The organism is Streptomyces sp. C10-9-1, from assembly GCF_024497955.1.
GTDB lineage: Bacteria > Actinomycetota > Actinomycetes > Streptomycetales > Streptomycetaceae > Streptomyces > Streptomyces sanyensis.
Genome location: NZ_JANHKP010000007.1, coordinates 1 through 57671 on the forward strand (window position 1 = coordinate 1; position 57671 = coordinate 57671).

At 73.8% G+C, this 57671-nt stretch carries 40 protein-coding genes and 1 pseudogene (1 of these 41 running past the window's edge); 23 read left to right on the top strand and 18 right to left on the bottom strand.

What is annotated here, in order from left to right; translation table 11 throughout:
* Window positions 1–47 precede the first annotated feature (47 nt).
* The 5 genes and pseudogenes from NPS70_RS11305 to NPS70_RS11330 form a co-directional block, all read right to left on the bottom strand.
* Window positions 48–2162: a DNA methyltransferase gene (locus NPS70_RS11305; protein WP_256524025.1), complete on the bottom strand. Its 2115-nt coding sequence runs from the start codon at window positions 2160–2162 to the stop codon at window positions 48–50.
* Window positions 2163–2216: 54 nt separating this feature from the next.
* Complete coding sequence (locus NPS70_RS11310; protein ID WP_256524026.1) at window positions 2217–3026, bottom strand: hypothetical protein; 810 nt, start codon at window positions 3024–3026, stop codon at window positions 2217–2219.
* 166 nt (window positions 3027–3192) lie between these two features.
* Window positions 3193–4179, bottom strand: coding sequence for a GntR family transcriptional regulator (locus NPS70_RS28700; protein WP_308315001.1), 987 nt, complete (start codon window positions 4177–4179; stop codon window positions 3193–3195).
* Complete coding sequence (locus tag NPS70_RS11325) at window positions 4176–4400, bottom strand: hypothetical protein (protein WP_256524027.1); 225 nt, start codon at window positions 4398–4400, stop codon at window positions 4176–4178. The genes NPS70_RS28700 and NPS70_RS11325 overlap by 4 nt, the downstream gene beginning before the upstream one ends.
* A gap of 382 nt (window positions 4401–4782) precedes the next feature.
* Window positions 4783–5057, bottom strand: a pseudogene (locus tag NPS70_RS11330) (hypothetical protein); the annotation flags it as partial.
* A 78-nt stretch (window positions 5058–5135) separates the two neighbouring features.
* On the opposite strand from NPS70_RS11330, the gene NPS70_RS11335 reads away from it, so the two are divergent.
* Together NPS70_RS11335 and NPS70_RS11340 are read left to right on the top strand one after the other, a co-directional pair.
* Window positions 5136–5888 (top strand): GntR family transcriptional regulator, encoded by a 753-nt coding sequence (locus NPS70_RS11335; RefSeq protein WP_256524028.1) that lies wholly within the window; start codon window positions 5136–5138, stop codon window positions 5886–5888.
* Between the two features lie 87 nt (window positions 5889–5975).
* Complete coding sequence (locus tag NPS70_RS11340; protein WP_256524029.1) at window positions 5976–6419, top strand: hypothetical protein; 444 nt, start codon at window positions 5976–5978, stop codon at window positions 6417–6419.
* Window positions 6420–7291: 872 nt separating this feature from the next.
* Here the strand turns inward: NPS70_RS11340 and NPS70_RS11345 are convergent.
* The gene (locus NPS70_RS11345) at window positions 7292–9463 is read right to left on the bottom strand and encodes a hypothetical protein (RefSeq protein WP_256524030.1); all 2172 of its coding nucleotides are present in this window, start codon (window positions 9461–9463) and stop codon (window positions 7292–7294) included.
* A gap of 324 nt (window positions 9464–9787) precedes the next feature.
* Here NPS70_RS11345 and NPS70_RS11350 point away from each other — a divergent pair, with 324 nt between their 5' ends.
* Entirely contained in the window at window positions 9788–10300 is a 513-nt protein-coding gene (locus NPS70_RS11350) for a DUF6584 family protein (protein WP_256524031.1), read from the top strand.
* A 435-nt stretch (window positions 10301–10735) separates the two neighbouring features.
* On the opposite strand, the gene NPS70_RS11355 is transcribed toward NPS70_RS11350, so the two are convergent.
* On the bottom strand, window positions 10736–11764 hold the full coding sequence (locus NPS70_RS11355; RefSeq protein ID WP_256524032.1) for a hypothetical protein: 1029 nt from the start codon (window positions 11762–11764) through the stop codon (window positions 10736–10738).
* Window positions 11765–13122: 1358 nt separating this feature from the next.
* On the opposite strand from NPS70_RS11355, the gene NPS70_RS11360 reads away from it, so the two are divergent.
* On the top strand, window positions 13123–16080 hold the full coding sequence (locus NPS70_RS11360; RefSeq protein ID WP_256524033.1) for a LuxR C-terminal-related transcriptional regulator: 2958 nt from the start codon (window positions 13123–13125) through the stop codon (window positions 16078–16080).
* A 74-nt stretch (window positions 16081–16154) separates the two neighbouring features.
* On the opposite strand, the gene rfbB is transcribed toward NPS70_RS11360, so the two are convergent.
* The 4 genes from rfbB to NPS70_RS11380 all read right to left on the bottom strand — a co-directional run bounded on the left by rfbB (window position 16155) and on the right by NPS70_RS11380 (window position 21127).
* Window positions 16155–17210 (bottom strand): dTDP-glucose 4,6-dehydratase, encoded by a 1056-nt coding sequence (gene rfbB / locus NPS70_RS11365; RefSeq protein WP_256524034.1) that lies wholly within the window; start codon window positions 17208–17210, stop codon window positions 16155–16157.
* The gene (locus NPS70_RS11370) at window positions 17207–18271 is read right to left on the bottom strand and encodes a glucose-1-phosphate thymidylyltransferase (RefSeq protein WP_256524035.1); all 1065 of its coding nucleotides are present in this window, start codon (window positions 18269–18271) and stop codon (window positions 17207–17209) included. Before NPS70_RS11370 ends, rfbB begins: the two co-directional genes overlap by 4 nt.
* A 313-nt stretch (window positions 18272–18584) precedes the next feature.
* Window positions 18585–19829, bottom strand: coding sequence for a cytochrome P450 (locus NPS70_RS11375; protein WP_256524036.1), 1245 nt, complete (start codon window positions 19827–19829; stop codon window positions 18585–18587).
* Entirely contained in the window at window positions 19826–21127 is a 1302-nt protein-coding gene (locus NPS70_RS11380) for a glycosyltransferase (RefSeq protein WP_256524037.1), read from the bottom strand. Before NPS70_RS11380 ends, NPS70_RS11375 begins: the two co-directional genes overlap by 4 nt.
* 473 nt (window positions 21128–21600) lie before the next feature.
* Between NPS70_RS11380 and NPS70_RS11385 the strand changes: the two genes are divergently transcribed.
* From NPS70_RS11385 to NPS70_RS11435, 11 genes are all read left to right on the top strand, one after another.
* Window positions 21601–23112 carry an NAD(P)/FAD-dependent oxidoreductase gene (locus NPS70_RS11385; RefSeq protein ID WP_256524038.1) on the top strand — a complete coding sequence of 504 codons (1512 nt, stop codon included), beginning with the start codon at window positions 21601–21603 and terminating at the stop codon, window positions 23110–23112.
* Window positions 23109–26459, top strand: a complete 3351-nt coding sequence (locus NPS70_RS11390) for a ferritin-like domain-containing protein (RefSeq protein WP_256524039.1) — start codon at window positions 23109–23111, stop codon at window positions 26457–26459. Before NPS70_RS11385 ends, NPS70_RS11390 begins: the two co-directional genes overlap by 4 nt.
* A gap of 102 nt (window positions 26460–26561) precedes the next feature.
* Window positions 26562–27914 (top strand): cytochrome P450, encoded by a 1353-nt coding sequence (locus NPS70_RS11395; protein WP_256524041.1) that lies wholly within the window; start codon window positions 26562–26564, stop codon window positions 27912–27914.
* Window positions 27911–28744 carry a cyclopropane-fatty-acyl-phospholipid synthase family protein gene (locus NPS70_RS11400; protein WP_256524042.1) on the top strand — a complete coding sequence of 278 codons (834 nt, stop codon included), beginning with the start codon at window positions 27911–27913 and terminating at the stop codon, window positions 28742–28744. The genes NPS70_RS11395 and NPS70_RS11400 overlap by 4 nt, the downstream gene beginning before the upstream one ends.
* 69 nt (window positions 28745–28813) lie before the next feature.
* Complete coding sequence (locus NPS70_RS11405) at window positions 28814–30247, top strand: NDP-hexose 2,3-dehydratase family protein (protein ID WP_256524043.1); 1434 nt, start codon at window positions 28814–28816, stop codon at window positions 30245–30247.
* A 1-nt stretch (window position 30248) separates the two neighbouring features.
* On the top strand, window positions 30249–31244 hold the full coding sequence (locus tag NPS70_RS11410) for an NAD(P)-dependent oxidoreductase (RefSeq protein ID WP_256524044.1): 996 nt from the start codon (window positions 30249–30251) through the stop codon (window positions 31242–31244).
* An 82-nt stretch (window positions 31245–31326) separates the two neighbouring features.
* Window positions 31327–32436, top strand: coding sequence for a DegT/DnrJ/EryC1/StrS aminotransferase family protein (locus NPS70_RS11415; RefSeq protein ID WP_256524045.1), 1110 nt, complete (start codon window positions 31327–31329; stop codon window positions 32434–32436).
* Between the two features lie 79 nt (window positions 32437–32515).
* Window positions 32516–33142, top strand: coding sequence for a dTDP-4-dehydrorhamnose 3,5-epimerase family protein (locus NPS70_RS11420; protein ID WP_256524046.1), 627 nt, complete (start codon window positions 32516–32518; stop codon window positions 33140–33142).
* Window positions 33143–33464: 322 nt separating this feature from the next.
* The gene (locus NPS70_RS11425; RefSeq protein WP_256524047.1) at window positions 33465–34310 is read left to right on the top strand and encodes a cyclopropane-fatty-acyl-phospholipid synthase family protein; all 846 of its coding nucleotides are present in this window, start codon (window positions 33465–33467) and stop codon (window positions 34308–34310) included.
* Between the two features lie 159 nt (window positions 34311–34469).
* Entirely contained in the window at window positions 34470–36077 is a 1608-nt protein-coding gene (locus NPS70_RS11430; protein ID WP_256524048.1) for an FAD-dependent monooxygenase, read from the top strand.
* A gap of 129 nt (window positions 36078–36206) precedes the next feature.
* Window positions 36207–36932, top strand: a complete 726-nt coding sequence (locus NPS70_RS11435; RefSeq protein ID WP_256524049.1) for a hypothetical protein — start codon at window positions 36207–36209, stop codon at window positions 36930–36932.
* Window positions 36933–37028: 96 nt separating this feature from the next.
* On the opposite strand, the gene NPS70_RS11440 is transcribed toward NPS70_RS11435, so the two are convergent.
* The 3 genes from NPS70_RS11440 to NPS70_RS11450 form a co-directional block, all read right to left on the bottom strand.
* The gene (locus tag NPS70_RS11440) at window positions 37029–37847 is read right to left on the bottom strand and encodes an adhesin (protein ID WP_256524050.1); all 819 of its coding nucleotides are present in this window, start codon (window positions 37845–37847) and stop codon (window positions 37029–37031) included.
* 156 nt (window positions 37848–38003) lie between these two features.
* Window positions 38004–39896: an MFS transporter gene (locus NPS70_RS11445; protein ID WP_374211982.1), complete on the bottom strand. Its 1893-nt coding sequence runs from the start codon at window positions 39894–39896 to the stop codon at window positions 38004–38006.
* Window positions 39897–40085: 189 nt separating this feature from the next.
* Window positions 40086–42953: a serine hydrolase gene (locus tag NPS70_RS11450; RefSeq protein WP_256524051.1), complete on the bottom strand. Its 2868-nt coding sequence runs from the start codon at window positions 42951–42953 to the stop codon at window positions 40086–40088.
* 246 nt (window positions 42954–43199) lie between these two features.
* Here NPS70_RS11450 and NPS70_RS11455 point away from each other — a divergent pair, with 246 nt between their 5' ends.
* From NPS70_RS11455 to NPS70_RS11465, 3 genes are all read left to right on the top strand, one after another.
* Window positions 43200–43928 (top strand): GPP34 family phosphoprotein, encoded by a 729-nt coding sequence (locus NPS70_RS11455; RefSeq protein ID WP_256524052.1) that lies wholly within the window; start codon window positions 43200–43202, stop codon window positions 43926–43928.
* A gap of 308 nt (window positions 43929–44236) precedes the next feature.
* Window positions 44237–45118, top strand: coding sequence for a helix-turn-helix transcriptional regulator (locus tag NPS70_RS11460; RefSeq protein WP_256524053.1), 882 nt, complete (start codon window positions 44237–44239; stop codon window positions 45116–45118).
* A gap of 166 nt (window positions 45119–45284) precedes the next feature.
* On the top strand, window positions 45285–45494 hold the full coding sequence (locus NPS70_RS11465; protein ID WP_256524054.1) for a DUF397 domain-containing protein: 210 nt from the start codon (window positions 45285–45287) through the stop codon (window positions 45492–45494).
* A gap of 224 nt (window positions 45495–45718) precedes the next feature.
* Here NPS70_RS11465 and NPS70_RS11470 read toward each other — a convergent pair whose 3' ends face one another.
* The 4 genes from NPS70_RS11470 to NPS70_RS11485 all read right to left on the bottom strand — a co-directional run bounded on the left by NPS70_RS11470 (window position 45719) and on the right by NPS70_RS11485 (window position 51396).
* Window positions 45719–46849: an ADP-ribosylglycohydrolase family protein gene (locus NPS70_RS11470; RefSeq protein ID WP_256524055.1), complete on the bottom strand. Its 1131-nt coding sequence runs from the start codon at window positions 46847–46849 to the stop codon at window positions 45719–45721.
* A 142-nt stretch (window positions 46850–46991) separates the two neighbouring features.
* Entirely contained in the window at window positions 46992–49634 is a 2643-nt protein-coding gene (locus tag NPS70_RS11475) for a bifunctional FO biosynthesis protein CofGH (RefSeq protein WP_256524056.1), read from the bottom strand.
* 134 nt (window positions 49635–49768) lie between these two features.
* On the bottom strand, window positions 49769–50596 hold the full coding sequence (locus tag NPS70_RS11480) for a TIGR03619 family F420-dependent LLM class oxidoreductase (protein WP_256524057.1): 828 nt from the start codon (window positions 50594–50596) through the stop codon (window positions 49769–49771).
* Window positions 50597–50865: 269 nt separating this feature from the next.
* On the bottom strand, window positions 50866–51396 hold the full coding sequence (locus NPS70_RS11485) for a GNAT family N-acetyltransferase (RefSeq protein ID WP_256524058.1): 531 nt from the start codon (window positions 51394–51396) through the stop codon (window positions 50866–50868).
* A gap of 278 nt (window positions 51397–51674) precedes the next feature.
* Here NPS70_RS11485 and NPS70_RS11490 point away from each other — a divergent pair, with 278 nt between their 5' ends.
* The 5 genes from NPS70_RS11490 to NPS70_RS11510 all read left to right on the top strand — a co-directional run.
* Entirely contained in the window at window positions 51675–54617 is a 2943-nt protein-coding gene (locus NPS70_RS11490) for a BTAD domain-containing putative transcriptional regulator (protein ID WP_256524059.1), read from the top strand.
* Between the two features lie 294 nt (window positions 54618–54911).
* Window positions 54912–55130, top strand: a complete 219-nt coding sequence (locus tag NPS70_RS11495) for a hypothetical protein (RefSeq protein WP_256524060.1) — start codon at window positions 54912–54914, stop codon at window positions 55128–55130.
* Window positions 55131–55503: 373 nt separating this feature from the next.
* Window positions 55504–56943: an ATP-binding protein gene (locus NPS70_RS11500; RefSeq protein WP_256524061.1), complete on the top strand. Its 1440-nt coding sequence runs from the start codon at window positions 55504–55506 to the stop codon at window positions 56941–56943.
* Window positions 56940–57362 carry a roadblock/LC7 domain-containing protein gene (locus NPS70_RS11505; RefSeq protein ID WP_256524062.1) on the top strand — a complete coding sequence of 141 codons (423 nt, stop codon included), beginning with the start codon at window positions 56940–56942 and terminating at the stop codon, window positions 57360–57362. Before NPS70_RS11500 ends, NPS70_RS11505 begins: the two co-directional genes overlap by 4 nt.
* Window positions 57359–57671, top strand: partial view of a DUF742 domain-containing protein gene (locus tag NPS70_RS11510; RefSeq protein WP_256524063.1) — the 5' portion only. It continues 47 nt past the right edge of the window; the window shows 313 of its 360 coding nt (coding positions 1–313); it begins with the start codon at window positions 57359–57361; its stop codon lies beyond the right edge, outside the window. The genes NPS70_RS11505 and NPS70_RS11510 overlap by 4 nt, the downstream gene beginning before the upstream one ends.

Sequence of the window (57671 nt, forward strand, 5' to 3'; positions counted from 1 at the left end):
CCGGCCGAAGCGCCATTGGCTGCTGCTGAACCACAAAGCTCATCGCGTCAGCCGCTGACACTCGCACTGCAGAGACGAACCACGCTCCTGCTCGTCAGTGACTCAGCCAGCTCTGACAGGTCTGAAAGAGTCAGTCCTTGACCGAGCGTGTAAGTCGCGAGCACATGCCCACGGATTACCGATTTTACGTCTCCGACGCCAACGTCAATACCTGCCTCCTGCAATTCACGCAGCAGCCTCTCTCCTCGTGCCGCTGCAGCCTCGGGCAAGTTGGAACCAGGAGGAATTTCTTTCCTTTTCCTGCATACGATGATCGAATCAAGGTTCGAGGGTTCATTTCCACCCTTCGTGACACTCGTGCTCATCTCACCCTTGATGGGTTGAATAGCCGTAACCCCAAGCCCGGCGTTAGTCAGTGCCTCCACAAGGCTTACCCACCCTGTCAACCGAGCCTGGTGAAAGGTGAAAGCCAACAAGCCTCCCGGCTTCAAGATGCGCTCGCATTCCTTCCAAACACGCGAGATCGCATCACCGAACTGCCTCGGATCAGCGCTCTGCACCTCTTCCATTCTTCTTGTTGTCTGGGCAACTGATGGGTATCCCGAAAAGGGCTCCATCCCCATGAGCCAAGCGTGGAAGAAATCGGCAAGTTCCGAGTAGTGGACGTTATCCATATAGGGTGGATCAGTCACGATGAGGTCCACGGACCCTGAAGGCAGATCGGTGCGGGACGAATCACCGTTCCGGAGGTAAATCTGCCTCGTACCAAGCCCCTGCTCCGGCCATGCGTCGAGGGGTTTCCCCTCGAACGGGACAGACAAGCCTGTGGTCCTCTGTACAGCGCCATTAATCAGCACCTGGTCGAAGGGATCCGTCTTGTAGTCGTGTGCGCGAATAATGCGGCTACGGAAAAGCGTAGAAAATGATCCAGACGACGCAGGTGTGCCCCAAGGGTGTGCCTCGAGGGGCATACGCTCAGGTTTGAGGATGTGATGACTGAACATGTGTCTGACGGCACCTGTCCCTTCCCCCTTGAAGGAACAGAACATGTTGTTAAATTCGAGCGTTCCTGAGAATAGCGCAACTAGGGCCTCTCGCTCAGCATCGCCCGCGCTTACATCACGAATCGCAGAACCGAGCAACCCCAGCGAATAAAGTTGCCGCTCATTAAAGAATTGACGCCATTCCGTGAATCCCCACCGCATCGCCTGGCGGGTGTTCTCCCCCAGCTCAAGTTGACCGACCGGCAGCACGAGGTCACGTTCATTGGTTTGCAGTAGGTCAACGCACTCTGCATACAGAGACCTATCAAAGGCGTTGATGGGTTCATACCGCTTCTTCCCGTCAAACCCTAGAACAAGCTTTGCATACATTTCACGCTTCGGGGCTTTCCCCTTCAAAGCATCAAGCACTTTGGAGGTATGCCCGTTAGCGCACGTAACTTGGGTGCGATTCACTGCGCCGGCGCGCTCAAACTTATGGCCGTTGCGGCATTCCGCTGATGCAAAGTCGTATCGTCCAGCCTGTACGTCCAAGCATACCGGGCAAACGATTTGCGCCTCAGGAACCCTTTTAGGATAAGCGTGCTGCGAGAAAACATGGGTCGAGAAAAGCCGGGTGCTTGCCTCGCAATGGGGGCAGTGGGCTACTGCGACCCAGAAGTAGTAGAGAACCGGCTCGCCGTTTTCAGTACGATGAACTCGATCAATCTCTTCACGGCATTGTGACTCGACAATCTTGAAGGCTCGGCGCAATTCAGAAACATCCCATTGCTGCACAGCCTGACGTTGAACCAGAGTAGCAACCGGATTAATATCCGAACCGATGACGCTTGCGCCCATTTTTACTGCTTCGACAACAGTCGTACCGGAACCCGCGAACGGATCAAGTACAACCAAGCCATCAAGATTCGTAGCACTGCTGTAAGTCTTAAGCGCGTCGCTGTCTGCTTCAGTGACTGCAGCCGCAATGATACCGCGGAACACACTCCCCAAGCGCTTGGCCCACCATTTATGAGTACTCGTAGCAGGGCGATGAACTTCCTTACGCCATGACTCATTCTCTGCGATCTTGCTGAGTTCGACCGCAGGGAACGCCGCTTCTAGCGCGGACGAGCTTGGGATGCCCCGATGACATTGCACGTCAGCGTCGAAGAGAGCCAAGTGATCAGAATGGTTCATCGTTCTCATCCAGTAGGGGCTGTCGTGGGATGCGCCTCACGGCTTCATGCCAACTTCACCAGCCGGATCACTCTTTGCCCTAAAGGCAGTGAAGGCGCGAGTGAATCCGGCTGTCGGATTATCTGCCAACTCCGTGCGCAATGAGTTATCGCGGAAGTCGAAGGTGTACTTAGCTGCAATCTTATCAGCATCGGCCCGAATCAGGGAGCCGACCTCCCTTAGACTATCAGCCCCGTCAAGCACCTCGCCCTTACGTGCGATCAATGTGCAATTCGAGGTCAGGCCATCTGCCAACGCATAAGGCGTAGGAGCGACATACATTTTCCGATCACGCACCAAGATATCGCCATAGGATCCAAAATCGCGGAAGCTGTCATTCTTATGCACATAGTCATGGTGAGCGTTCAAGAAATCGCCATGACAGATTACTAGGTCAAGGACCGGGAACTGATCTCCCTCGAATTTTTTCGGGTAGCGTCCGAAGATGTAGTAAACTGATTTCCCTTCGTGCATGCCCGTCGCGAGCTGACTATTGCAGTCGAAATCTGCCTGCCTCCCGGGAGTCTCCAAGCCCTTCACCTCGAATCCTTCGGGGTAGTCAGTCATGACGTAGTCAGGATATTTGTTCCGCTTGGTTACTTCCCATGAAAATCCTGTTTCGGCGATTCGGTCACCGACCCAATCCTGAAAGTGGAACTCTTTATCCCGCCTGGTCCTGCGGCGAATCAATTCTCCACGCTGCATGGCGTCGTAGCAGGAAATGAAAACTGAGGCAAGTGTCATAATTGTCACGATTTCGCCCTTTATGCGCTGTCCCGTAGCCACCCTCGACTTGCCGGGCAACACTAATGGCACCGTGGACCATGCCTGGACGGATCACGTCCTTCAGAGAACGCGCAGGGCTGCGACCAGCTACTTCTCCTAGGAACGCAGCGCCCGCCGGAGCCGTGGGCGAGTGAAGCCCCCAGCAGAGACGCTGGGGGCTTCTTCGTGGCGTGGGTGAGGATCCCGCCTACGGAAGGCGCCGGCCGCGGCTCTCTGCGACGCGCAGGACTTGGCCCAAGGCTTCCGTGAGGTCTGCGGAAGTTGCATGGAGAGCCACCGGGTCGGGCTTCGGGAGGCTGAGCAACTCGATGGCGCGGTCCAGTACCTCGGCCGCCTGGTCGAGGTAGGTCCTTTCGAGGGTGTCGGCCAGGCGAGACATGCGGCTGCTGTCGCCGTCGGTGCTCAGGAAGCACGGTTTGCCGTCAGGGCCGGACCACGGGAGGAGCCGCAGTTCGTCGCGGGAGGTCATCTGCCTGTCTCCCCTTTCCTTGAGTGTCGGGTGGGTGGTGAAGACCGCGTCTGCGGCATCGCTGGGAAAGGCCAAGAGCGCGGCTTCGATCACGCGGCCAGCGGAGTTGAGGGCGATGCTCGTGATAGTGAGAACCGTCCGTGTGGTGCTGATGCGGAGGGCACTTGCCTCTTCCCGGGTGGGGAGGCGGGCTGTGACCGTCTCCCTGGTTTCTGTACGGGCCGCGTCCCAACTGCCGGGCCAGGAGGACGAGGCGAGTTGTGCGGCTGGTGCGAGGTCGCGGGGGATGTAGATGCGGGCCACGCTTCGGGGGGTCTCGCCCTCGTAGGTGGTGCAGTCGAACTCGGTCAGCGGAGTGTTTGGCGGGACCTTCAGGAGGGTTCTGATGTGGCCGCGGGCCCTGAGGTTGGTCGTGCGGATGGTGGTCTGGATGTCGGGGGCGAACGGCATACCGGCACCTCCCGTGTAGGTGATGCGGCGGAGCGGGGCGCGGACGAAGTTGCCCTTGCCGTGGGTCTTCTCGATGAGTCCTTCGGCCTGGAGGAGGGCGAGGGCCTGGCGGACGGTCGGAGTGCTGACCTTGTAGTGGGTGGCCAGCTTGGGTTCCGAGGGGAGGCGGTCTCCGGGCTTGAGGTGGCCGGCGGTGATCTGGGTGCGGAGGTCTTCGGCGATGGTGTCGCGGAGGGTCGGCACGGTCGGGGTCACCACCTTTTCTGGACTCGGAGGGCGACCAGGCGGGTGCGGGGGTGCATGGTCAGTTGCTCGCCTGTTTCGAAGAGGAGGCGTTTGGCGCCGAGGGGGAGTTGGCGGAGGTCGGCCACTCGGCAGGGCTGGCCGCCGATCTGGATGACGTCGCCTCGCTGGACGTTGATCGAGGTGATCTCGATGGGGGCGACCACGGCGCCGGTCGGGGTCCAGGGCTTCATCCCGTTACCTCCTGGCGGGGCGGGGTGGTCGCCGGCGTGTGGCAGGGGCAGGCGCATGTCTCGTAGATCACCGGGATGTCGACCGGGGCCGTTACTGGGGAGGAGTGAGCGCACTCGTTGTGGGTGCCGATCTGGCACCGGGACGAGCGGTACGGGGTGAGCTTCGTTTGGGACATCAGGCCGTCTCCGCCTGGGTGAGGTGGGGGCGCTCGGCGGTGGGGGCGTACCGACTGATGCGGGGCGTGCTGGCGCCGTGGGAGATGGTCCGTCCCGGTGGAGTGGTGCGGTGTAAGGGCCTGTGGGGATGGGCGGTTCGGGCCTGCCGCGGTCTGGTCGAGTGGAGTGCGCGGCGGATACGGTTGAGCACGCTGATCAGCTCCCATCGCTGATGGCCGGGTCCCCGGACGTCGCGTGTCGCGGGGACCGCTTGTTCACTGCGGCCCAGAGGGTTCGGCCGCCGAGGCTGGTGGCGAGGAGACCGAAGCGGTCTGCCTGTGCCAGGACTTCCAGGACCTCCCGCCATGTCTCTGCGGGGAGGGTTTCCGGTACCTCTGCTTCGATCGACGTGTGTCTGGTGTGGGCCACCACGCGTGTGGTGAGTCCGAGGGCGGACAACCGGGCGGCGAGGGCCTCCGCGCTTACTTCGGGAGCAGGCACAAGGCAGCCTCCGTTACCGGTGATCACTTTAAGTGAAGCTAGTTAACTAGATTAGAGCTAGTGGACTAGATTTTCCATATGCCTGAGCAGCCGCCATACCTCCGTATCGCCGACGAACTGCGGCGGCGGATCGCGGAGCACGAGTGGACCCCTGGAGACCGGCTGCCCTCACGGGCCCAGATCGGCCAGGAGTGCGGGGTGGGCGAGAACGTCGTTCGCCGGGCCCAAGAGCTGTTGATCTCCCAGGGCGTGTTGGAGGGGCGGGCCGGGTCCGGGACCTATGTGGCCGAGCCCCGGCTGCGGGTGCGGATGGTGCGGTCCGCGGCGCGCGAGCAGCCCGACGGGTCGCCATTCCGGGCCGACATGAAGGCCGTCGGGCGGAACGGTGGCTGGGAAAGCCGGACTGATGCGAAGGTGCCCGCGTCGGCCGAGATCGCTGCGCGGCTCGGGATCGGCGAGGGCGAGCTGTGCGTCCGGACCGTATACGAGTTCCTCGCCGACGGGCGGCCCGTGCAGCTGTCGACGAGCTGGGAGCCGTACGACCTCACCGGCGGTACCCTCGTCGTTCTGCCCGAGGGCGGGCCGCATGCCGGGGCCGGCGTCGTGAACCGGATGGCCGAGATCGGCGTCACCGTCAGCCACGCCGTCGAGCAGCCCGAGCCGCGGCAGGCCACCGCTGAGGAAGCCTCACTCCTCGGAATCCAGAAGGCCGCGCTCGTCACCCACATCCGGCGCACCTACTACAGCGACCAGGGTCCGCCCGTGGAGACGGCCGACATCGTCGTGCCCGTAGCACTCTGCGAGATCGTCTACGAGATCCCCATCAAGTGACAGCGTGCGCGACAGCTCTGGCTGAACGTGTCTCTACATGCCGCGAGGGCCCGTAGAGTGCGGGCGTCATCGCATGCGGGAGGGGTCATGTTTGGCTTTCCGGGACGGAGACTGCAACAGGGCTTCGCCGAGTTGGGGGATCTCACCGGTCGCACAGCGGACGAGATCATCGCTTCCGTGGGTGCGCCCATCAGTCAGAGCATGATGGGACCGGGACAGGTGTTGCTCCAGTGGCAAGGGGACGCGTACCACATCGGAATCCTCTTCGAGCAAGGCCAGTTCGCAGGCATTACGAGTGAGGACTCCGGACGGCTGCCGGGCGGGCGAGCGCTGGCACGGGGGTTCGCTGGCCTTGGCAACCTGACGGGGCGCACGAAGGACGAAATTATCGCCGTCGTCGGTCCATATTCCAGCTTCAGCGTTGCCGGCCCCCACCAGGTACTCCTTCAGTGGCAGAGCGACGTCTACCACATCGCTCTTCTGTTCGAGGGTGACGAGTGCGTGGGGATTGCACACGAGTTCGCGATCTAGGTGCGCCTCTACGGAAGGAGCCTCCCGGGCTCCACACAAGCTGACATCCACGGCTGACATCAACGCCGGTGGACGACAGCGGTCGTACCCGGTCAGTCGCACCAGCCGTCAGCAGCGCCCCTCCCCCGCCAAGGACCGCCCGATCGAACTCCTAAAGCGGGTGTCGCAGGTTCGAATCCTGCCGGGGGCACCAGCCGAAAGGCCCCGGACCGATCACGGTCCGGGGCCTTCCCGATTTCGCTGACCGGCGAACCGGCGCCGATCTCTCGCCCCATGGCAGCTCCGGCCCAAGGCCGCTACACCGCCCTCCGCAGAATGTGCGCGCGTCCCTCTGTACTGGCGTCCACACTGAGGCCATGACCTTCATGAACGTCCTGTGATCCGTCCGTGCCATGCGCTGGGCCCCGCGGCCCAACCGGGCTCCCGCACGGTTCGTGCGACGGCTGTGACTCTCGGGGGAACCGCCCCGCGAGACCTGTGGGCGTCTTCCGCGGCTTCGGACCGGAGGCGGGGCCTGTGCTCTTCTTCTCCGAAGGAGTGGCTACGCCCCGAGGGGGCGGAGCAGCACGGCCGGCTCCCGGCACAGGTGGGGGATACGGGGGTCGAGGCTCGCTCGGCCCGTCGGCGCCGGTCACGACACCGGCGGCTCCGCCACCGCATCGTCGGCAGCGAGACCGCCGGTCGGCTGCCGCTCTCCCGTTTTCCGCTCCCTGGGGCGCGGCGGCGGGCTGCGCACACAAGCGCCCGGGAAGGGGCCGCGTGGGCGCCTTCCCGGGCGAAGTCGAGGGCAAGGAGAGCGGAGGGACTTGATTTCATGGAAAGTGAATGAGAAGGAAGCCCCTTCATGGCCTTGCCGCGGTCAACGCTAGCACTCAGGCGGGGATCAGGTCGCGCAGGTTTTCGAGGGTGATGACCCGGGAGTCCGGGTGCAGCCCCTCGGGGCGTTCGAGACCGACGTACGTCACGGGCTCGTCCGGGGCGGGCCCGCCGTCCCACGTCTCCACGGTCGTGGTGCCGCGCGACATCAGCCCGACCAGGTGCCCCACCGTCAACTGCTCGCGCTCCACCAGTGCGCGCACCACCTTGGAGACCGACACCTGGTTCTCCTCGACCCGGTTGGCCTCGGAGATGCCCTTCAGATACAGGTGCAGCCACTTCGCACGCCACCGGCCGTCGTCCCCGCGCCGGAAGACCAGCGGCAGCGCCACACGCCCCACTCCGCGCAGCTCCGACGTCATCCGCACCGTGCGGGGCTCGAACGGTCGGCCCTTCTGCTCGCCGTCGCGGAGCATGAAGCCGAAGAACGACTCCTCGACCTCCTCGAAGCCCTCGCCTGCGTAGATGTTGACCTGCGGGACGATGAAGGTGCCCCGCACCAGGTCCAGGGACAGGTCGATGAACTCCGAGGCTCCCTCGGGTGCCTCGGTGACGTCACCGGAGTGCACGCCCCCGACCGCGGTGAGGGCCGTGTACGAGAGCCAGGAGTCGGTGCTGTAGTCGCTGCGCAGGAGCAGGGCCGACAGGTCGTAGTCGGTCCGGTTCCGGGTCTCCTTCCAGTACGTGAAGAACCGCAGCAGCTCGCCGTCGACCGCCGAGACCGAGCCCCGCGGAAGTACGCGGAACCCGGGTGCGGTCGCCCTGCCGCTGAGCGGGAGCGCGACGTCGAGAACGTCGGGGTCGAGCAGCAGCCGGTGCGGTGCCGGGAGCCGGCGGCGCATCTCGGCGTCGAGGGCGGCGGCCAGGCGGTCGCGGTCCGCGGCCGGAACGGGGGCCCGGTGGTCGGGGGCCGCCCAGGCCCGGCCCCGGCGGTTGACGAAGATGCGGGGCTCGCCGCTCTCCCGCTCCCGGTTGTGGAGATGCTCCCGCACCGACAGGACGACCCGGCCGGAGACCTCGGGAGCGAGTTCCACGGCGGCGGCGACCACCGCGTCCCGCTCCGTCTGGTCCGCGGCGCTGCGCAGCAGGAGGTCCAGGGTGCGGAACAGCTTGCCGGGAGCGGACCTGAGCAGCCTCACCGCACCGGTGACGTCCGCGTCGCCGAGCAGCCTCTCGACGCGGCCGTCGAAGGACCGCGCCTCCTTCTCGCCCCGCGCGACGGCGAACACGTCGGCGGCGTGCGGCCAGCGGGGGTACTCGTGGGGGTGGAGGCGTTCACCGAGCCGCTTGAAGGGCTCCCGGTGCGCGTGCACGTCGGCGAGCTTGGCCGGGTTGGCCGCGACCACCGCGTCGAGGCCCGCCAGCAGCCGCCGGCGCACCGGGCGCGGCAGGGACCGGAACCGGCTCGGCTCCTGAAGTGTCACGTCGCCGCCCGACAGTGCGCACGCCAGCCGCAGCACGTCGGTCACCGTGTCGAGCAGGAGGTCGGCACCGACGCCGAGGCGCGCCTCGTTGACGACCGCCCGGTTCTCGCGGACGGGGATCGACTCGGGCTGGGGGCCGGCCGCGCAGCGCCCGGCGAGGACCTTGAGGTCGGCCAGGTGGTCATCGCCCAGCGGGGTCGTGCTGCCGGCCAGGGCCAGGTAGAGGGCGGTGAGTTCGTCGTCCAGGCCGCGCCCGAGGTGCAGGACGGTCACCCGGTCGCCCGCCGATGCGATCAGCTCGTCCTGCGCCGCCAGCATCTCCTCGTAGCTGTGCTGGTAGCGGCCGTACGCGGGGAGGCTGAGCAGGTCCAGCCCCCCGTCGGCCAGCTGCCTGAGGACGTTCTCGCGCGAGGAGTCGTCGTCGAGCGCCATCGCCACGCACCGCGTCCAGAACTCCTCGGTGCCCGGGACGTTGGCCGGGAACTCGACGAAGTACGTGTTGTGCCGGACGTGGTCGCCCACCAGCTCGCGCACGGTGCGCAGCGTGCGCGTGGCGGTGTGCAGGACGGCGGCCCCGGACAGCCCGGACAGCCGCTGAAGCAGCTCCGCCGAGAGTTTGAAGCCCACGGACATCAGCGCCGCGTCGAACTGCCGTGCGGCGGTGGCGCCTTCTCCGGCAGAGCCCACGGGGGAGGGGAGGCGGAGGGTGTGGCGGACGAGGATGGACTCGGGACTCTGCTCCATTCGGGGATGATCGCAGAGCCGAACGGGCGTGCGCACAGGGGTTTTCCGCCGGTGCTCCGGTGCCGGGTCCGCCGCCGCGGTACCTCCGCCCCCCACCACGCCGCCCTTCGGGCGTGGCCGGTCGCGGTGGGGGGCACCACTGGTGGGGCGGCTCCGGACGGCCCGGGACCGGTGCCGCCGCGCCCCGGGCGGTCTCCCGCCGGGGCGCGCTCCGTCGGCCGCCTGCGGGCAGGGGCAGCTGCGCAGCGGCACGGGCGCGGACCCTGGGGGCGGGCCCGGCGAAAACAGGTCGAGAAGGCGCCCGCCCTCTCCGATCATGCCCGTATGCCCCTGGACGAGACCCTCGCACGAGTCGACGCGGACCTGGCCGCAGGCCGCGTCCCCCTCGCGCGGCAGCGCCTGCGCGGACTGGTTTCCTCCTTCCCCGGCGACCTGGCGCTCCGCCGCCGCCTGGCGGAGGTGTACCGGCTGTACGGGGAGCCCGCGGAGGCCGGGCGCTGGATGTACCTGGAGGCGGACCGGGACGCCGACGAGACCGCCGCGTTCGAGGCCCGGTACCCGACCCCTCGGGAGCGCATGAGGGCTCTGGCCTGGCGCGGGCCCGAGCCCCAGGGGCACGCGGACTTCGCCGGCCGGCAGCTGGCTGCGGTGCGCACCGCCTGCTCCGAGGCCACGGGCGGACCGGTCGGCTGGGACACGGCCAACCGGGCCCGGGCCGGCGGGCCGGACACGGGGCGGCGGGGGTTCACAGGCTTCCTCGCCGGGGCCGGGTGCCTGGTGGCGGCGCTCGCGATGCTGGGGATCTGGGTGAACGGGCTCGTCGCGCTCTTCGGCTGAGGGCTGTCCCGCGAGCGTGGGTGGATCGGCGCACGGCGTCGGACGCGGTGCGCTGCCAGGGCGGAGGCCGCCCTCGTACCGGGCGGGCGGGCGGGGGGACGCGACACCGCGGCGAGGCGCCGTGGCCGCCGTCGCGCCTGCCGGAGGGTGCGGGGCGCGCTCGTGCGCCCCTGGCGGGTTCCGCCCGGTGGGCGCGCCGTCGGTCCGGTGCGGTGCGGAGGCTCGTGCCGGGGCGCACGGGCCGGGGTCCGGGTCCTGGGGCGGCAACGGGCCGGACGGCCCCGCCCTCCTGCGCGCCTGGACCGCCGGTGGGCGGCGGCGCCTGCGTGCCGCCCGGCCTTCCCCGCGACGGAGGCCCGCGCGGGAGCGGGCCGCCGGTGGGTGCGCCTCCCGGGCGTGGGGCCGTCCGCTGGATGCCGACGGCCCCGCGTCCGGTCAGTACGCGTCGGTGGCGACGCGCAGTTGGCGCAGCAGGCCGCCGTAGTCCTCGTCGTCGTCGCTGATGAAGATCGGGAAGGCGCCGTCGACCAGGGCGACGCCCTCGACCTTGAGGCCGGAGCTGCGGGCGAGCTGCTGCGGCGGCTCGACCGGGCGGAGGCTCGCTCCCACGGGTCCGCCCGGGACGGCGGTGGCCGCGTGGTACACGGCGCTGTCGAAGGGGCCGAGGTCACCCGGGTCGTATGCGGACGAGACGTAGAGGTTGCCCTGGTCGTCGATGTCGAGCCCGGAGGCGGGGCGTGCGCCCGGGGGCTCGGCCGCCGTGAAGGGAAGCGAGGTCCACTTCTTCCCGAACCGGAGCGTGCCGTCCCTGCCGACCTTCAGGCGGGTCATGTGGATGCGGGTGGTGTCGCTGCCCTCGGCACGCTCGGCGTACACGAAGTAGTCACGGCCGCGGAGCGTCACCACGGCCGTCGCCTCGACGTTCACCAGCGGCTCGGGGGTCTCGGGCCACGGCGCCGAGCCGGCGATCTCGACGTGGAGGTCCTCGTCCCAGCGGGCGAGGTAGATGGTGGGGTCGGGGTCGTCGCCGTCGGCGTTGCTCTCCGCGAGCAGGGCCGCGTTGCGGCCCGGGAGCCGGGCGATGCTCTCCAGGTCGTTCGGGACGCTCGGGAAGGCGACGTCGAGTTCCCGGACGATGATCCCGTCGGTGTCGACGGGAGTCCGCACGATCGACAGGCGCGGCAGGTCGCGCTCGGCGTCGTTGTCCCGGGCGTCGTGGCAGACGAGGAAGACCTGCTGGGCCTCCTCGCCGCCGCCCTCCCCGGCGGGTGCCTGCTCGGTGGTGAGCCACGCGATGCCGCTGAACTCGCGCGGCGCCCTGACCTGCCGTTCGGCCGCCGGTGGCGCCCCGGGCGAGCCGACGGTCCCGGAAGGGGCCTCGACGCCGCACGCGGCCAGCGCGAGCGCGCCCAGCGCCGCGGCGACCGGCAGCAGTCGCCGCCCGGTGAACTGACGTTGCCTCATGTGCCCTCCTTCCGGACGGAGTCCGCCGACCGGACCCGCCCCGGGAAACCTAGGGCTCGCGGCCGTCCGGAACCTGCCGACACCACCGGGATGCCCCTGGAGGAACGGAAGGCCATCCTTTCGGAGGGTGTCCGGTGGGGTGGGGGCAGGCGGGCGCTCCTCGGCCGCCCCCCGGGCCGGAGCGCTCCTTCCACTCCGGGCGGCCGCGGTGCGGCGGGCCGGACGTCCCGCGGACCTTGCGGGGCGGGGTTCCGGCCCCGGGAGGTCCCGCCCGAGGGCACAGGGGCGGATTCGCGCCTTCGCCCCCGTCATATTCCAGCCGATTTTCGGTCCGGCGGACCCGGGGCCGGGGGCAGTCGCCCCCGCCCCGCGCGCAGACTGCCGTCCCCCGGGGCGCGCCCGGTCCCCGGCCAACTGATCCGTCCGTCAGGACGATATCCCCCGGAAAATACGGAGCCCTGGAGGGCGGCCCGACGAACGGTGCACGAAGGAATGGAAGGGCCGGCGCACGATGCAGCACGGCCGAGCGCATTGCAAGGCGGCGCGCCGACAACGCGAACACACTCGGCCGAATATCCTCCGGAATGCGCGTCAGCGCATATCCCCTTTTCTTTCCCTGCCGGAAGCCAAGAGCCAACAGACCAAGGAATGAATGGCCGGATCATTTCTACGGAATACCCGGTTCCCATTCCTGCCACCACCACCTGCCCGCACCGGAAAGATCCGGGCCCGCACCCTGGGGGCACGCGCGAACACGACGGGAGATCGCCACTCAACAGCAGACCAGAGGCCATGCGCCGCCGCCGGACGGCGCCCGCGCCACTGGGGCCGACGGCCGCCCGGGCGGAGCGCCGCCCCCTCCGAGCCGGCGTCGGAGCCGGCGATCAGACGAACGAGCACGGGTGGCCGAAACAAGCCCTTCAGGATGCAATACCCTCACCCCGAACCCACATCATGCCGTACCGATCAAACAGAAAGCGCCTTCCTCCCGCAGCGCTCAACCTGCTGTTCACACGATCGCTTCAGCCTGCACATCCGGCCAATGCAGAATGCTTGCCGAGTCCCCTGCACCGGTCAGCGACTATCGTGACTCAGGTCACTTCCGTTACGGAACCGCCGACCATATGAGAGCGTTTTCAAGGATGAGTGCGCAAGGGCATTCCCTTGAGGGAGGGGTGGCGACGTGGTCCGACGAAGACCGAAAGCCCGGTGGGCGCCGCGGTCCGCGTGCCGATGACACACCGTCCGCGGCGCCCCTGCCCTCCCGCACCACCCCGCCCGAACGGGCCGCGGGGTGCGGGTCGCCGTCTCGGCGATGCGCCGGTCCCGTCAACTTCGACATCGTGATACGGAGCGTCATGGGTCCTCAGGTACGACCGTTAGCACCGCTGCGCGGCCGGGAGCAGCACCTGGCACAGATCGGCGCGAACCTCCGCCGGGTGGCGGACTCCCTCCGCAGCAGGGTCGTCGTGGTGGAGGGGCCTCCCGGTGCGGGCAGGACCCGGCTGCTCGCGGAAGCCCTCGAACTCGCCACCCGGAACGGCTTCGCCGTCGCCGGGGGCCTGCCGCCGGGCGCCGGAGCGCCGTACCCGGGAAGCGGGGCGCCGCACCCCGCGGCCGGGATCTCACCTCCCGGTGCCGGGGGTCCGGCCCCGGGAGCAGGAGCGGCACCACCAGGCGCCGGGTCACCCGGGCGGGGTGCTCCCCCGATCCGCGGCGGTGTCCGCGCCCGGCCGCCGGGCGCCCCGGGCGGCACGATCGCCGCACCACCCGGGCAGTCCGCGGTCGAGGCCGTCGCGGTACGCCTGCGCGAGCGGCCTGAGACCGCTCCCGCGCAGGTCGTGGCGCTCGACGACCTGCATCTGGCCGACCACGCCGCCCTGACAACGTTGTGCGAGCTCATCGCGGATCCCGGGGCCCGGCCGGTCCTGTGGCTGCTCTCCTTCGCCTCCGCCGGAGACGCGGTCGCGCCGCACCCGGTCCCGGCCTGCCTCGGCAGGCTCCGCCGGGGACTGGGGGCGGACCGGCTGCCGGAGCTCGGCCCGCTGTCCGGGGACCCGCTGGTCCAACTGGTGGCCGACTGGGCCGGGGCCCCTCCCGATACGGCGCTCCTCGCCCTGGTGGAGAGCGTCGAGGCCACCCCGCGTGCGGTGATCGACCTGGTGCGCGGGCTCGTCGAGGACGGCGAGGTGTGCGTCCTCGACGGTGCCGCGCGGCTGGGGCCGCCGGACCAGGGGGCACGTGGGCCCGGGGGCGGCGTGCACCTGCCCGCGCCGGTGCCCCGGCGCCTCTCCGCGCTGGTCCAGCGGGAGCTGCGCTCGCTCTCCGAACCCACCATGAAGGCGCTGCGGCTGGCGGCGGTGCTCGGCTCCCCGTTCGCGCCCGAGGACCTCTCCGCCATGCTGGGCGAGGCCCCGGTCGGGCTGCTGGCGGCGGTGGACGAGGCCGTGGGCCGGGGGCTCCTGGTCTGCGGCGAGCACGACCTGGCGTTCCGCACCGAGCCGATCTGGCGGGTGCTGCTGGACTCCGTACCGCCCCCCGTCTGCGCGCTGCTGCGCCGGCAGGCGGCCGAGCTGCTGCTGCCGCGCCCCGACGGCGTGGAGCGCGCCGCCCTCCAGCTGGTGCACGTCGCCCAGCCGGGCAGCACGCAGGAGCTGCGGGCCATCGCCGAGGGGTCCCGGCGGCTCCTGGCCTCCGATCCCTCGACCGCGGCCGCGCTGGCGACCCACTGCATGGAGCTGCTGCCCCCGGGCAGGACGGAGCACCTGCGCTGTGCGCGGACCGCGGTCGAGGCGCTCACCAGGGCGGGCGACCTGGACCGGGCGATCGCGCTGGCGCAGGAGACGATCGACGAGGCGGTGCGCTTCGCCGCGCCCTCGCCGGACGCGCTCGCCGAGGACCTCGCCGCCCTGCGGGCGTCGATGTCCACGGCACTGCTGCTCCTGGGGAACGCGCAGTCGGCCCGCCGCGCCGCGGGCGACGCCCTCGCGGTGCGGGAGGGGGGCCCGCCGCACCGCGAGGCGGTCGTCACCCACCTCGCGGCCTCCTATCTGACGGGCGACGGCTCGGCCGTGGAGCAGTCCCGCAGGATCCTTTCGGCACCCGACGACCACCCCCGGGCCGTACGGGTCGGGGCGATGGCCTTCCAGGCCTTCGGCCAGTGGCAGGACGGCCGGGTGGGCGACGCGGTGGGAACGCTGCGCAGGGCGGTGGCGCTCGACCGGGCGGGGGAGGAGGCGCACGCGGTGGACCCGCGCTGGTTCCTGGCCTTCGCGCTCACCCGGATCGACGAGTACGAGGAGGCCGCGGCGGTCGTCCGCAGCGCCACGCGGTCGGCGCCCGCCGGGGCGGGGACCCTGGCCGCCACCGTGCCGGCCGTGCTCCGGGCGCCGCTCCACCTCGCCCAGGGGCATCTGGACGAGGCCGAGGAGGCCGCCCGGGCCGGGGTGGGCGGTGCGGGACCCTGTGTGCCGATGCTGGCGCCGCAGGCGTGGCTGGTGCTGGCCTTCGCGGCACTGCGCCGGGGTGCGCTGGCGCAGGCCGAGGAGCACGTCAGGACCCTGGAGAAGGACTTCACCCAGCACACCTCCAGCCCCTGGTGGGCCGCACGGGTGCTGCTCAGCGCGCAGCTGGCCGAGGCGCAGGCGGAGCCCGCGGCGGCGGCCGAGGTCCTGGCGGAGGTGGCGTGCCGCGAGGGTGCGCTGCGCGAACTCGTGCTGGAGGACCCGGCCGCCGCGGCCTGGTCGGTGCGCTGCGCGCTCGCGGCCGGACGGCCGGAGCTGGCGCGGCAGGTGGTCGAGGCGGCCGAGCTGCTGCGCGCGCGGAACCCGCAGGTGCGCTCGGTGCTCGCCGCGGCGCTGCACGCGCGGGCGCTGGCCGCCGGGGACGCGCGGGCGCTGGCCCGGGCGGGCGGGCTGCACCGCAACCCGTGGGCGCGGGCCGCGGCCGCGGAGGACCATGCGGGGCTGCTGCTGGAGAGCGGCGAGGCCGAGCACGCGATCGGTGAACTGGACCGGGCGATGGAGGCCTTCGGGGCACTCGGCGGCGACCGGGACGCGGCCCGGGTGCGGGCCCGGCTGCGGGAGCTCGGGGTGCGCCGCCGGCACTGGACGCACGCCAAGCGCCCGGTCTCCGGGTGGGAGAGCCTGACCAAGACGGAACGGAAGGTGGCCGAGCTGGTGGCCGGCGGCCTCACCAACCGCCAGACCGCGCGCCACCTGTTCATCTCCCCGCACACGGTGGGGTTCCACCTGCGGCAGATCTACCGCAAGCTCGGGATACGCTCCCGCACCGCTCTGGTGCGCTTCCGGACCTGAGGCCGCCCCGGGCGGGGGCCGGGGCGGCCCGGGCGCACCCGCCCGGGGCGCCTCGCCCCGCCGGTCCCCGCCGCTCACCGTGCGGCCGCGGCGCGTTCCGCGGCGCGGCCGTCCTCCGGGGGCCGGTCAGGGCCCCTGCCACCGGCCGTGCCGTCCGCGGTGCCGCGGCTCCCGCCGAGGCCCTCGCCGTCGCGCCGGAGCGGTTCCCACCACGCCCGGTGGGCTGCGTACCAGGCGACGGTCTCGGCGAGCCCGCGCTCGAAGGGCACCCGGGGCGTGTACCCGAGTGCCCGCAGCCGGGCGTCGTCCAGCGAGTAGCGCCGGTCGTGGCCCTTGCGGTCGGGCACCCGCCGGACCCGCCCCCGGTCCGCGCCCAGCGCGTCCAGCAGCCGGCCGGTGAGTTCCAGGTTGGTCAGCTCGGCCGTCCCGGCCACGTGGTAGACCTCGCCCGGCTCCCCGCGCTCGGCGACCAGGTGGACGGCCCGGCAGTGGTCGTCGACGTGGATCCAGTCGCGCACGTTGCCGCCGTCGCCGTACAGCGGCACGTCCAGGCCGTCGAGCAGACGGGTGACGAACAGCGGGACGACCTTCTCCGGGAACTGGTACGGCCCGTAGTTGTTGCCGCAGCGGGTGACGCTGACGGGCAGCCCGTGGGTGCGTGCGTAGGCGAGCGCGATCAGGTCCCCGCCCGCCTTGGAGGCGGCGTAGGGCGAGTTCGGGCTGAGCGGGGCGCTCTCGTCCCAGGAGCCGTCCGCGATGCTGCCGTACACCTCGTCCGTGGAGACGTGGACGATCCTGGGCGTGGCGGCGTCCAGGCAGGCCTGCATGAGGGTCCCCACACCGAGGACGTTGGTGCGGACGAACGCGTCCGCCTCGGCGATCGAGCGGTCGACGTGCGACTCCGCGGCGAAGTTGACGACGAGGTCGTGGCCGGGCACCACCTCCGCCAGCAGCCCGGCGTCGCAGACGTCGCCGTGGACGAACGTGAACCGCCCCTCGACGGGGGCGAGGTTGGCCGGGTTCCCGGCGTAGGTCAGCTTGTCGAGGACGGTCACCGCGGCCCGGTGGGCGAGGGTGCGCACGAAGTGCGAGCCGATGAAGCCGGCACCGCCGGTCACGAGGATCCTCACGAGGTCACCTGCACCTTGCTGTGGTCGCCCAGGACGAGTCGGTGCGCGCGCAGCACACCGGGTGTCGAACTCACCTCGACGTCGCGTCCGATGAGGGAGCGCTCGACCCTGCGCACGCCGGTCAGGGACGCCCCGCGCAGCACGATGGAGTACTCGACCTCGCTGTCGACCACCGTGCAGTCGCGGTCGACGGAGGTGAACGGGCCGATGTAGGAGTCCCGGACCAGCGTGCCCGCCGCGACGACGACCGGGCCGACGATCCGCGAGCCGGTGACGACCGCCCCCTTCTCGACGACGACGCGGCCGACGAGTTCGCTCTCCCGGACCTCGCCGGCGCAGTCGGCCTCGACCCCGTCCAGCACCAGGCGGTTGACCTCCAGCATGTCGGCGACGTTCCCGGTGTCCTTCCAGTAGCCGGAGACGAGGGTGGAGTCCACCCGGCACCCGGCGTCGACGAGTTCCTGGATCGCGTCGGTGATCTCCAGTTCGCCGCGCCGGGACGGGCGAAGGCGGCGCACCGCCTCGTGCACCCGGGAGGTGAAGAGGTACACCCCGACCAGCGCGAGGTCGCTCCTGGGCCGGCGCGGCTTCTCCTCCAGGCCGACCACCCGGCCCCGGGCGTCCAGTTCGACGACGCCGAAGGCGCGCGGGTCGCCGACGCGGGTCAGCATGATCTGGGCGTCCGGGCGCCTGGCCCGGAAGCGTTCCACGAGACCGGTGATACCGCCGACGATGAAGTTGTCGCCGAGGTACATCACGAAGTCGTCCTCACCGAGGTAGTCCCGGGCGACCCCGACCGCGTGGGCCAGGCCCAGCGGGGCCTCCTGCGGGACGTAGGTGACGTCGAGGCCGAAGCGGGAGCCGTCGCCGACCGCGTTCTCGATCTCGGCGGCCCGGTCGCCGACGACGATGCCCACCTCGCGGATGCCCGCCTCGGCGATCGACTCCAGTCCGTAGAAGAGGACCGGCTTGTTGGCGACGGGCACCAGCTGCTTCGCCGAGGTGTGCGTGATCGGCCGCAGTCGCGAGCCGGACCCTCCGGCCAGTACCAGCGCCTTCACCGGATCCCCCCGCCCCGGACGGACCGCGGGAGGGGTGCCGGGGCGGCCACCGCACCGGACCGCGCCGCCCCGTGGGCGCCGCCGGGGGTACGGGAGCGGGGCGCGCGGGGCGCCGTCCGCCCCGGCGGGCCGCCACGGGCCGCCGGGATGCGGCCGGCGCCCGCACCGCGGGTCGCCGGCCGGTCGGTCACAGAGCTTCGAGCCATCGTCTCCCCGATCCCTGGAAGGAACGTCCGTGGTCGGGACGGCCGCGGCGGGGACGCCCGGTGGCCGGGCGTCCCCGCCGCATCCGCCGCCCGCGTGGACACCGTGCTCAGCCCACCTCGGCGGGCAGCACGATCATCCGGCGGATCATCCACTCCGACTCCCACTCCACACCGCCGCCCGCCTGGGTCTCCGTCGCCGGGCTCAGCCTCGCCTCGGGGAAACGCCGCAGGAACCCGCGCAGCGCGATCTGCGCCTCCAGCCGGGCGAGCGAGGCCCCGATGCAGTAGTGCATGCCGAGGCCGAAGGAGAGGTGGCCCCTGCCCTGGCGCTCGGGCGAGAAGCAGTCCGGGCCCTCCTCCGGGCCCCGGTTCGCCGCGGCCAGGTTGACCTGCACCGGGGCGCCCTCGGGGATGAGGTAGCCGCCGAGGTCGATGTCCTCGGTGGCGAACCGCCAGGTCGGGTGCGGGAACGGAGGATGCACCCGCAGGGCCTCCTCCACCCACCCCTTGATCTCCTCGTCGGTCCGCGGCCGCTCCTCCGGCGGGCGCCGCAGGGCCTCGTAGAGCGAGGCGGAGATCAGGCTGCCGGTGGTCTCGTACCCGGTGATGATCATCGCGAAGGTCCAGACGATGGCCTCGCCCTCGGTGACCTGGTCCTCCGGGGAGTCGGCCGGGGCGAGCAGGTCCGTGATCACTCCCTCGCGCAGCGGCGCGGGGTCGCGCACCCAGCTCTCCACGGCCCCGTACAGCGCGCCGACCGCCGCCCCGCGCGCGGGGTAGTCGTCCGAGTAGAGGATGACGTCGGTGATGCTGCGCAGCCGGCGCTCCGCCTCCAGCGGCAGGCCCAGCATCTCCGAGATGAAGGCCAGCGGGATCCGGTGGGTGTACGCGGTGACGACGTTGACCTCGGCGGACTCCGTGGAGCGGGACGCCTCCAGTTCGTCGAGGAAGCCGCCCACCTTGGCCTCGACCCGCTCGCCCCACCGCTCGGTGTTCCGCGGGCTCAGGATCGAGGCGTGCAGCCGCCGGATGCGGGCGTGGTGCGCGCCGTCGCTCATGATCATGGTGCGGGCGAACTCCGGGTCCGGCTGGGAACCCAGCATCAGGCCCGGCTTGCGCATCCAGTCGGGGACCAGGGTCACGTCCTTGGCCAGCAGGGGGTGGGTGAGCGCGGTCCGCACCAGCTCCGGGTCGCACACCACCCAGGCGTGCCGGCCGAGGTAGGGGATCCGGACGACGGGGGCGACCCGTGCGGCGGCGAGCAGTTCGGGCATGCAGTCGAAGGGCCCCGGGTCGGTCGGCATATGCGCCTCGGGGGCCTCCGCCAGGCCGGTCTTGGTCGTGACGTTCACCGTGTGACACCTCCGGTGGGGATCTGGCCCTGGGAATCGGCCATGGACTCGATGAGTTCGGCGGCGCGCCGCGGTGCGTCGCTGTCGCGGTACTCGCGGGCCAGCTCCTGGGCCCGGCGCCGGTAGCGCCCGTCGTGGAGCACGCTGGACACCGCCTGGCGCAGCCGGGTCTCGGACACGGCGCGCCGCTGGACGACGACGCCGGCCCCGGACCACTTCACCCGCGCCGCGACGTCGGGCTTCTCCTCCGAGCCCGGCACGACGACGAGCGGGACGCCGTGCGCCAGCGCGGCGTTGGCCCCGTTGTAGCCGCCGTTGGTGACCATCACGTCCACGTGGGGCAGCAGGTGGTGGTAGGGGACGTAGCGCTCCACCCGCACGTTGGCGGGCAGCGGCCCGAGGCGTTCGGCGGGCACCTCGCTCCCGGTGGTGACGACGACGAGGGCGTCCTGGCCGGCCAGGGACCGCAGGGCGGGGACGAGCAGCCAGTCGACGTCGTTGGCGGTGGTGCCCTGGGTGAGCAGCACCACCGGGCGGTCGTCCGTCAGCTCGTCCCACCAGGTGGGCGGCTCGAAGTGCTCCGGGGGGAGCCCGAGGAGGCCGCCGACGAAGTGGGTGCCGGGCAGCAGGTCGCTGCGCGGGTACTCGAAGGAGGGCACGGTGCCCACCAGGTACAGCGCGGGCGGGCGGGTGATGTTCTCCATCGCGCCCGCGCGCAGCCGGGGCAGGCCCACCTCGGCGCGCACCCGGTCCGCCTCCCGGCGGATGCCCCGCATGGCGACGTTGTCGCCGAGGAACCGGAGCACCGCGTTGCGCGCGCGGCCCAGCGGCGTGGCGCTCGGCGGCAGGCCCCAGCCGATGGGGGCGGTGTCCCTGCTGCCCAGGATGTAGACGGAGTTGGCGAGCCAGGCGAGCGGGAGGCCGGTGCGCTCGGCGGCGAAGCAGGCGCCGTAGCACATGTCGTCGGCGAGGATGCAGTCCGCCGGGAAGCGCCGGAGCACCTCCAGCAGGTCCTCCATCTGGCGTGGCGCGGTCCGGTAGAAGATGTCCCGGACGCCGACGGTGAAGCTGGTCAGCCCGGCCAGCCCGGCGTGGGCGGGGAAGGCCTCCTCGCGGCTCTTGCCGCCGAAGTCGAGTTCGGGGCTCATGGGCTCGAAGCGGGCTCCGGCCTGCTCCACCTGTCCCTGGAACGACCGGCCCGTGTACCAGCGCACCTCGTGCCCGCGCAGGGTGAGTTCGCGGGCGACGTCCAGGATGCCGACGACATGCCCGGGTGCCGGTGTGGTTGCGATCAACACGCGTGCCAACGTCGCCTCCGTGGGGTCTGGTGCGCGGGTGGGCCGGTCCGGCCGGGTCCCGCCGGGTGGGCCGGGGTGCCCGCGGGTCGGACCGGGTGCGGTCCGCGGCGGGCCCTGCTCCGGGCGGGAGCCGTGCACGGGCGCGCCGGCCGGTGCGGGGCACGGCCGGGCGCTCCGGTCACGCAGGCCAGCATCGCCCCGTCCGGGGCGCCGGACCGCGGGGCGGGTGAAACCCTGCGCACTCGCGCAGGGTGGCCCGGCGGCGGGGGTGCGATCCGGGCGCCGCGGGGGCGGCCAACCCGTCCGCCCGGGGGCCCGCCGGGGGATACGGGTGCGCCGCCGTCCGGCAAAGAATGGCCGCTGGGCACTTCCCGGCACGCCCCCTCCCGGCCCCTCGCGGCGGCGGGCGGCACGGCCGGGTGCATCCGGACACATGCTCCCGGCCATGGACATCGCGCAGTTGGAGGACACCTGTGGCGGCACCCTTGCAGGAGATGGACGGGCAGGACGGCGCCGTCGGTGAGCCGAAGAAGGTGACCGTCATCGGCGCCGGCATCGCCGGCCTGGTGGCGGCGTACGAACTGGAGCGCCTCGGGCACGACGTGGAGGTCGTGGAGGCGAGCCAGGAGATCGGCGGCCGCATCCGCACCCACCGCTTCGGTCCCGGCGGCGCCGGGCCCTTCGCCGAGCTCGGCGCGATGCGGATTCCCGCGGGGCACCGGCTGACCATGCACTACATCGCCGAACTCGGCCTGCAGAACCGGGTGCACGAGTTCCGGACGCTGTTCTCCGACGACGCCGCCTACCTGCCGAGCTCCTCCGGCTACCTGCGGGTGCGCGACGCGCACAAGACGCTCGTCGAGGAGTTCTCCGCCGGGCTGCCCGAACGGCGCTACCGGGAGAACACCCTGCTGTTCGGCGCGTGGCTGGACGCCAGCATCAGGGCCATCGCCCCGCGGCGGTTCTACGAGGCGCTGCACGACGAGATAGACGTGGAGCTGCTCAACCTGGTCGACCACATCGACCTGTCGGCCTACCGGTCCGGCACGGCGGCGAACCGCTTCGACCTGCACGCCTTCTTCGCCGACCACCCCCGGGTGCGGTCCTTCTGCCCGCCCCGCCTGGAGCGCTTCCTGGACGACGTGCTGGACGAGACCAGCTCCACCATCGTGCGCCTGCGCGGCGGCATGGACGCGCTCCCGCGGCGGCTCGCCTCCCGTGTCCGGGGCCCGGTGCTGACCGGCCGGGAGGTGGTGGGCATCGACGTCCGGGACGACGCGGTGCGCCTGCGCATCCGGCAGGGGGCCGGGACCGTCGTCCGCTCCTGCGACTACGTCGTGTGCACGGTGCCGTTCACCGTGCTGCGGGGGATGCGGCTGACCGGCTTCGACCGGGACAAGCTGGACATCGTGCACGGGACCAAGTACTGGCCCGCCACGAAGATCGCCCTCCACTGCCGGGAGCCCTTCTGGGAGAAGGACGGCATCAGCGGCGGCGCCTCCTTTACCGGCGGGCACGTCCGGCAGACCTACTACCCGCCCGCGGAGGGCGATCCGGCGCTCGGCGCGGCCCTGCTCGCGAGCTACACCATCGGCCCGGACGCCGACGAGCTGAGCAGGCTGGGCGAACGGGAGCGCAACGAGGTCGTGCTGCGTGAACTGTCCGTGATGCACCCCGAGTTGCGGCAGGACGGGATGATCCTGGGCGTGGCGGGCCTCGCCTGGGGCGAGCGCCGCTGGGCCCTTGGCGCGGCCACGGTGCGCTGGGGCCAGGAGGCGGCACTGCGCGAGGCGGAGCGCCGGGAGGCGGCCCGGCCGCAGCGGGGGCTGTTCTTCGCCGGCGAGCACTGCTCGGCGAAACCCGCGTGGATCGAGGGGGCGATCGAGTCCGCGATCGACGCGGCCCACGAGATCGAGTGGTACGAGCCGCGTGCGAGCCGTGTGTTCGCCAGTGCCCGGCCGAGCCGCGCGGGCGGCGCGGCATGAGCGTCTTCGACCTGCCCCGGCTGCACTTCGCGGGGACGGCGCTGACCAGGCTGCCCACCGGACCGCGCGGCGGTCTCCTCGACCTGGCGACCAACACGGCGCTGACCGCCGACGGGGAGCCCTTCCCCGCGCACCGGCCGCCCGGCGAGTACCACGCCCATCTCGACCGTCTCGGGCGGGAGTCCGCCGCGCGGCAGGACGCCGGGGCCGCGGGCTCCCCGGCCGCGGAAGGCACCGGGGCCGACGGCGCGCAGGCGCGCGGCGGGTGCCCGGGCAAGGGCAGCCACTTCTCGGGCAACGGCCACTTCTCCGTCGACGCGCGGATCGTCGGCGTCGAGTGGAACACGGAGGGGGTCGACACCGGCGACCCCGTCGTCGGGCGCGCGGTGGACCTGTGGGGCCACTACAACGAGTACCTGGCCACCACGGTCAACCGGGCCCGTGTCTTCGACCTGGACCCGGCGTCGGCCTGGACCACGACGCTGATGGTCGGGCAGTTCGGCTTCGGCCGGGAGGGCCGCTCGCACGACGTCGGCTACATGGCCACCGGGGCCGTCAGCGGGTTCCACCCGCCGCGCTGGCACGACTTCGCGGCACCCGGCGACGAGTCGGCGGGCGCGGCGCACGGAGGGGACGGGGCCGCCGGGCGCGGGGCGGGACGCCCGCCGCGCTCCGTGGTCCACCAGTTCGCCGTACCCGCGAGCGAGCGGCTGAGCTGGTCGGCGGAGGCGGACGCCTCCCCGGCCGCGCGCCTGCTCCGGACCGCCGCGACCGCCCCGGACGCGGACGGCCTGGTGGTGCAGTTCGCCCTGCTGCCGCCCGCCGACGGCGGACCCGCCGACGGACCCGCCCGGTGGCGGCTGCGCGGGACGATCGCCCCCTGGCGGCCCGACGAGCCGCGCACCTACCCGGCGGGCCGGCTGCTCGTCCCGGACCCCCGCACGCCCGGCCGGGCCCGGGGCCCGCTGCGCCCCCTCACCGTCGCCGTGGCCGGGGGCCGCGTCACCCTCAACATGGTCACCGCCGTGCCCGAGGCCGACCGGGCGGCCTCGGCGGACCCCGCCCCGGGCGGCCTCGGCGACCTGGAGCTGCGGACCGCGGACAGCGACCGGCTGGTCGCCCGGGTGCCCCGGCGGGCGTACCTCGGGCCGGACACCGACCTGACGGGCGGTCTGGTGACGGTCCCCGCCGAGCTGCCCGCCGAGGCGGTGGCCGGGGAGGGGCTGCTGCTGGTGGGGACCGGGCCGGACGGTCCGGTGGTGCAGCTGCGCGAGCGCGAGGTGAACGTGCAGGTGGACGACGCCGCCCTCGTCCTGGAGCATCCGCGCGGCCCCGAGGACGACGCGTACGACACCGAGGTGCCGGTGCGGTCCTTCGTGCGGGGCCGTCCGGCCGCGGTCGAGGGGATCGGGGTGCGGCAGTTCTTCAACCCCCGTGCGCTGCCCCGCGATCCGGCCGCGCGCGCCGCCGGGGCCCGCTGCCGCGACGTCGAGACCGTCCGGCTGCGGCCCGGCCGGAGGGACGCCCCCGGCACCTGGGCGGGCTCCTGCTCCCTGGACACGGACGCCGCCGGACGGGGCTGGTTCACGCTGCGCGGAGCGGCCGCCGGCACCGCGCGCGTCCTGCTCTCCACCGGCCCCGACGACCTGCCCTGCCCGGTGGACCGGCCCGGCTCGGCGGCCCTCGGCTACGACCACGAGGACGCGCTCGGCTTCTGGCCCGGCGCAGGCCACCTGTCGGTGCGGGTGCTCCCGGACGACTGGCACCTCGCGGGCACCGGCCCGCAGGAGGCGACCTTCGACCTGGTCTACCGGGAGGTCTTCGCCCCCTACGAGCACCTGTACTCCTTCATGAAGGAGGAGGTCTTCAGCCTGGCGGACCGCTGCAAGGTGGAGACCTACGCGAAGCTCATCTGGCAGATGTGCGACCCGCGCAACAAGGCGAAGACGTACTACATGCCGCCCACGCGGGACCTGTCCGAGCCCAAGGCCCGGCTGCTGCTGAGCTACCTGCGGGCCCGCCAGGCACCGGAGGCGGTCCTGCTGCCGGGCCCCGCGGCGAAGCGCACCGGCGGGCGGATCTCCACCCGCGGGGAGCTGGTGCGGCTGCTGCGCGAGGCGGCCGCGATCGAGCTGGCCGTCATGGTCCAGTACCTGTACGCGGCGTACTCGGTGCCCACCCACGGCGCCGGGCTGGAGTACGTGCGGCGGGGCCTGTGGACGCCCGGTCAGCTGCGGCTCGCCTGCGGCGACGGCGGGGAGACCCGCGACGAGGGCATCCGCGGGATGCTCATGGGCATCGCCCGCGAGGAGATGATCCACTTCCTCCTCGTCAACAACATCCTCGTCGCGGTGGGCGAGCCCTTCCATGTGCCGCGGATCGACTTCGGGACCCTCAACCACGAGCTGCCCGTACCGCTGGACTTCTGCCTGGAGCGGCTGGGCCCCGGCAGTGTCGAGCGGTTCACCGCGATCGAGCGGCCCGGGGAGCTGACCGGCGAGGTGCTCCTGGAGGGCGGCCCCGGAGCGGCCTTCCCGGCATCCGGCGGGGGGCGGCACCCCTATGCCTCGCTCAGCGAGCTGTACGCGGAGATCCGGGAGGGCCTCCAGCGCGTCCCGGACCTGTTCCTGGTCGACAGGGGCCGGGGAGGCGGCGAGCACCACCTCTTCCTGCGGGAGTCGGTGGACCGGCGCCACCCCGACTACCAGCTGGAGGTCGACGACCTGGCCAGCGCGCTGTTCGCCGTCGACGTCATCACGGAGCAGGGCGAGGGCGGGGTGCTCGGACCGCAGGACGGCGGCGCCGAGGAGTCGCACCACGCCTCGTTCCTGCGCATCGGCGAGCTGCTGCGCGGGGCGCCCGCGGGGGACCCTCCCGGTTCCGGGCCGTGGAACCCGGCGTACCCCGTGCTGCGCAACCCCACCCTCGGGCACGGGAGCCTCGCCATGGAGGCGATCACCGACCCCGAGGCGCGGACGGTCGCGGGGCTGTTCAACCGCGCCTACGCGATGGCGCTCCGGCTGATGGTCCAGCACTTCGGCGAGCGCCCGGACGGCAGCCTGCGCCGGTCGGACCTGATGAACGCGGCGATCGACATGATGACGGGCCTGATGCGGCCGCTTGCGGAGCTGCTGGTGACCCTGCCCTCCGGGCGCCGGGGCGCGACCGCGGGGCCGACCTTCGAACTGGACGCGCCCCCCGCCCCCGTGCCCCGCCCGGACGTCGCCAGGCGCGGCATCGCGCTGCACCTCGACCGGCTGGCGGCGGAGTGCGCGAAGTGCCCCTCGGTGCCGTCCCGGGTGGGGGAGATGAGCTCCTTCTGGGCCGACCACTTCCGTCCGCGGTGAGGCCGGTCCGGGGCGCCCAGGCGCCCCGGAGCGCCGCCCCGCCCCACCGCCGGCCCCGCACGGCCGCACCCGCCGCACCGCCGACCGAAGGAGACCCACCGCATGCCATCCGCGACGCTGCCGCGGTTCGACCTGAAGGGCTGGGACGCCAGGGACATCGCGGACCCCTACCCGGTGTACCGGCGCTACCGGGAGGTCTCCCCGGTGCACCGCACCCCGGCGGCCGAGGACGGGCCCGACACGTACTACGCCTTCTCGTACGAGGCGGTCGTCCGGGTGCTGTCGAGCCGGGACTACGGCCGGGACCCGGGGACGGCGCCGCCGGGCGCCGCCGCCGCGGCACCCGTCCCCGTCCCCGCGGCCTACCGCACCCTGCGGACGGTGGTCGAGAACTGGCTGGTGTTCATGGACCCTCCGCGCCACACCGAGCTGCGCTCCCTGCTGGGCGCGGAGTTCTCCCCGGGCGTCGTCACCGGTCTGCGGCCGCGCATCGCGGCGATCGCCCGGGACCTGCTGGCACGGCTCGACGGGCGGCGGGAGGCCGACCTGGTCGAGGACTTCGCGGCCCCGTTCCCCCTCCTCGTCGTCTCCGAACTGCTCGGCGTCCCGGCCGGGGACCAGGGCTGGCTGCGCGAGCAGGCGCTGGCCCTCCAGGAGGCGGGCAGCACCCGTTCCCGGCGGGGCGGGGGCGGCTACCCGCGGGCCGAGGCCGCCGCCGCCGAGCTGGACCGCTACTTCCGCCGCGAGGCGCGGCAGCGGCTGGAGGACGACCGCGGCGACCTGCTGACCCTCCTCGTCCGCGCCCGGGACGCCGGCGGGCCGCTGAGCACGGACGCCCTGGTGGGCAGCTGCGTCCACCTGCTGACCGCCGGGCACGAGACCACCACCAACCTGCTGGCGAAGGCCGTGCTGGCACTGCGCGCGCATCCGGAGGCCCTGGCCGAGCTCCGCTCCTCCCCCGGGCTGCTCCCGGGGGCCGTCGAGGAGTTCCTCCGCCTCGACGCGCCGGTGCAGGCGGTCACCCGCTGGGCCTGCCGGGACACCCGCCTGGGCCCGTACGAGGTCCCGCGCGGCAGCAGGGTGGTCGCCCTGCTGGGCTCGGCCAACCGGGACCCGGAGCGCTTCGCGCGGCCCGACGTCCTGGACGTGCACCGCCCCGCCGACCGCCACCTGGGCTTCGGGGTGGGCATCCACTACTGCCTCGGCGCGACGCTGGCCCGCGCCGAGGCGGAGATCGGGCTCGGGGCGCTGCTCGACGCGCTCCCCGGCCTGGACCGCGGCCGCCACCGGGTCGAGTACGCCGACGACATGGTCTTCCACGGCCCGGCGCGCCTGCTGCTCGACCTGTCCGCCCCGCCCGGCCTGACCGGGCCGACCGCCCCCGAGCGACCCGCCCGCGCCGCCCCGAGCGGCGTCGGCCCTCCCCCGCAGCGCACACGAGGAAGGCACCGATGACACAGCAGCCCCAGACCGCCCCCGGGGACGTCGGCCGCACGTACGACGCCTTCGCCGAGGCCGGGACCACGAACGCCCTCGGCGGCAACATCCACGTCGGGTACTGGGCGGACGGCTCCGGCTCCGGCATCCCGGTCGACGAGGCCACCGACCGGCTGACCGACCTGGTCGCCGACCGCCTCGCCCCGGAGCGCGGCACGCACCTGCTGGACGTGGGCTGCGGCAACGGCGTCCCGGCGCTGCGCATCGCCGCCTCCCGCGGGGTGCGCGTGACGGGCGTGACCGTGAGCGCGCAGCAGGTCGGCGAGGCGTCCGCCCGGGCCCGGGACCACCGGGCCGGCGGCCGGACCGCCTTCCTGCTCGCAGACGCCGTGGACCTCCCCTTCGAGGACGCGTCCTTCGACGGCGTCCTGGCGATCGAGTCGCTGCTCCACATCGGCGACCGGACCGCCGCCCTGGCGGAGCTGCACCGCGTGGTCCGCCCGGGCGGCCGCCTGGCCGTCGCCGACCTGTGCCTGCGCAGGCCGTTCACCGGCGGCGACCGGGAACTGCTCGACGGGATGCTCGGCATGTACGAGATCGCCTCGATCAGCACCCCCGAGGAGCACCGCGCCCATCTGGCCGGGTCCGGCTGGCGGCTCGGGGAGCTGGCGGACATCGGCGAGCAGGTGCGCCCCAGCTACGGGCACGCGGCGGCCGCCTTCCGGGAGATCGCCGCCTCGCTGGACGCCCCGGCGGCGGAGCGGGTCACCGCCGCGGCCGAGCTGATGACCGCGTTCGGGGAGCACCCGGACACCGGCTACGTGCTGATCACCGCCCAGCGGACCTGACCGGGCGGGCGCTGCCGGCAGCGCCCCCCTCCGCCGAGACACCCGCAGACGCAGACAGGGAGTTCCACGATGCCGTCACGCCTCGGTCCACCGCCCCCTGCCCCGGCCGCGCTGCGCCCCCGCGAGAGCCGCGAGCAGGCCGAGCGCCTCGCCCTGTCGGCCGCGACGGCCCGCGGGGCGCACCTCGCGACCGCGGAGGTGCCCGGCTGGCTGGCCGAGCGCCGCCGGGCGCACGTCTTCCGGGTGGAGCGGATACCGCTCGCGGAGCTGGACGCGTGGTCGGCCGAACCGGGCACCGGCAACCTGGTGCACCGCAGCGGCCGCTTCTTCACCGTCGAGGGCATGCACGTGGTGGAGCACGACGGCCCCGCGGGCGACGGCCCCCGCCGCGACTGGCAGCAACCCGTCATCCGCCAGCCCGAGGTGGGCATCCTGGGCATCCTGGCCAAGGAGATCGGCGGGGTGCTGCACTTCCTGATGCAGGCCAAGATGGAGCCGGGCAACCCCAACCTGCTCCAGCTCTCCCCGACGGTGCAGGCCACCCGCAGCAACTACACCCGGGCCCACGGGGGTACGGACGTCCGCCTCGTCGACCACTTCGTCCGGCCCGACCCCGACCGGGTGATCGTCGACGTCCTCCAGTCCGAGCAGGGCTCCTGGTTCTTCCGCAAGTCCAACCGGAACATGATCGTCGAGACGGCGGACGCCGTTCCCGAACTGCCGGACTTCTGCTGGCTGACCCTGGGCCAGATCGCCGAACTCCTGCACCTGGACCTGCTGGTGAACATGAACGCGCGCACCGTGCTGTCCTGCGCGCCCTACCCGGACACCTCCCCCGGTGCGCTGCTCTCCGACGCCCAGCTGCTCTCCTGGTTCACCGGCGAACGCTCCCGCCGCGACGTACGCGCCCGCCGCGTGCCGCTCGCCTCGGTGCGCGGCTGGAAGCGGGGACCCGAGGCGATCGAGCACGAGGACGGCCGCTACTTCCGGGTGGCCGGGGTCGCGGTCCGGGGCACCAACCGCGAAGTCGCCGGGTGGACCCAGCCGTTGATCGAACCGGTGGGCACGGGGGTGACTGCCTTCCTGGTCCGCGAGGTCGGCGGCGTCGAGCACGTGCTGGTCCAGGCCCGTGCCGAGGGGGGCTTCCTGGACACGGTGGAGCTGGCACCGACGGTCCAGTGCACCCCCGGCAACCACGCCCACCTGTCCCCGGCGGAGCAGCCGCCCTTCCTCGACGCCGTCCTGGCCGCCCCGCCCCCGCGCATCCGCTACCAGGCCCTCCACTCCGAGGAGGGCGGGCGCTTCCTCGGGGCCACCAGCCGCTACCTGGTGGTCGACGCCGAGGGGACGGCGGCCGCGCTCGACCCGCCCCCGGGCTACATGTGGGCCACACCGGCGCAGCTCAGGGCGCTCACCCGGCACGGCCACTACCTCAACGTGGAGGCCCGCACGCTCCTGGCCTGCCTCAACGCCGTCGCGGCACGCACCCGGGGAGGGATGTGACATGCAGGACACCCCCACGACCGGCCCACTGGTCACCGTGCTCGGCGCCTCGGGCTTCGTCGGCTCCGCCGTCGTCCGGGCGCTGGCCGACCGCCCGGTCCGCCTGCGGCTGGTGGCACGCCGGCCCACCGCGCCGCCGCCCGGGCGGACCGCGGCGGAGGTCGTCACCGCCGACCTCACCGACCGGGCCGCGCTCGCCGAGGCCGTCGCGGGCTCCGACGCGGTGGTGCACCTGCTGCTCGGGGACGGCGGCTGGCGGGCGGCCGAGACCGACCCGGGGGCCGAGCGCGTGAACGTGGGCGTGATGCGGGACCTCGTCGAGGTACTGCGCCCGCGGGCCGGTGCGGCGCCCCCGCTGGTCGTCTACGGCGGGGCCGCCTCGCAGGTCGGCGTCCCGCCGCGGGAACCGCTCGACGGCACCGAGCCCGACCGCCCCCGGACCGCCTACGACCGGCAGAAGCTGGCCGCGGAGCGGACCCTGCTCCGGGCCACGGCGGAGGGCCGGGTCCGCGGCATCGGCCTGCGGCTGCCCACGGTGTTCGGGGAGAGCGCGGTCGCGGGCGCCGCCGACCGGGGGGTCGTCTCCGCGATGGTGCGGCGCGCGCTCTCCGGCCAGGCGCTCACCATGTGGCACGACGGCACCGTGCGGCGCGACCTGGTCCACGTCGCCGACGTCGCCGAGGCGTTCGCGGCGGCGCTCGACCACCCGGAGCCGCTGGTGGGCGGCCGCTGGCTGATCGGCGCCGGCCGGGGCGACGCCCTCGGCGAGGTCTTCCGGCTGGTCTCGCGGACCGTGGCCGACACCACCGGGAGCACGCCCGTCGCCGTGGAAGCCGTGGCGCCGCCGCCGCACGCCCCCACCACCGACTTCGAGAGCGTCACCATCGACTCCTCCCCGTTCCGGGCGGCCACCGGCTGGCAGCCCCGGACATCCCTCGCGGAGGGGCTGCGGCGCACCGTCGCCGGTCTGGCCCGGCAGGACGGCGGGCAGCGGTGAGGGCCGCGCCGTCGAGACACCACCCATCCCGGGCGCCCGGCCGCACCACGGCCCGCGCCGCAGCACTTCGAGAGGCATACGCATGACCACGCGAGTATGGGACTACCTGGCGGAGTACGAGGCCGAGCGCCGGGACATCCTCGACGCCGTCGAGACGGTCTTCGATTCGGGGCAGCTCGTGCTCGGCGCGAGCGTGCGCGGCTTCGAGGAGGAGTTCGCGGCCTACCACGGGGCGGACCACTGCGTCGGCGTCGACAACGGGACCAACGCCATCACCCTCGGGCTCCAGGCCCTCGGCATCGGGCCGGGCGACGAGGTGATCACCGTGTCGAACACCGCGGCCCCCACCGTGGTCGCCATCGACGCCGCGGGCGCCACCCCCGTCTTCGTGGACGTCCGCGCCGAGGACTTCCTCATGGACACCGACCAGGTGGCCGCGGCGGTCACGGACCGGACCCGCTGCCTGCTGCCGGTGCACCTGTACGGGCAGTGCGTGGACATGGCCCCGCTGAAGGAGCTGGCGGAGCGGCACGGGCTCGCCGTACTGGAGGACTGCGCCCAGGCGCACGGCGCCCGCCAGGGCGGCACCCCGGCCGGGACGACGGGCGACGCGGCCGCCTTCTCCTTCTACCCGACCAAGGTCCTGGGGGCCTACGGCGACGGCGGCGCCGTGCTCACCTCCGACGCCTCGGTGGACCGGCGGCTGCGGCAGCTGCGCTACTACGGCATGGAGGAGCGCTACTACACGCTCCGGACACCCGCCCACAACAGCCGCCTGGACGAGGTCCAGGCGGAGATCCTCCGCCGCAAGCTGCGGCGCCTGGACCGCTACGTCGAGGGCCGCCGCGCCGTCGCCCGCCGCTACGCCGAGGGCCTCGCCGGCACCTCGCTGGAGCTGCCGCGCACCGCCCCCGGCAACGAGCACGTGTACTACGTGTACGTGGTGCGCCACCCCCGGCGGGACGACATCATCGAGCGGCTGCGCGCCTACGACATCCACCTCAACATCAGCTACCCCTGGCCGGTGCACACCATGAGCGGCTTCGCCCACCTCGGATACGCCGAGGGCTCGCTCCCCGTCACCGAGCGGCTGGCGGGCGAGATCTTCTCGCTGCCGATGTACCCCTCGCTCCCCCGCGACCTCCAGGACAAGGTCGTCCACGCGCTGCGCGAGGTGCTGGAGACGCTGTGAGGCCGCTGGTTCCGCCCACCCCGGCGCCCCGCCGCCGGACCGCCCGCCGAGACACCACCACCGAACCCCGGGAGCAGTCATGAAGGCACGCGAACTCGCCGTCGAGGGCGCGCTGGAGTTCACCCCCCGCGTCTTCCCCGACCAAAGGGGACGGTTCCTCTCGCCGTTCCAGCGGGAGGCCTTCGAGGAGGCCCACGGCGCCCCGCTGTTCCCCGTCGCGCAGACCAACCACAGCGTGTCGCGGCGCGGCGTGGTGCGCGGCATCCACTACACCTCGACGCCTCCCGGGACCGCCAAGTACGTGTACTGCGCGCGCGGGAGGGCCCTGGACATCGTGGTCGACATCCGGGTGGGCTCGCCGACCTTCGGCCGCTGGGACGCGGTCCTGATGGACCAGGAGGACCACCGGGCCAGCTACTTCCCCGTGGGCGTGGGCCACGCCTTCGTGGCCCTGGAGGACGACACCGTGATGGCGTACATGCTCTCCGGGACCTACGTGCCCGAGAACGAACTGGCCCTGTCCGTGCTCGACCCGGCGCTCGGGCTGCCCGTCACCGGGGACTTCGAGCCCGTGTTCTCCGACCGCGACCGGGCGGCGCCCACGCTCGCCCGGGCCCGGGAGGAGGGCCTGCTGCCGGACTACGCACGCTGCCGGGAGATCGAGCGGGGGCTCGTGCCCGGTGCCGGGGTGGCCTCCGACGCCTGAGCACCCCCGCCGCCCGCCCGCGCATCCCCTGCGGCGCCCTGCCGCGGGCGGGTGCACGCGGCCCGGGCCGCCCCGCCGCCACGCGGCGGGCGCCCGGCACCCGCGTGAACGCGTGGGTTCTGCCGCACCCCGCCGCACGGCCGCCCCCGCGGCGCGATGCTGTGGACGCGGCGGTGGCCCCCCGACGGCGCCCCGGCCGCCACCGGACCGGGGCCCGGGCCGCCCCGGCGCCCACCGGGCCCGGCACCCGCGCGCCACCGGCGCCGCGGCACCGACCCGCACCCCACGAACCCCGCACCCCACGAACCGAAAGGCCGCTGCCATGACCGATCCCGCTGTGAACACGCCCGTCCCGGAGGCCGTCGGCGAGCTGTACGACCGGCTCACGCTGAACGCCATGCGGGAGGGCACCTTCAACCCCAATGTGCACATCGGCTACTGGGACACCCCGGACTCCGAGGCGTCGATCGAGGACGCGATGGACCGCCTCACCGACGTGTTCATCGAGCGGATGGGCGTGGACGGCTCCTCGCACGTCCTGGACCTGGGCTGCGGCGTGGGCGGCCCCGGCCTGCGAGTGGTGGACCGCACCGGCGCACGGGTCACCGGCATCAGCATCAGCGAGGAGCAGATCAGGACGGCGAACCGCCTGGCGGCCGAGGCGGGGGTCGCCGACCGGGCCGTCTTCCAGCACGGCGACGCGATGAAGCTGCCCTTCGCGGACGGTTCCTTCGACGCGGTGATGGCGCTGGAGTCGCTCTGCCACATGCCGGACCGGGAGCAGGTGCTGGCCGAGATATCCCGGGTGCTCGTCCCCGGCGGCCGGCTCGTCCTCACCGACGTCTTCGAGCGCGCGCCGCGCAAGGAGGTGCGCCACCCGGGCATCGACAGCTTCTGCCGCGGGCTGATGGCGACGATGGCGGACGTGGACGACTACGTCCCCATGCTCCACCGCACCGGTCTGCGGGTGCGCGAGCTGCTCGACGTCACCGAGCAGACCACCCTGCGCACCGGCCGGGAGCTGACCGACCCGGCCGGTGCGTCCGGGGAGCGCCCCGCGGCCCTGGACGAGGGCAACTTCGGCTTCGGGGAGGCCGCGTTCCACCCCGCGGACCTGGCGGGCGTGGACGACTTCGGCTGCCTGCTGGTCACGGCCGAGCGCCCCTGAGCCCCGGCGGGCTCCGGGAGGGTCCGTCCCGCCCTCCCGGAGCCCCCGGCCCGGCCCGCACCGCGGCCGGGCCGCGGTGCGGGCGCCCCGCGCCCCGGTGACCACCCCACGAGCGACCGGGACGCCCCGGACGGACCCATGAGGAAGGGCAGGAACGCTATGAGGCATTCCGGTGCACGGACCGACGTGCTGATCGCGGGAGGCGGCCCCGTCGGGATGGCGCTGGCCCTGGACCTGGCCTACCGCGGGATCGACTGCATGGTCGCCGACGCGGGGGACGGCACGGTCCGGCACCCCAAGGTGAGCACGATCGGCCCGAGGTCGATGGAGCTGTTCCGCCGCTGGGGACTCGCCGGGGCCATCCGGGACGCCGGCTGGCCGGCCGACCACCCGCTGGACATCGCCTGGGTGACCCGGGTCGGCGGCCACGAGGTGTACCGCTACCGGCGCGGCACCGCGGGCGACCGCCCGGCCTTCGCGCACACGCCGGAGCCCGACCAGATCTGCCCCGCGCACTGGCTGAACCCGGTCCTGACCCGGGCCGTGGGCGTCCGCCCCCACGGTCCGCTGCGGCTGAACACCACCGTCGAGCGGGTGGAGCAGAGCGGTGAGCACGTCGACGCCGTGCTCACCGACCACGCCGCCGGCACGAGCGGCACGGTCCGGGCGCGGTACCTCGTCGCCTGCGACGGGGCGGCCTCGCCGATCCGCCGGGCCTGCGGCATCGAGGCACCGCCGCGCCACCGGCCGCAGGTCTTCCGCAACATCCTCTTCCGGGCCCCCGGGCTGCGGGAGCGCCTGGGCGAACGGGCCGCGCTCGTCTACTTCCTGATGCTCTCCCCGACCCTGCGCTTCCCGCTCCGTTCGCTGGACGGCAGCGACCTGTACAACCTGGTGGTGGGCGCCGACGAGGTGGCCCGCGTCGGCGCCGAGGAGCTGATCCGGCAGGCCGTCGCCCTCGACGTCCCCGTGGAACTGCTCGGCGACGGCGAGTGGCACCTGACCCACCGGGTCGCCGACCGCTACCGCGCCGGGCGCGTCCTCCTCGCGGGCGACGCGGCGCACACCCTGTCGCCGTCCGGCGGCTTCGGACTCAACACCGGAATCGCCGACGCCGCCGACCTCGGCTGGAAACTCGCCGCGACCCTCGACGGCTGGGCCGGTCCCCGACTGCTCGACACCTACGAGGCGGAGCGCAGGCCGATCGCCGTCGAGAGCCTCGACGAGGCCAACCGGAACCTCCAGCGCACCCTGGGCCGGGAGCTGCCGTCCGGCATCCTGGCGGACGGGCCCGAGGGCGACCGGGCCCGGGCCGAGACCGCCGAACGCCTGAAAAGCAGCGGCGCGCGACGCGAGTTCGACGCCCCGGAGATCCACTTCGGGCTGCGCTACCGCTCGCCGCTGATCGTCGAGGACCCCGAGGTGCCGGTGCGCCACGGCAGGCCGACGGCCGACTGGCGTCCCGGCAGCGAACCCGGCTACCGCGCCGCACACGCCTGGTGGGAGGAGTCGACCTCGACCCTGGACCTGTTCGGGCGCGGCTTCGTGCTGCTGGTCCTCACCGGGCAGGCGGAGACGGACGCGGTGGAGCGCGCCTTCGCCGGGAGGGGGGTGCCGCTGACCGTCCACCGCGGGGGCGGCGAGGAGGTGGCCAAGCTGTACGAGCGGGCCTTCGTGCTGGTCCGGCCGGACGGCCATGTCGCCTGGCGCGGCGACGCCCTGCCCGGGGACCCGGCGGCGCTCGCGGACACGGTGCGGGGAGCCTGACCGTATCCGGCGGGGCGTCAGGTCCCGTGCGGCCGCGGCCCGCGAGGGCGGGCCGCGGTCGGCCACCGGGCCCGTCCGCGGCGGGCCGCGCCGGACCGCGCCGAAGGCGGTATCGGCTACCGTGCACGGATGTCCCGGACACATGCATACGGCAGGTACCGGACCGGCGGGCTGTGGGCGGGGGCGGGGGTCTCCCTCACCGTCGTGCTGGTGGGCTCCCTGGTCGCGCTCTTCGGCATGCTGGAGTTCGACGAGCGGTGCATGCAGGGGCAGGTGCAGGGGCCCGGCGGGCTCCGGCGGGTGCGCTACCGGGCGTATCCCCCGGCCACCGTCTGCGAGTTCCAGGGCGGGGAGGTGTCGTCCGTCGGGAGCGGCACGGTGCTGGCCGTGCTGCTCTGGGCGGCGATGGGCGTGCTGGTGGTCTGCCTGCTGGGGGCGCTCCTCGCGGAGTGCTTCGCCCCGCGCCCCGGCGGCCCGCTGGTGGTGCCGACGACTCCGGCCGCGGGCCTGCGCCGTACGGGGGCGATGCTGCTGTCGATGGGCTCCGCCTTCCTGCTCCTCTACGTGCCCGTCGGGTGGCCGCTGCTCACGGGGCCGTCCTCGGCCTGTGCGGCGGGCGGGGGGTGGGGTGCGCATCCCCCGGCCACCCTGGAGTACGGGTTCTTCCCTCCTCAGGCCACGTGCCGGTACGCCAGCGGCAGGACCGGGCACCTGAACGCGGACTGGCTGGCGAACCTGGCGGTCCTGCCCGCGGTGCCGACGCTGATCGCCGCGGCGGCCTTCGGACTGGCCCTGCGCCGCTGGTCCGAAGAGCGGCGGACATCGGCGGGCGGGGCCCGCGTGCCCGGCGGGTGACCGCGCGTGCGGCAGCCCGGGACCCGGGCGGGCCGGGGGGCCGGGCGGGCCGGGCGGGGCGGGGGGCCGGGCGGGCCGGGCGGGGCGGTTACGGGGTCACGGCCGGCACTCGGCGCGGATCTGCGCCGCCCCGTGGTGGGCGAGGCCCCGGCCGCGGCCCCGGTCCGGGAGCCGCAGGGTCAGCCGCCGGTCGTGCACCGGGACCCGCTCGACGACGACGCCCTGCCCGCGCAGTGCCACCTGGTCGATGGCGAACGAGCGCTCCACACTGGCGGGATCGTCCGGGTCGGAGAGGACGTGGTAGACGGAGGGGCTGCCCGCGGCGTCCCGGGCGCGCTCGCCCACCGGGACGAGGACGGCGACGGTGCAGGTGCGGTACCCGCTGCCGACGTACCAGCTCCAGGTGGCGCTCCCGCCGCCGTCCAGGCCGGTCTCGCCGGACATCGGCATGGCGGTGAAGCTGCCGTCGCAGCCGTCCCCCCGGTGTCCGCCGGTCCGGACGGTGTACCAGCCCTCGGCGCCGCTGACGTAGCGCCCGTCCTCCCTGTAGCCGCCCCCGCCGGAGCAGCCCGGCCCGGCCCAGGCGACGTACACCGGGCCGGTCGGCGCGGCGGAGTCGGGGGCACCGGGTGCGGGCGGGACCTTGGGCCGGGGCGTGGCGGGCGGGGCCGCTCCGGTCTCCTCCGGCGGGCGCGGCGGCGGGCTGATCCGCTGCGGGACGCCGCCGATCTCGATCCCGCCCGGTGAGGCCGTCCCGCCCGACGGGCCCGGCACGGCGCCTCGTTCGCCACCGGGCCGGGCGCAGGCGGACGCCAGGGGCAGCAGGGTGAGGAGCGCCAGGAGGACCGCGCCCGGGCCGTGGCGGAGGCGGCGGCCTCGCCGAGGGCGGACGCCGCTGTTCCGTTCGCACGTCATATCGCACCGGACCCTGTTGACCGACTGATCGTCGTTGCTGACCGACTGATCGTCGTACCGTCGGAGCGGACCACTATGCACGAGCCCGCGGGCGGGCGTAAGTGTGAACGCCGGTAAGTGCCGCGTCCGCCGCCGCCCGTGGGCGGGACGCCGTGGTCAGCGGAGCTCGTCCGGGCAGGGGGTGCCGCGCGGCAGCTGGTAGGGCGCGGCCAGCCGGTAGACGCCCGCGCGGGGTGCCAGCAGCTCGGTCCACTCGTCGCCCTCCTCGTCCTCCTCGGACTTCAGCAGGCAGCCGTGGGGGTTGTCGAAGGTCTTCGGACCGCCCTCGCGAGCCTTGGATGCCTCGGTCTCCCGGGGGCCCTCGACGCTCGTGCCGTCGTCCGCCACCAGGCCGAGCCACGGCGAGTAGGGGACCCGGATGAGCACCCGGCCGGGAGAGGTCACCTGGATGGTGAGCTCCCCGGCCCCCGCGTGGCGCACGGTCGCCGGGGGGTCGGCGAGCGGGACCGGGTCCTTCACCGCGAACAGCTGCCAGTTCTCGTCGCCCCACACCCGGGTCAGATAGGGCAGCCCGTCCGCGACGAGTTCGGCCTCCTGCTCCGCGCTGTGGTCGGGGCGGCCTTCGGGCAGCACCACGAAGTGGACGGCCCAGCGGTCCAGCCACGCGCGGTAGCCGGCCGAAGTGAGGAGCCTGTCCTTGTCGTAGAAGAGCGGGTTGCGCTCCATGTCCGCCTGCCGGTTCCAGCCGCGCGCCAGGTTGACGTAGGGGGCGAGGGCGGACGACTCGCGGTGGCTGCTCGCCGGGACGACCTCGACCCGGCCGCGTTCCGCGCCGACCCGCTGGAGCCGGTCGACGAGGGGCGCGAGTTCACGGTTCCAGGACGCGGTGGGGGCGGTGCGGACGATGTCGTCCACGCTCTTGTAGCCGATCCAGACGTTGAGCCCGGCGAAGGCCACCACCACGGCGTACCAGCGGCGCGAGCGCGGCACGGTGAACGGCAGGGCGGCCAGCAGCGCCACACCGGCGAACAGCATGGGCAGCCGGGACACGTTCGAGCCGATCTGGGAGTCGATCAACCAGGTCAGCAGCGTGCCCACGGCGTAGACGGCGGAGGCCACCCGTACGGTGTGCCAGTCCTCGGGCACGAGGAGGAGGACCAGGACCCCGAAGACGAACGGCAGGGAGGTCGAGCCCAGTGACATGGGCTGGGTCCCGGAGAAGGGGAACAGCCAGGCGGAGAGCCCGACGACGGCGACGGGGGCGAGCCCCAGCGCGTAGGCGCCGGGGCGGCGGCCGCACAGGAACAGCGCCGCGGCGACGACGCCGAGGAAGAGGCCCGCGACCGGGCTCGCCGCCGTGGCGAGCCCCGCGAACAGGGCGGCGACGGCCCCCTTGGCCCACCGCCTCCGGCGCAGGCGGTGCGGCCAGCAGAAGAAGGCGCCCACCGCGGCGAGCGCGAACATCATGCCCAGGCCGAAGGTGACCCGGCCGGAGAGCGCATTGCACAGGAAGGCGAACACCCCGGCGAAGCCGCAGGCCAGCGGGTTGCGCACGGAGGGCAGCCGGAGCAGGATCAGCGCGGTCAGGGCGGAGGAGACCGTGCCCGCGACGATCATCGTGGTCCGGACGCCGAGCACGGACATCACATAGGGGGACACCACGCTGTAGGAGACGGGGTGCATCCCCCCGTACCAGGCGAGGTTGTACGCGGAGTCGGGGTGGCGGCCGACGAACTCGGCCCAGGCGTCCTGCGCGGCGAGGTCGCCCCCGGTGTTGGCCAGGAACAGGATCCACACCACGTGCAGCAGTGCGGCGGTCGCCGTGACCAGGGTGACCGGATGGCGTGCGACCCGGCGCAGGGCGCCGACCCGCGGGGCGGGGTCCGTTGCGGGGGGCCTGTCCCCGCCGGGGCCTCGGTCCTCTTCCCTGTCCGGAGCCGGGGTCCGGCCGGAGGGGGCGCCGGGGCTTCGCGGGGGCCGGACGGAGGAGGGCCGCCCGGGCGCGGCGGTGGTGCGGTCGTCCGCGCGTACGGGCTCGGCGGTGGTCACTGCGGCTCTCCCCGTGGTCCTGTGTCCTGTTCCGTCTGCCCCGTGTCGAGCGCGTCCCGCCGTCCTCGCCTCCGGCGCTCCCCGCCTCACCCGGAGGACGCACCGCAGGCCCCCGGGGTTGCCCGGCGACGCTAGCACGCGGGCGCCCCGTCACCGACGGGACGCCCGCGCGGGTGGAGGGCCGGCGGATCAGCCGATACGGGTCAGCCTCGCCCCGAAGCCCGGCTCGACGAGGTCCCGTTGGAGGGCGACCGGAACGCTGATGGTCCCGGCCCCGGACCCTGCGGTGAGGCTGCCGACGACCGTGCCCGCCTCGGCCGTGCCGGGCACCTTCCTGCCGCCGTCGGTGATGCCGGAGCGGACCGTCAGACCGGACCAGCCGACGACCGTCAGGTCCTTGGTCGCCACCACGGGCGTCAGCCCGCCGAGCCCGTCGTCGACGTGCCCGACGACGTCGCCCTTCCTGACGACGGTCCTGGCCTGCAACGTCTCCCGCGTGGCGACCAGCACCTCCTCGCTCACGGCGTTGACGGTCTCCAGGATGGAGGGCTTGTGCTGGCCGAGGACCGCGCCGACGATCGTCTGCGTGGAGCCGCCGATGTCCTTGTAGGCGGCGAAGAGCAGGTTGCCGCCCGCCTTGGTGGTGGAACCGGTCTTGATGCCGATGGCGCCGTTCCTGGGCATCAGGGTGTTGTAGTTGCTGTGGCGCTTCCCGGACGGGTCGTACCACTCCTGCTGGCGGGTGATGTCGACCATGGCCTTGTTCTTGACCAGTGCCTGCCCCAGCTTCACCTGGTCCGCCGCCGTGGAGACGGTCGCGGCGTCCAGGCCGGAGGGGTCGGTGTACGTGGTGTTGGTCATGCCGAGCTCCTCGGCGGTGTCGTTCATCTTCTTGACGAACGCCTCCTCGGAGCCCGCGTCCCAGCGGGCCACCAGCCGGGCCACGTTGTTCGCGGACGGAATCATGATCGCGCTGAGCGCGTCCTTGACGGAGAGCGTGTCGCCCTCCTTGACGGTGTTCAGCGTGGACTCGTCGTTGGTCGCGTCATAGCCGCCCTCCTTCTCGGCGAGGGCGTCGACGGGGATCTTCTCCCCCTCCTCGCCCCGCTTGAAGGGGTGGTCGCGCATGATGATGTACGCCGTCATCGTCTTGGTCACACTGGCGATGGGGACGGGCTTCTCCTCCCCGAACTGCCCGACGACCCCGAGGCCCGACACCGCGATCTGCCCCTGCCCCTCACCGGGCCACGGAAGGGTCGGCTTCCCGCCCTCGAAGGAGTACTCCGCGTCGGCGGAGAGGGCCAGGGAAGGCGTCGGAAGCGGACGCACCGCCTGTGCGATCGCGAAGGCGATCAGGAGCAGGGCGACCAGCGGCGTCCAGATCTTGACCCGGCGCACCACGGTCCGGACCGGGGTCTCCGGCGGAGGCGGGGTGTTGGTCAGCTCGGCCAGCAGGTCCAGCGCGCCGAGCGGCGGCATGGGCTGCTGCCTGGTCCGCTCGGCCTCGCCGAGGGCCGCGGGGGCGGCGTCGCCGCCGTCGGGGCGCTCGGCCGGGGAGGCAGCGGGGGCAGGCGACGCCGACGCGGTGCCCGGGGCGTCGGCCTCCGGGGCGTCGGAGGAGGTGGGGGCGGTCCGGCGGGGCGCCGGGGCGGCCCTGTCGTCGCGGAGGAGCGGCACGAAGGTACTGCCCGCCGGTGCCCCTGGGGCGCCCTTCGCCCGGAGGCCGCCGGAGTCCCGTGCGCCCCTGGCGTCCTGTGCACCCCCGGCGCCCCCGTCGCCGGACCCGGCCTCGGCGGACCCCGTCCCGGCGGACTCGGCAGGCTCGGCCCCGGCCTCGGCGGACTCGGCGGACTCGGCCCCGGCCCCGGCGGACCCGGCAGGCTCGGCCTCGGAGTCCCCGGGGCCCTGGGAGTCGCCGACGGCGACGGCGTCCCGGGGGGTGCCCTCGGCGTCCTTCGGGCTGTCCTTCGCGGCGGGGCGCCCGGCCTCCCCGGAACCCTCGGAGCCCGTCACGCCGGGTCCGCGGCCCTCGGTGTCCCCGCCGCGCGGTACGGCGAGCGCCGTGGTCGGCTGGTCCACGGTGGGGCGCGGCCGGGTCGTGAACACCGCGGTCGGCTGGTCCACCGGGCCACGGGAGGACACGTCGCCCTCCCCGCCCCGGGACGCCCGGTCGCCGACGGGCTCGTCCGCCTCGGCATCCGCGCCTGCATCGGCTTCCGCCTCCGCGCCGGCACCCGCCTCCGCATCGGCTTCCGCATCCGCGCCGGCACCCGCCTCCGCATCGGCTTCCGCATCCGCGCCGGCACCCGCCTCCGCATCGGCTTCCGCATCCGCGCCGGCACCCGCCTCCGCATCGGCATCGGCATCGGCATCGGCATCGGCAGGGTCCGCCGTGGCCGCGGTACCGGAACGGCCCGCGGGAGCGCCGTCCCCGCCGTCCGGCCCGTCCGGCCCGTCCTCCCCGCGCCGCCCACGAGGTCCGAAGGCACCGGAGCCCTCGTCGTCGGCCTCCTCCTCCGGGGAGTCCGCGCGGGCGGGCCCGTCGCCGCCGGAGGGACCCGCCGCGCCGCGACCGCCCCCGGCAGGAGTGTCCTCGCCGCGGAAGGAAGCATTCTGCTCGGTGGTGCCCGCGGCCTGCGCCTTCGCGCCCGCCGGACGGCCCGCCCCGTCACCCTCGCCACCCCGGTCGGGGCCGTCGGACTCCCGGTCCCCGTCACCCTCGGTCGCGACCCACTCGGCCACCGCGTCCCGCAGGCGCGCATCGCCGTCGCGCCCCGTCGCCTCGGCGGCCGTGCCGTCCTCGCCGGACGGCCCGTCGCGGTCGTCGCGCGCCGGGCCGGAACCGGTCTCGCGGTCGTCCCCCTCGCCCGCCGGGGCGGGGAGACGGAAGACTGCCGTGCGCTGGTCCGTGGCCGCGGGGGCCGCGGATGCCGGGGGGCCCTCACGGAACATCGCGAGACGCGGGTCGCCCTCGCGCCCCGCCGTCTCCCCCGACGACTCCCGCTGCTCCGACCTGTCGGGGGACTCGCCCGCCACCGTGCCTCCTCCATGAGTCATGTGCCACGCGCCATGGCGCCATGCCTATGCCATGACGCATGATGCGTGCCGTACTCGTACCACCGCCGGCCTCGGCGCCGAGGCCGGCGGTGTCCGAACCATCTACCAGTGTCCTGTGTGAGCGCTTGGCTCCGGTGCTAGACGAGAACGACATACCTATCGGTTCCCTAACAAAGCTCCCAGGCCCCCTCGACAGACCAATGTGAGAGGGGTCACCCTGTCACTCATCCACGCGGGGAGGCATGGATGGGCAGGAGCCGCAGAACACTTCCGGAAGAGCTTCTGCTGCTCGCTCTGGACCCGGCCACGGGTACCACGGCGCAGCCGCAGTCGCTCGACCTCGGCCTGGCAGGAGCTCAGCTAGTGGAGCTGGCTCTGGCAGGACGGATAGCCCCTGACGGGGATCGTATCGCCGTGGTGATGCCACGGCCGACCGGAGATCCGACGCTGGACTCCGCACTGGAGCTGCTGCGCAGGCGCGGCAGCCCGGTCCGGGCGGTCCACTGGATCGGCGGGCCCCGGCTGGGGCTGCGCCAGATCTACCTCTCGCACCTGGAACGCTGCGGCATGGTGCATGCCGTCGAGGGCCAGATGTGCGGGGTGCTGCCGACGACGCGCTACCAGGCGACGGACACGGCGATCAGCCGTGACATCCGGGCCCGGCTGGACAGCGCGATCCGTACCGGCGTACCACCGGACCCGCGGACCGCGGCGCTCGCCGCCCTGGCCCACGCGGTCGGTCTCGGCAAGCACCTGTACCCCGGCAACGAGGGGCGTTCCTCTCGGTCCCGGCTGCGGGACCTGATCAGGCACGACCCGATGGGCGGCCTGGTGGCGCACGCCGTGATGGACGTCCAGAACGGCGCGGCCGCGCAGCCGCGCCGCGGGCAGTCGGCGGCGGGCGGGGCCCGCCAGACCGGGCCCGTGCCGATGCAGCCGCGCCGGACCGGCATGGCCCGCGTCGCCGCGCACTGAGCCGCGCCCCCGAGGCGCGGACGGCCGGCGCACCCGCGCCGGCGGCCGGGCAGCCACGGCACCGCCCGCACCGGGCACCGCTCGTGCCGTACGGCGCCCGGACACGCACCGCACCGCCGCGATACCGCCGCACCGACGTCCCCATGACCCGGTCCGGGAGCCGCAGAACGCGCGGAACAGCGTCTTCGCTGTTCCGCGCGTTCGCGTTTGTGGCCGTTTCGCAGCGGCGGCCCGCCCTTTGGTGGCAGTCTGCTGAACGGTAGATACGCACAGCAACACGAGGCAACGCAGCCGGAGGTGCAGTTTCCGTGGCGTCCAACGTCAATCCCACCGTCAGGAGGCGCCGTTTGGGCCAGGAGCTGCGCCGGCTCCGCGAACTGAAGGGCATGACGGCGGAGGAGGTCGCCGAGCGGCTCCTCGTCTCCCAGTCCAAGATCAGCCGCCTGGAGAACGGACGCCGCTCGATCAGCCAGCGCGACGTCCGCGACCTGTGCGGGGTGTACGAGGTCGAGGACCACCGCATCGTGGACTCCCTGATGCAGATGGCCAAGGACTCCCGCCAGCAGGGCTGGTGGCACGCCTTCGGCGACATCCCCTACAGCGTCTACATCGGCCTGGAGACCGACGCGGCCAGCCTGCGCGTGTACGAGCCGCAGGTGGTGCCCGGGCTCCTCCAGACCCGGGGCTACGCGGAGGCGCTCATCGCGGGCGCACTCCCGGAGAGCGGTCTGCCCGACGTCGAGAAGCGTGTCAGCGTGCGGCTGCGCCGACAGGAGCGCGTCCACGACGCGGAGCAGCCGCTGCGGCTGTGGGCCGTGATCGACGAGGCGGCCCTGCGTCGCCGCGTCGGCGGACGGCAGCTGATGCGGGAGCAGTTGGAGCACCTGGTCGAGATGTCCCACCAGCCGCACGTCACGGTGCAGGTGCTGCCGTTCGACATGGGCGCCCACCCCGGGATCAACGGGCAGTACGCGATCCTGGAGTTCCCGGACACCTCGGACTCGAGCGTCGTCTACATCGAGGGCGTGACGAGCGACCTGTACCTGGAGAAGGCCAACGACGTGCAGAAGTACAGCGTGATGTACGAGCACCTGCGCGCCCAGGCCCTGAACGCGGACCAGACGCGCCAGTTCATCTCGAAGATCGCCAAGGAGTACGCGCAGGACGCTCCGGAGGAGTTCACGGACTGAAGCGCGGAAAGGTACACCACGGGACGGGCGTCACGGAAGAGGCGCCTGATGTATACCATCCGGTCGAGTGAACGCCCGTCTCACCCGACCGGCCCGGCGAGTAGCGTCGATCACGCCAGCGAGAACGTTGGCGCACATCACCCCCACTCGCCGAAGCGGAGCAATCATGGCCATCATTCAGGGTGCCACGGAGACCTGGACGAAGTCCTCGTACTCCACGGGCAACGGTGCCTGTGTCGAAGTCAAGTCCCCTGTCCTGCAGGCGATTTCCGTGCGGGACTCCAAGGTCGCCGAGGGCCCCGAGCTCTCCTTCCGGCCCGGTTCCTGGACCTCGTTCGTCAGCGACGTGGCACGGGCCGCGGTCGACCTCGCCTGAGGCACCGCCCGACGCGAACCGGCCAGGCGCAGGAGGGTGCGGCCGCCACCAACGCGGGCACCCTGCCGGTCAGAGCCGTCCGGCGTGCGAACCCCGTGCGCACCGCGCCACGTTTCAGTGAGCCCTCTCGACTGGCATCGCCGTCCCGGCCGAGGGGGCTCGGCCCTGTCCGCCGCGGGGCCGGCCGCCGGGTCGCGTGGTGGCGGTGGTGGAGGGGGCCGCGCTCAGGTCAGTTCGGCGGTCACGCGCGGGTAGCGGGCGAGCCAGCCCGGGGCCGCCGCCCCCGGGCCGTGCAGGGCGGGGCCCTGGGTCATCTCCATGGCGAAGTCGTCCGCGATCTCCAGGAGGGTGCCCCGCCCCTCCAGTTCGCACAGCCAGGCCGGGGGCAGCGCGGTCTCCCCGTGCAGGGCCCCGAGCAGCGCCCCGCACACGGTGCCCGTCGCGTCGGAGGGGCCGTCGTGGTTGACGGCCAGTCGCAGTCCGTGGCCCATGTCCTCGCCGACCAGTGCGCAGTAGACCGCCACGGAGAGCACCTCCTCCGCGTACCCGCTGCCCGCGAGGTCCGCCACCCGGCCCGGGCCCGGTATGCCCTGGCGCACCGCTCCGAGCGCCTCCCGCAGGCCGTCCGTCACGGGCTGGTGGCCCGGCCGGGCCGCCAGCAGGGCGAGAGCCCGCTGCACCGAGCCGTCGAGCGTCTCCCCGCGGGCCAGACCGTGGACGACCACGGCGAAGGCCCCCGCCGACAGGTACGCCGTGGGGTGCCCGTGCGTCTGCGCCGCGCACTCGACCGCGAGCTGGCACACCAGCTCGGGCTCCCAGCCCACGAGCAGCCCGAACGGGGCCGACCGCACCAGGGCGCCCGCGCCTCGCGCGGTGGGGTTCCTGGGTGCCTGGAGGGTGCCCATGGTGGTGTCGCCGAGCCCGGTCAGACAGGTGCGGGAGGGGTTGCGGCGGCTGTAGAGCCACTCCTGCGCGGCCAGCCAGCCGTTGTCCTTGCGGCGCTCGTCCGGGCCCCAGTCCCGCTGGGTGGCGGCCCAGCGCAGATACGCCCGGTGGAGGTCGGTCGGCGGGTGCCAGGCCCCGGTGTCGCGACGGACCTGGGCGCGGATGAGCCCGTCCACGGTGAACAGGGTCATCTGGGTGGCCGCGGTGACCGCGCCCCGGCGCCCGTCCACGGGAACGAGGCCGACCAGGCCCTCGGGCCCGTGGGCCGTGCGCAGCTCCTCCAGGGACCGCCCCGCCGCCCCGGCGCCCAGCGCGTCCCCGATCGCGCCGCCGAGGAGGGCCCCGCGTACCCGGGCCCGGAAGTCCTGCTGCTCGGCCCGGCCCCACACGGCTGCGGCGGCTGCGCTCACCGTGCCCCTCCCCCGACGTCGAACGGACACTCTGCCCGGGCCAGCACTGTAATCGAACGGGGCGGGGCGCCCCAGGGCCACGGTCCCCGGCGCGACCCCGGCGGAGCGGCCCCGGGGCCGGGGCCTCCGGCGCCCCTCGCACTCACTCCGGCAGCAGGGGCAGCAACTCCGGAAGGTGCCCGTCGGAGGCCGCGGCCGCGCGGCGCCGCTCCTCGGGCACCTCGCCGTAGAGGGTGGTGCGCGGGCGCGCCGGACGGCCCGCGGCCTCGGCGATCGCCGTCAGCTCGCGCACGGAGCGGTACGAGCCGTACCCCGAGCCGGCCATCCGGGAGATCGTCTCCTCCATGAGGGTGCCCCCGAGGTCGTTGGCACCGGAGCGGAGCATCTCGGCGGCGCCCTCCGCGCCCAGCTTCACCCAGCTGGTCTGGATGTTCGGGATGTGGGGGTGCAGCAGCAGCCGGGCCATGGCGGTCACCGCGCGGTTGTCCCGGACGGTCGGTCCCGGCCGCGCGATGCCCGCCAGGTACACGGGCGCGTTGGTGTGGATGAAGGGCAGGGTGACGAACTCGGTGAAGCCGCCGGTGCGTTCCTGGATCCCCGCGAGGGTGCGCAGGTGGCCGAGCCAGTGGCGTGGCTGGTCGACGTGCCCGTACATCATCGTGGAGCTGGAGCGGATGCCCAGCTCGTGGGCGGTGGTGACGACCTCGATCCAGGTCGCGGCGGGCAGTTTGCCCTTGGTCAGCACCCAGCGGACCTCGTCGTCCAGGATCTCCGCCGCGGTGCCGGGGAGGGAGTCGAGGCCGGCCTCCTTCGCGGCGGTGAGCCACTCGCGGATGGACAGCCCCGTGCGGGTGGCGCCGTTGACGACCTCCATGGGGGAGAAGGCGTGGACGTGCATCCCGGGGACCCGCTCCTTGACGGCGCGTGCCAGGTCGAAGTAGGCGGTGCCGGGCAGGTCGGGGTGGATGCCGCCCTGCATGCAGACCTCGACGGCGCCGACGTCCCACGCCTGCGCCGCCCGGTCGGCCACCTGGCGCAGGGAGAGGGTGTAGGCGTCGGCGTCGGTGCGGCGCTGGGCGAAGGCGCAGAACCGGCAGCCGGTGTAGCAGACGTTGGTGAAGTTGATGTTCCTGGTGACGATGTAGGTGACCTCGTCGCCGACGGTGTCGCGGCGCAGGTCGTCGGCGATCCGGGTCAGCGCGTCCAGTGCGGGGCCGTCGGCGTGCAGCAGGGCGAGCGCCTCGTCGTCGGCGAGGCGGGTGGGGTCGTCGGCCGCCGTGGCGAGGGCCCGTCGGACGTCCGCGTCGATGCGCTCGGGCGCCATGCCGGGGGCGGCGGCCTCGCGCAGCGCCTCCCAGTCCCCGTAGACGTGGTCGAAGTCGGCGCGCCGGTCGCCGGTACGGCCCTCCGTGTCGATGGTGCGGTGCAGGTCGGTGCGCCCGGCGGCCGTGAACGCCTCGTCGGGCTCCTGCCAGGGGAGGCCGGCGGGACGGGCGTCCTCCCGGGCCAGCCCGGTGTCCGGGTCGGCGAGCGCGGCCACGTGGGGCCTGAGGCGCGGGTCGAGCCAGGGCTCGCCCCGGTGCACGAACTCGGGGTACACGCAGAGGCGTTCGCGCAGCTCGAAGCCCAGGGCGGCGGACTGCGCGGCGAGTTCCTCGATCTGCGGCCAGGGGCGCTCGGGGTTGACGTGGTCGACGGTGAGCGGGGAGACGCCGCCCCAGTCGTCGATCCCGGCGCCCAGCAGCCGCGCGTACTCGCCGTCGACCAGGTTGGGCGGTGCCTGGAGGCAGGCGGAGGGCCCCATGATGTGCCGGGCGACGGCCACGGTGGCCACCAGCTCGTCGAGTTCCGCGTCCGGCATGCCGCGCATCGGGGTGTCCGGCTTGGCGCGGAAGTTCTGCAGGATCAGTTCCTGGATGCCGTGGTAGGCGCGGGAGACGCGGCGCAGGGCGAACAGCGACTCGGCCCGCTCCTCGTAGGTCTCGCCGATGCCGATGAGCAGGCCGGTGGTGAAGGGGACGGAGGAGCGTCCCGCGTCCTCCAGCACCCGCAGCCGTACGGCGGGCTCCTTGTCGGGCGAGCCGTGGTGGGGGCCGCCGGGCTCGGACCACAGGCGGGTGGCGGTGGTCTCCAGCATCATGCCCATGGAGGGTGCGACGGGCTTGAGGCGCTGGAAGTCGGTCCAGCCGAGCACCCCGGGGTTGAGGTGGGGCAGCAGCCCGGTCTCCTCCAGGATGCGCACCGACATGGCCCGGACGTAGGCGAGGGTGTCGTCGTAGCCGTGGGCGTCGAGCCACTCGCGCGCCTCGGGCCAGCGGTCCTCCGGCTTGTCGCCGAGGGTGATCAGGGCTTCCTTGCACCCGAGTTCGGCTCCGCGCCGGGCGATCTCCAGGACCTCGTCGGGGGACATGAACATCCCGTGGCCGTCCCGGCGCAGCTTCCCGGGGACGGTGGCGAAGGTGCAGTAGTGGCAGCGGTCCCTGCACAGCCGGGTCAGGGGGAGGAAGACGCTCCTGGAGTAGGTGATCACGCCCGGACGCCCGGCGGCCGCCAGCCCGGCGTCCCGCACCCGGGCCGCCGAGGCGGCCAGGTCGTCGAGGTCGGCGCCGCGGACCTGGAGCAGCACGGCGGCCTCGGAGACGTCGAGTGCGACGCCGTCCCGGGCCCGCTTCAGCGCGCGGCGCACGGCGTTCTCGGTGGGTCGCGACGCCGGTCGGGCGCCCCCGCGCCCGGCCTGCGGTCCGTTCTGCCGTCCACCCCGGTGGTCGCCCTGGTGATCGCTCATGCGTCGAGCATACGAGCGGCCCCGGCCGTGGCCCATGCCCACCGGCCGGATCCGGTACCCGCCGCGGTCCGCGCGACGGGTGCGCGTCCGCCGCGCCGCGGGACGGGAGCGCCCGCGGGCCCGGGGCCGAGCCCCTAGAGGTACCGCGCGTACGAGTCGAGGGCGCGCAGCACCTCCAGCTCGTTCCCCGGGGGGAGTTGAAGGACGACCTCCTCGATGCCCTGGTCCGCGTAGTGGGCGAGCTTGCCGGGTTCCGGGCGGACGGCGTACGGGACGACCTGGAGCGCCTTCGGATCCCGCCCGGCCCGCTCCCACGCCTCGCGCAGGGCGGGGACCGCGGTGCGGAGGCCCCGGCCGCCGATGGGGAGCCAGCCGTCGGCGTACTCGGTGATGTGGGCGAAGAGCGAGGGGCCGGCCGCACCGCCGACCAGCACGCGCGGGGCCCCTCCGGCGGGCTTGGGATAGGCCAGCGAGGCGCTGACGGAGGCGAGCCGGCCCTCGTAGGCCGTGGGTTCGGGCGCCCACAGGGCCCGCATCAGCGCCATCCGCTCGCGGACCAGTTCCCGGCGCTCGGACCACGTCACGCCGTGGTCGGCCGCCTCCTCCACGTTCCAGCCGAAGCCGACGCCGAGGGTGAAGCGCCCGCCCGAGAGGTGGTCGAGGGTGGCGACCTGCTTGGCCAGCGCGATCGGGTCGTGCTGGGCGACGAGGGTGATGCCGGTGCCGAGGGCGAGCCGGTCGGTGACCGCGGCCGCCTGGCCCAGGGCCACGAAGGCGTCGAGGGTGCGGGTGTACTCGGGGGGCAGTTCGCCGCCGGCGGCGTAGGGGGTGGTGCGTGCGGCGGGGATGTGGGTGTGCTCGGGGAGGAAGAGTCCGGCGAAGCCGCGCTGTTCGAGTTCGCGGGCCAGGCGGACGGGGGTGATCGTCTCGTCGGTGAGGAAGACCGTGGTCGCGATCCGCATGGGGACACGGTAGGCGAGATCGGGCGGCGCGTCGCCGGTCGCGACCGCGCCGTCCGGTTCTCGTCCCCGTCGAGGGGTCCGGGCCGCGGTGGCCGGGGGCCGGGAGCGCGCTTCCCGGTCGGGCCGGGCGGCCCGTGCGGACGGCCGGGCGACGGGCGGGAGGCCGCCCCGGGCCGGGCGGTGGCCGGGGGCCCTCCCCGGCGCGGGCCCGGGCGGGCCCGCCCGGCGCCCGGCGCGGACCCCGCCCTCCCCGGCCGTCCGCGCCCCCGTCAGGCCCGGACGAGTTCGTCCGCGAGCAGCCCCATGGCGATCATGTCGTGCCAGACGCCGTCGCGGCGGAAGGACTGGCGGCGGCGGCCCTCCTCGACGAAGCCGACCTTCCGGTACACCGCGAGCGCCGCGCGGTTCTCGGGGACCACCGTCAGCTCGATCTTGTGCAGGCGCATCTCCTGGAAGCCGTAGCGGCAGGCGGTCCGCATCGCGTCGGTGGCCAGCCCCCTGCCCCAGCAGTCCTTCTCGCCGAGGTAGACGTCCAGTTCGGCTATCCCCTTCTCGGGCTCGGCGCCGTGGAGCGCGACCAGGCCCACCAACCGCCCCTCCGCCAGGGTCTCGATGCCGAGGAGGACGTCGGCGTAGGTGTTGCGGGGGCGGTCGGCCAGCCAGCGCCCGACCTGCGCCCGGGTCGCCGGGTAGGTGTCGTCCATCCAGCGCATGACCTCGGGGTCGTGGTTCCAGCGCCACAGTGCGTCGGCGTCCTCCGGCCCCATCGCCCTCAGACGCACCAGCTTCCCCTCGGCCATCGTGGCCACCCCCTGTTTCGACGGTTCCGGTCGGTCATGGCTAGCACGCGGGAGCACGGCGGCTCAAAGCCTTTGGCGGGAGGACCGCGCGGGGCCCGGGCCTGCGTCCTCCGCCCGGCCGGAGCCCGCGGCCGTCCGTCGCCCCTGACCAGTGCCGGGATGGGACAGGTGTCACACCGCCCCGAGGGCAGCCGGGCGCGCCCCGCTGCTGACGCGGCCGCCGCCGACAGGGCAGACTGTCGAGGGCGATTCCGGCAGTACGGGCAGGGGGCAGCCACATGGGCCGTGACAGCGGGCCACGCGTACCGGACCAGCGCGCTCCGCACGGCGGGGACGCCGCCGGTCTGCACTTCTCCGTGCTCGGCCCCGTCCGGGTCCGGCGCGGCGGGGAGACCCTGCCGCCCGGCTCCCCGCAGCAGCGCGCGCTGCTCGCGGCCCTGCTGCTGCGCGGGGGGCGGACCGCCACGGCACCGGAGCTGATCGACGCCATCTGGGGGCAGGAGCCGCCTCCGCAGGCCCTCGCGGCCGTCCGCACCTACGCCTCCCGGCTGCGCAAGGCGCTCGACACGCAGGCCCTGGTGAGCGAGTCGGGCGGCTACGCCCTGCGCATCGCGCGGGACGCCCTGGACCTGACCGTCGCCGAGGACCTCGCGGACGAGGCGCACAAGGCGCTGGCGGCGGGCGACCGCGGCCAGGCCCGTGCCCTGCTCGCCGGGGCGCTGGAGCTCTGGGACGGCGAGGCCCTGGCCACCGTGCCGGGACCGTACGCGGAGAACCACCGCGCCCGGCTGGCGGAGTGGAACATCCAGCTGCTGGAGACCCGCCTGGACCTGGACCTGGAGACCGGCCGCCATGCGGAGGCGGTCTCCGAGCTGACCGCGCTCACCGCCGCCCACCCGCTGCGCGAGCGGCTGCGGGAGCTGCTGATGCTCGCGCTCTACCGCAGCGGGCGCCAGGCCGAGGCGCTGGCCGTCTACGCGGACACCCGGCGGCTGCTCGCCGAGGAACTGGGGGTCGACCCGCGGCCCGAGCTGTCCGGCCTCCAGGAGCGCATCCTGCGGGCCGACGCGGAGCTCGCCCGGCCCAGCGAGCAGCCCGCCGCCGCGGCCCGTCCGGCCCGGCCCGCGCAACTCCCCGCCACGGTGCCCGACTTCACCGGCCGGGACGCCTTCGTCCGCGAACTCGGCGACCGGCTGGCCACCGCCGAGGGCTCGGTGATGGCCGTGTCCGCCCTCGCCGGGATCGGCGGCGTCGGCAAGACCACCCTGGCCGTCCACGTCGCCCACCAGGCCCGCGGCCGCTTCCCGGACGGCCAGCTGTACGTGGACCTCCAGGGCGCGACCAGCCGGGCGGCCGAGCCGGAGACGGTGCTCGGCTCCTTCCTGCGGGCGCTGGGCACGGCCGACTCGGCCATCCCCGACACCCTCGACGAGCGGGCGGCGCTGTACCGCTCGGCGCTGGACGGCCGCCGGGTGCTCGTCCTGCTGGACAACGCGCGCGACGCCGCCCAGGTCCGCCCCCTGCTGCCCGGCACGGCGGGCTGCGCCGCCCTGGTCACCAGCCGGGTCCGCATGGTCGACCTGGCGGGGGCGCACCTGGTCGACCTGGACGTGATGTCGCCGGACGAGGCGCTGCGGCTGTTCACCCGGATCGTGGGCGAGGAGCGGGTGTCGGCCGAGCGCGAGGCCGCCCTCGACGTGGTGGCCGCCTGCGGGTTCCTGCCCCTGGCCATCCGCATCGCCGCCTCCCGGCTGGCCGCCCGGCGCACCTGGACGGTGTCGGTGCTGGCGGCGAAGCTGGCGGACGAGCGGCGGCGGCTGGACGAGCTCCAGGCGGGCGACCTCGCGGTGAAGGCCACCTTCGAGCTGGGGTACGGGCAGTTGGAGCCCTCCCAGGGGCGCGCCTTCCGGCTGCTGGGGCTGGCGGACGGTCCGGACGTCTCCCTGGCTGCGGCCTCGGCGGTGCTGGACCTGCCCGCGCACGACACGGAGGACCTGCTGGAGGCCCTGGTGGACACCTCCCTGCTGGAGTCCGCCGCACCGGGCCGCTACCGCTTCCACGACCTGGTGCGGCTCTACGCGCGTGCCTGCGCCGAGCGGGACGAGCGGGCGGACGACCGCGAGGCGGCGCTCTCCCGGCTGCTCGACTTCTACCTGGCCACGGCCGCCCGCGTGTACGGGATCGAGCGGCCCGGCGACCGCCTGCCGGACCATCTGGAGCCCACCGGCGGGGCGGGCCTCTCCTTCGCCGACCGGCGCGGGGCTCAGGACTGGCTCTACGCGGAGGCCCACTGCCTGCTCGCCTGCGCCCGCCAGGCGGCGGCGGGACCGCGGCTGCGGCGGGCCGTGGACCTGCTGTGGGCCGCCAAGGACCTGGGCGAGTCGGGTGCCAACTCCCGTCTGTACGAGACGGTCACGGGCGCCGTGCTCCACGCCGCCCGGGCGGCCGGCGACCGCAGGGCCGAGGCGCGGGCGCGGACCTCGCTGACCAACGTGCACCTGGTGGCGGGCCGCTACGACCTGGCGGACGAGGAGGCGGCACAGGCCCGGGTGCTGGCGGCCGCGGCCGGGGACCCGGTCCCCGTCTACTGGTCGGACAACGACCGCGGCATCATCGCCTTCAACCAGGGCCGCTACCCGGAGGCGGAGGAGCACCTGAGCCATGCCATAGAGGGGTCCCGGGCGGACGGCAACCGCCCCGGCGAGGCCAGTGCCCTGTGCAACCTCTCGCGCATCCAGTTGTCGCTGGGGCGGACGGAGGAGGCCATCGCGCTCGCCGGGAAGGGCGTGGAGCTCTACCACCGGACCGGTCACACGCTGCGGCTGGCCAACGCCCGCTACGCCCTGGGGGTCGCGCTCACCCGGGCCGGGCGGTGCACGGACGCGCTCGACCGCCTGCACGAGGCCCTGGAGGGCTTCGGGACCCACCGGCAGCGGCTGTGGGAGGGGACGACCCTCTTCCGGATCGCCGAGGCCCAACTGGCCTCCGGCGGCGCGGCCCAGGCCGCCCGGTCGGCAGAGCAGGCGCTGGCGACGGGCTGCATCGGCGGGGACCGCATCCGCGCCGGGGTGCTGACGGTCCTCGGCCGGGCCCTCGACGGCCTCGGGCAGCGCGACCGTGCACGGGCCTGCTGGCAGGAGGCCCTGGCACTGCACGAGCAGAGCGGCTCCGCCGAGGCCGAGCAGGTGCGCGGCCTGCTGAGCCCCCTGGGCGCCGCCTGACGGCGGCGCCGGGCCGGTCCTGCGGCGGGGCACCGGACCTCCGCCGGTGGCGCGGCCGTTGCGCCGAGGGCGTGCGGCGGTGCACGGCACACCCCGTCCCGGGCCCGTACCAGGGCCCCGGGGACCGCCCGGGCTGCACGTTCATCGGATGTTTATGCTCGTCCTACAGACTCGGCGGCAGCCGGTTCGTCGCATCGGGGGGCAGACGGATCGCCGTCTTCCGTCCGGCGGCCCTCGGGGGAGCTGCCGGGCGGAGGACACCTTTCACCAGCACGTACGAACAGGGGGACTGGGATGAGCAGGATCGAGCGGGACAAGGACGAACTCGCCCTTCTCGGCGACAACCACACGCCCGCACCGCCCGCCGACGGCGGCACGGGCACGGGCACGGGCACGGGCACGGGCACGGTTCCGGTGACCACACTGGGCGACAACCACACCCCGGCACCGCCCGCCGACGGCGGCATCAGGACGCTGGGCGACAACCACACGCCCGCGCCCCCGCGGGACTGAGTCCGGCACGACGGGGAACGGCCGCGGCGGCGCGGAGGGGGAGCCGCCGCGGCCGACGCGTGTGCGCCGGTGCGGAGTCCGGGCGGGCGGGGGCAACCCGCCACGGGGAGCGGGCCGGCGGCGGCGGTCCGGCGCCGAGGACGGGCCGACGGCGGAAGCGGGCACTCCACCCACGAGGGATTTCACGCCATGTGCGGCCGATTGTGGCCGGTGGCACACTCCGACACTTCGTCAACTTTGACCAGGGTCCGGACAAATCCAAAAGGATCTTGTGCGGAAACCGAGCACAATCGCACGGTGGCGGTGTGTACTTGGCGGGGTCCGCCCCCATCCGGGCGGACCACACCCCCTGCCTTCCCCGAGGTCCACCACAATGATCGAGATACCGGAGCTGGCCGCAGGCGGCCTGGCCGCCGGGACCCTGTCGGCATTCGCCCTCGGCGGCGGGCTCCTGCGCGCCCGCCGTGCGCGCGCCCGGCAGCAGGCCGAGATCGAGGCCCTGCGCGCCCGCCTCGACGCCACCGGACAGGAACTCGACCGCGCCGCGGCCGCGTTCACCGCGGAGATCGAGCACCTGGTCACCAAGCGGATGCCGGCCGAGGCGACCCGGAGCGCCCATACACACGTCCAGGTGCCGGGGCCCCTGGGCCCGGCCGGCACCGGGACCGACCGCGTACTCGAAGGGCTGCGCAACGCCATCGCCCACGAACGCAAGCGCGTGGACGCCGCCGCCCGCGCCGGAATGCGCGGCACCACCCGGGAGATCCAGGCCGGGCTCTACCGCCTCCAGGACGTCCTCCACGGCCTCCAGCAGCGCTACGACGACCCCGAGCTGGCGCAGACCCTCTTCGCCCTCGACCACGAGAACGAGCAGTCCCTGCGTCGGGCGCAGGTCGCCGCCGTGGTCTGCGGCGCCTGGGTCGGCCTCGCCCGCGAGGAGTCCCACCTGGTCGACGCCGTCACCGGCGGCCAGGCCCGGCTGGTGGGCTACCACCGCATCCAGGTCCACCACCACCTGGAGCCGGGCACCGCACTGGTCTCGCACGCGGTCGAGCCCGTGGCCATCATCGTCGCCGAGCTGCTGGACAACGCGCTGCGCCACTCCTCCCCGGACACGGCCGTCGTCGTCAACCTCGAACGGGCCCACCACGGAGTGACGGTGACCGTGGACGACGCCGGCGTCGGCATGGCCCCCGACGAACGCGCACGCGCCCAGAGGATGGTGGCGGGCAGCGAGCCGATCCTGCTGTCCGAGCTCGGCGACCCGCCGCGCATGGGGCTCGCCGCGATCGGCCAGCTCACCCGGCAGTTCGACCTCACCGTCGACCTCTCGACCCCCTCCCCCTACGGCGGCGTGCGCGCGGTCCTGCTCGTGAAGAACCACCTGCTCTCCTACATCGACCCGGTGCTCCACCCGGCGTCCGCGAGCGCCGCCCCGACGACCCGTCAGCAGGAGGAGCACGAGCCGCAGCCCGACCAGGTGCACCTCGTCCCCGGCGGCGCCGACGGCACGCGCCGGCGGCCCGCCTCCCCCGAGCCGGCTCCCGGCACGCGGTCCCCCTTCGAGCCGGCGCCGACGCCCGCACCGGCACCCGCCCGGCCCGCCCCCGCGGACCCCGTCCCGGAGCCCGTGGGCGAGGACGGCCTCCCCCGGCGGCGCCGGCGCGCCCCTGCCGCCGCCCCCGCGGACCCGCGCCGCCCCGCCTCCCCCTCACGCACCCCCGAGGAGTCCGCCGCGGCACTCGGGGCACTCCAGTCCGCCACCAACGCGGCCCGCAGGGCCGCCGCCTCCGAAGGGAGCGACCCCCGATGAACAGCCGCGAGACCGGTGACACGGCCTGGGTGCTCGATCCGATCCTGGAGATCCCTCATGTGCGCGCCGCGGTACTGCTGACCAGGGACGGGCTCGTCTCCGGCTTCTCCGCCGCCCTGTCGCAGGACTCCGCCGACCGCGTGGCCGCGATCGTCTCCACCGTGCAGGGCGCCTGCCGCACCGCCGCCGCCGCGTTCGCCGACGCGCCCGCGGCCCAGCTCCGGCAGGTCGTCGTCGAGTCCGACCACGGCTACATCCTGGTCGCACCGACCGACCACGGGACCTGCGTGGCGGCCTACGGAGGCCCCGAGGTCCGGCTCGACCTGCTGGGCCACCGTGTCCACTCCCAGGTCGCGCGGCTGGGCGAGAAGGCCATGGCCGCCGCACCACGCGGCGCCGAGGGCGGCTACCCCGTATGACGGGCCGCCGGAGCGGCCGGCCGCTCGTCCCCGCCTATCTGTCCACGGGCGGGGTGGCGCGGCCGAGCCGCAACAGTCTGGAGCGGCTGTCCGTGCTGACCGGCGCGGGCGGGCCGCCGCCCGCCGGGCTCCCCTCGGCCCAGGCGGCCCTGCTGGGCCTCCTCGACGGCGGCTCGCTCACGGTGATGGAGAGCGCGGCGCTGCTGCGGCTGCCGGTCTCCGCCGTACGCGTCCTGGCCGCCGCCCTGATCGACCAGGGGCTGGTGAGCGCGCGCCCACCGGTCCCGCCCGCCGCCCTGCCCGACCGCG

Bases quoted from the DNA above. Each gene is read 5' to 3' on its own strand.
- NPS70_RS11395 (WP_256524041.1), top strand. From the start codon at position 26,562: ATGCCATCCGCGACGCTGCCGCGGTTCGACCTGAAGGGCTGGGACGCC.
- NPS70_RS11350 (WP_256524031.1), top strand. From the start codon at position 9,788: ATGCCCCTGGACGAGACCCTCGCACGAGTCGACGCGGACCTGGCCGCA.
- NPS70_RS11480 (WP_256524057.1), bottom strand. From the start codon at position 50,596: ATGCGGATCGCGACCACGGTCTTCCTCACCGACGAGACGATCACCCCC.
- NPS70_RS11495 (WP_256524060.1), top strand. From the start codon at position 54,912: ATGAGCAGGATCGAGCGGGACAAGGACGAACTCGCCCTTCTCGGCGAC.
- NPS70_RS11340 (WP_256524029.1), top strand. From the start codon at position 5,976: ATGTTTGGCTTTCCGGGACGGAGACTGCAACAGGGCTTCGCCGAGTTG.
- NPS70_RS11335 (WP_256524028.1), top strand. From the start codon at position 5,136: ATGCCTGAGCAGCCGCCATACCTCCGTATCGCCGACGAACTGCGGCGG.
- NPS70_RS11355 (WP_256524032.1), bottom strand. From the start codon at position 11,764: ATGAGGCAACGTCAGTTCACCGGGCGGCGACTGCTGCCGGTCGCCGCG.
- NPS70_RS11405 (WP_256524043.1), top strand. From the start codon at position 28,814: ATGCCGTCACGCCTCGGTCCACCGCCCCCTGCCCCGGCCGCGCTGCGC.
- NPS70_RS11485 (WP_256524058.1), bottom strand. From the start codon at position 51,396: ATGGCCGAGGGGAAGCTGGTGCGTCTGAGGGCGATGGGGCCGGAGGAC.
- NPS70_RS11500 (WP_256524061.1), top strand. From the start codon at position 55,504: ATGATCGAGATACCGGAGCTGGCCGCAGGCGGCCTGGCCGCCGGGACC.
- NPS70_RS11400 (WP_256524042.1), top strand. From the start codon at position 27,911: ATGACACAGCAGCCCCAGACCGCCCCCGGGGACGTCGGCCGCACGTAC.
- NPS70_RS11475 (WP_256524056.1), bottom strand. From the start codon at position 49,634: ATGAGCGATCACCAGGGCGACCACCGGGGTGGACGGCAGAACGGACCG.
- NPS70_RS11455 (WP_256524052.1), top strand. From the start codon at position 43,200: ATGGGCAGGAGCCGCAGAACACTTCCGGAAGAGCTTCTGCTGCTCGCT.
- NPS70_RS11410 (WP_256524044.1), top strand. From the start codon at position 30,249: ATGCAGGACACCCCCACGACCGGCCCACTGGTCACCGTGCTCGGCGCC.
- NPS70_RS11425 (WP_256524047.1), top strand. From the start codon at position 33,465: ATGACCGATCCCGCTGTGAACACGCCCGTCCCGGAGGCCGTCGGCGAG.
- NPS70_RS11345 (WP_256524030.1), bottom strand. From the start codon at position 9,463: ATGGAGCAGAGTCCCGAGTCCATCCTCGTCCGCCACACCCTCCGCCTC.
- NPS70_RS11465 (WP_256524054.1), top strand. From the start codon at position 45,285: ATGGCCATCATTCAGGGTGCCACGGAGACCTGGACGAAGTCCTCGTAC.
- NPS70_RS11435 (WP_256524049.1), top strand. From the start codon at position 36,207: ATGTCCCGGACACATGCATACGGCAGGTACCGGACCGGCGGGCTGTGG.
- NPS70_RS11420 (WP_256524046.1), top strand. From the start codon at position 32,516: ATGAAGGCACGCGAACTCGCCGTCGAGGGCGCGCTGGAGTTCACCCCC.
- NPS70_RS11390 (WP_256524039.1), top strand. From the start codon at position 23,109: ATGAGCGTCTTCGACCTGCCCCGGCTGCACTTCGCGGGGACGGCGCTG.
- NPS70_RS11415 (WP_256524045.1), top strand. From the start codon at position 31,327: ATGACCACGCGAGTATGGGACTACCTGGCGGAGTACGAGGCCGAGCGC.
- NPS70_RS11430 (WP_256524048.1), top strand. From the start codon at position 34,470: ATGAGGCATTCCGGTGCACGGACCGACGTGCTGATCGCGGGAGGCGGC.
- NPS70_RS11325 (WP_256524027.1), bottom strand. From the start codon at position 4,400: ATGAAGCCCTGGACCCCGACCGGCGCCGTGGTCGCCCCCATCGAGATC.
- NPS70_RS11490 (WP_256524059.1), top strand. From the start codon at position 51,675: ATGGGCCGTGACAGCGGGCCACGCGTACCGGACCAGCGCGCTCCGCAC.
- NPS70_RS11360 (WP_256524033.1), top strand. From the start codon at position 13,123: ATGGGTCCTCAGGTACGACCGTTAGCACCGCTGCGCGGCCGGGAGCAG.
- NPS70_RS11440 (WP_256524050.1), bottom strand. From the start codon at position 37,847: ATGACGTGCGAACGGAACAGCGGCGTCCGCCCTCGGCGAGGCCGCCGC.
- NPS70_RS11505 (WP_256524062.1), top strand. From the start codon at position 56,940: ATGAACAGCCGCGAGACCGGTGACACGGCCTGGGTGCTCGATCCGATC.
- NPS70_RS11450 (WP_256524051.1), bottom strand. From the start codon at position 42,953: ATGACTCATGGAGGAGGCACGGTGGCGGGCGAGTCCCCCGACAGGTCG.